This window comes from Nocardia takedensis NBRC 100417, assembly GCF_000308695.1.
Lineage (GTDB): Bacteria > Actinomycetota > Actinomycetes > Mycobacteriales > Mycobacteriaceae > Nocardia > Nocardia takedensis.
Map to the genome: position 1 here is coordinate 1 of NZ_BAGG01000011.1, position 55,530 is coordinate 55,530.

59 protein-coding genes and 1 tRNA gene (1 of these 60 only partly in view) are annotated in these 55,530 nt (G+C 67.9%); 46 read left to right on the forward strand and 14 right to left on the reverse strand.

The genetic code is table 11. The features are described 5' to 3' along the window. Positions 1 to 953, forward strand: a 953-nt coding sequence (locus ON30_RS02790) for a substrate-binding domain-containing protein (RefSeq protein WP_040703951.1), incomplete at its 5' end; no start/stop codon positions are given. Between the two features lie 237 nt (positions 954 to 1,190). Here the strand turns inward: ON30_RS02790 and ON30_RS02795 are convergent. Both ON30_RS02795 and ON30_RS02800 read right to left on the reverse strand, forming a co-directional pair. Then, the gene (locus tag ON30_RS02795) at positions 1,191 to 2,303 is read right to left on the reverse strand and encodes an acyl-CoA dehydrogenase family protein (RefSeq protein WP_040703953.1); all 1,113 of its coding nucleotides are present in this window, start codon (positions 2,301 to 2,303) and stop codon (positions 1,191 to 1,193) included. 23 nt (positions 2,304 to 2,326) lie between these two features. Further along, positions 2,327 to 3,520 carry an acyl-CoA dehydrogenase family protein gene (locus tag ON30_RS02800; RefSeq protein ID WP_040703955.1) on the reverse strand — a complete coding sequence of 398 codons (1,194 nt, stop codon included), beginning with the start codon at positions 3,518 to 3,520 and terminating at the stop codon, positions 2,327 to 2,329. A 154-nt stretch (positions 3,521 to 3,674) separates the two neighbouring features. Here ON30_RS02800 and ON30_RS02805 point away from each other — a divergent pair, with 154 nt between their 5' ends. From ON30_RS02805 to ON30_RS02865, 12 genes are all read left to right on the forward strand, one after another. Further along, positions 3,675 to 3,863: a ferredoxin gene (locus tag ON30_RS02805; protein WP_040703957.1), complete on the forward strand. Its 189-nt coding sequence runs from the start codon at positions 3,675 to 3,677 to the stop codon at positions 3,861 to 3,863. Positions 3,864 to 3,982: 119 nt separating this feature from the next. Continuing rightward, positions 3,983 to 4,888, forward strand: coding sequence for a 3-oxoacyl-ACP reductase (locus ON30_RS02810; protein ID WP_040703959.1), 906 nt, complete (start codon positions 3,983 to 3,985; stop codon positions 4,886 to 4,888). 295 nt (positions 4,889 to 5,183) lie between these two features. Continuing rightward, positions 5,184 to 5,948, forward strand: coding sequence for an MlaE family ABC transporter permease (locus ON30_RS02815; RefSeq protein ID WP_040703961.1), 765 nt, complete (start codon positions 5,184 to 5,186; stop codon positions 5,946 to 5,948). Positions 5,949 to 5,952: 4 nt separating this feature from the next. Continuing rightward, positions 5,953 to 6,804: an MlaE family ABC transporter permease gene (locus ON30_RS02820; RefSeq protein ID WP_040703963.1), complete on the forward strand. Its 852-nt coding sequence runs from the start codon at positions 5,953 to 5,955 to the stop codon at positions 6,802 to 6,804. A gap of 6 nt (positions 6,805 to 6,810) precedes the next feature. Then, positions 6,811 to 8,031 (forward strand): MCE family protein, encoded by a 1,221-nt coding sequence (locus ON30_RS02825; protein WP_083911099.1) that lies wholly within the window; start codon positions 6,811 to 6,813, stop codon positions 8,029 to 8,031. Beyond that, positions 8,028 to 9,056: an MCE family protein gene (locus ON30_RS02830; protein ID WP_040703965.1), complete on the forward strand. Its 1,029-nt coding sequence runs from the start codon at positions 8,028 to 8,030 to the stop codon at positions 9,054 to 9,056. Before ON30_RS02825 ends, ON30_RS02830 begins: the two co-directional genes overlap by 4 nt. Further along, positions 9,049 to 10,116 carry an MCE family protein gene (locus ON30_RS02835; RefSeq protein ID WP_040703966.1) on the forward strand — a complete coding sequence of 356 codons (1,068 nt, stop codon included), beginning with the start codon at positions 9,049 to 9,051 and terminating at the stop codon, positions 10,114 to 10,116. Before ON30_RS02830 ends, ON30_RS02835 begins: the two co-directional genes overlap by 8 nt. Next, positions 10,113 to 11,357 carry an MCE family protein gene (locus tag ON30_RS02840; RefSeq protein WP_040703968.1) on the forward strand — a complete coding sequence of 415 codons (1,245 nt, stop codon included), beginning with the start codon at positions 10,113 to 10,115 and terminating at the stop codon, positions 11,355 to 11,357. The genes ON30_RS02835 and ON30_RS02840 overlap by 4 nt, the downstream gene beginning before the upstream one ends. Further along, complete coding sequence (locus ON30_RS02845) at positions 11,354 to 12,616, forward strand: MCE family protein (RefSeq protein ID WP_051028872.1); 1,263 nt, start codon at positions 11,354 to 11,356, stop codon at positions 12,614 to 12,616. Before ON30_RS02840 ends, ON30_RS02845 begins: the two co-directional genes overlap by 4 nt. Further along, positions 12,613 to 14,076 (forward strand): MCE family protein, encoded by a 1,464-nt coding sequence (locus ON30_RS02850; protein ID WP_040703970.1) that lies wholly within the window; start codon positions 12,613 to 12,615, stop codon positions 14,074 to 14,076. The genes ON30_RS02845 and ON30_RS02850 overlap by 4 nt, the downstream gene beginning before the upstream one ends. A 71-nt stretch (positions 14,077 to 14,147) precedes the next feature. Then, on the forward strand, positions 14,148 to 14,996 hold the full coding sequence (locus tag ON30_RS40305) for an Rv1363c family protein (protein WP_174387353.1): 849 nt from the start codon (positions 14,148 to 14,150) through the stop codon (positions 14,994 to 14,996). After that, positions 14,993 to 15,490 (forward strand): h domain protein, encoded by a 498-nt coding sequence (locus ON30_RS02865; RefSeq protein ID WP_040703972.1) that lies wholly within the window; start codon positions 14,993 to 14,995, stop codon positions 15,488 to 15,490. The genes ON30_RS40305 and ON30_RS02865 overlap by 4 nt, the downstream gene beginning before the upstream one ends. Here ON30_RS02865 and ON30_RS02870 read toward each other — a convergent pair. The 4 genes from ON30_RS02870 to ON30_RS39990 form a co-directional block, all read right to left on the reverse strand. Further along, entirely contained in the window at positions 15,487 to 16,908 is a 1,422-nt protein-coding gene (locus ON30_RS02870) for a sensor histidine kinase (RefSeq protein ID WP_040704110.1), read from the reverse strand. The two genes, ON30_RS02865 and ON30_RS02870, sit on opposite strands and share 4 nt — an antisense overlap. Before the next feature lie 164 nt (positions 16,909 to 17,072). Then, the gene (locus tag ON30_RS02875) at positions 17,073 to 17,807 is read right to left on the reverse strand and encodes a response regulator transcription factor (protein ID WP_174387355.1); all 735 of its coding nucleotides are present in this window, start codon (positions 17,805 to 17,807) and stop codon (positions 17,073 to 17,075) included. A gap of 67 nt (positions 17,808 to 17,874) precedes the next feature. Further along, on the reverse strand, positions 17,875 to 19,455 hold the full coding sequence (locus ON30_RS02880) for an alpha,alpha-trehalose-phosphate synthase (UDP-forming) (RefSeq protein WP_245553919.1): 1,581 nt from the start codon (positions 19,453 to 19,455) through the stop codon (positions 17,875 to 17,877). Between the two features lie 194 nt (positions 19,456 to 19,649). Beyond that, a complete protein-coding gene (locus ON30_RS39990; RefSeq protein ID WP_169334866.1) occupies positions 19,650 to 19,820 on the reverse strand; it encodes a hypothetical protein in 171 nt (56 codons plus the stop codon). A 198-nt stretch (positions 19,821 to 20,018) separates the two neighbouring features. On the opposite strand from ON30_RS39990, the gene ON30_RS02885 reads away from it, so the two are divergent. From ON30_RS02885 to ON30_RS02980, 22 genes are all read left to right on the forward strand, one after another. After that, on the forward strand, positions 20,019 to 20,837 hold the full coding sequence (locus ON30_RS02885) for an alpha/beta fold hydrolase (RefSeq protein ID WP_040703976.1): 819 nt from the start codon (positions 20,019 to 20,021) through the stop codon (positions 20,835 to 20,837). Positions 20,838 to 21,027: 190 nt separating this feature from the next. Next, complete coding sequence (locus tag ON30_RS02890; protein WP_011207082.1) at positions 21,028 to 21,270, forward strand: MbtH family protein; 243 nt, start codon at positions 21,028 to 21,030, stop codon at positions 21,268 to 21,270. A 123-nt stretch (positions 21,271 to 21,393) separates the two neighbouring features. Beyond that, positions 21,394 to 21,465: transfer RNA gene (locus tag ON30_RS02895), tRNA-Thr, on the forward strand. A 95-nt stretch (positions 21,466 to 21,560) separates the two neighbouring features. After that, complete coding sequence (locus tag ON30_RS02900) at positions 21,561 to 22,511, forward strand: tyrosine-type recombinase/integrase (RefSeq protein WP_040703977.1); 951 nt, start codon at positions 21,561 to 21,563, stop codon at positions 22,509 to 22,511. 60 nt (positions 22,512 to 22,571) lie between these two features. After that, entirely contained in the window at positions 22,572 to 23,405 is an 834-nt protein-coding gene (locus ON30_RS02905; RefSeq protein WP_040703978.1) for a KIB-like beta-propeller domain-containing protein, read from the forward strand. Between the two features lie 114 nt (positions 23,406 to 23,519). Then, complete coding sequence (locus ON30_RS02910; RefSeq protein ID WP_040703979.1) at positions 23,520 to 24,194, forward strand: GntR family transcriptional regulator; 675 nt, start codon at positions 23,520 to 23,522, stop codon at positions 24,192 to 24,194. Positions 24,195 to 24,256: 62 nt separating this feature from the next. Next, positions 24,257 to 24,565, forward strand: a complete 309-nt coding sequence (locus ON30_RS41655; protein WP_083911100.1) for a helix-turn-helix transcriptional regulator — start codon at positions 24,257 to 24,259, stop codon at positions 24,563 to 24,565. Beyond that, positions 24,562 to 24,834 carry a hypothetical protein gene (locus tag ON30_RS02915; RefSeq protein WP_245553916.1) on the forward strand — a complete coding sequence of 91 codons (273 nt, stop codon included), beginning with the start codon at positions 24,562 to 24,564 and terminating at the stop codon, positions 24,832 to 24,834. Before ON30_RS41655 ends, ON30_RS02915 begins: the two co-directional genes overlap by 4 nt. Then, positions 24,834 to 24,980, forward strand: a complete 147-nt coding sequence (locus ON30_RS38755) for a hypothetical protein (RefSeq protein WP_157183586.1) — start codon at positions 24,834 to 24,836, stop codon at positions 24,978 to 24,980. Before ON30_RS02915 ends, ON30_RS38755 begins: the two co-directional genes overlap by 1 nt. Then, the gene (locus ON30_RS02920; protein ID WP_040703981.1) at positions 24,980 to 25,411 is read left to right on the forward strand and encodes a hypothetical protein; all 432 of its coding nucleotides are present in this window, start codon (positions 24,980 to 24,982) and stop codon (positions 25,409 to 25,411) included. Before ON30_RS38755 ends, ON30_RS02920 begins: the two co-directional genes overlap by 1 nt. Next, on the forward strand, positions 25,408 to 25,752 hold the full coding sequence (locus ON30_RS02925; protein ID WP_157183587.1) for a hypothetical protein: 345 nt from the start codon (positions 25,408 to 25,410) through the stop codon (positions 25,750 to 25,752). The genes ON30_RS02920 and ON30_RS02925 overlap by 4 nt, the downstream gene beginning before the upstream one ends. Continuing rightward, on the forward strand, positions 25,749 to 26,030 hold the full coding sequence (locus ON30_RS02930) for a hypothetical protein (RefSeq protein ID WP_040703984.1): 282 nt from the start codon (positions 25,749 to 25,751) through the stop codon (positions 26,028 to 26,030). Before ON30_RS02925 ends, ON30_RS02930 begins: the two co-directional genes overlap by 4 nt. Continuing rightward, complete coding sequence (locus ON30_RS35860; RefSeq protein WP_051028873.1) at positions 26,027 to 26,434, forward strand: RRQRL motif-containing zinc-binding protein; 408 nt, start codon at positions 26,027 to 26,029, stop codon at positions 26,432 to 26,434. The genes ON30_RS02930 and ON30_RS35860 overlap by 4 nt, the downstream gene beginning before the upstream one ends. After that, positions 26,431 to 27,171, forward strand: a complete 741-nt coding sequence (locus tag ON30_RS02940; RefSeq protein ID WP_157183588.1) for a hypothetical protein — start codon at positions 26,431 to 26,433, stop codon at positions 27,169 to 27,171. Before ON30_RS35860 ends, ON30_RS02940 begins: the two co-directional genes overlap by 4 nt. A gap of 2 nt (positions 27,172 to 27,173) precedes the next feature. Further along, positions 27,174 to 29,258 carry a type IV secretory system conjugative DNA transfer family protein gene (locus tag ON30_RS02945; RefSeq protein WP_040703986.1) on the forward strand — a complete coding sequence of 695 codons (2,085 nt, stop codon included), beginning with the start codon at positions 27,174 to 27,176 and terminating at the stop codon, positions 29,256 to 29,258. A gap of 28 nt (positions 29,259 to 29,286) precedes the next feature. Further along, the gene (locus ON30_RS02950; RefSeq protein ID WP_040703987.1) at positions 29,287 to 29,820 is read left to right on the forward strand and encodes a hypothetical protein; all 534 of its coding nucleotides are present in this window, start codon (positions 29,287 to 29,289) and stop codon (positions 29,818 to 29,820) included. Beyond that, positions 29,817 to 30,464: a DNA cytosine methyltransferase gene (locus ON30_RS02955; RefSeq protein ID WP_040703989.1), complete on the forward strand. Its 648-nt coding sequence runs from the start codon at positions 29,817 to 29,819 to the stop codon at positions 30,462 to 30,464. Before ON30_RS02950 ends, ON30_RS02955 begins: the two co-directional genes overlap by 4 nt. A 36-nt stretch (positions 30,465 to 30,500) precedes the next feature. Next, complete coding sequence (locus tag ON30_RS02960; protein ID WP_157183589.1) at positions 30,501 to 32,180, forward strand: hypothetical protein; 1,680 nt, start codon at positions 30,501 to 30,503, stop codon at positions 32,178 to 32,180. Continuing rightward, positions 32,177 to 33,625: a hypothetical protein gene (locus tag ON30_RS02965; RefSeq protein WP_040703992.1), complete on the forward strand. Its 1,449-nt coding sequence runs from the start codon at positions 32,177 to 32,179 to the stop codon at positions 33,623 to 33,625. The genes ON30_RS02960 and ON30_RS02965 overlap by 4 nt, the downstream gene beginning before the upstream one ends. Further along, positions 33,622 to 34,074, forward strand: a complete 453-nt coding sequence (locus ON30_RS02970; protein ID WP_040703994.1) for a hypothetical protein — start codon at positions 33,622 to 33,624, stop codon at positions 34,072 to 34,074. Before ON30_RS02965 ends, ON30_RS02970 begins: the two co-directional genes overlap by 4 nt. Beyond that, on the forward strand, positions 34,071 to 34,865 hold the full coding sequence (locus tag ON30_RS35865; protein ID WP_051028874.1) for a DUF2637 domain-containing protein: 795 nt from the start codon (positions 34,071 to 34,073) through the stop codon (positions 34,863 to 34,865). The genes ON30_RS02970 and ON30_RS35865 overlap by 4 nt, the downstream gene beginning before the upstream one ends. A 71-nt stretch (positions 34,866 to 34,936) precedes the next feature. Beyond that, entirely contained in the window at positions 34,937 to 35,386 is a 450-nt protein-coding gene (locus tag ON30_RS02980) for a hypothetical protein (protein WP_040703996.1), read from the forward strand. An 855-nt stretch (positions 35,387 to 36,241) separates the two neighbouring features. Here ON30_RS02980 and ON30_RS42165 read toward each other — a convergent pair. Together ON30_RS42165 and ON30_RS37090 are read right to left on the reverse strand one after the other, a co-directional pair. Then, complete coding sequence (locus ON30_RS42165; RefSeq protein WP_083911101.1) at positions 36,242 to 36,688, reverse strand: DUF4231 domain-containing protein; 447 nt, start codon at positions 36,686 to 36,688, stop codon at positions 36,242 to 36,244. 85 nt (positions 36,689 to 36,773) lie between these two features. Next, positions 36,774 to 37,922 (reverse strand): TIR domain-containing protein, encoded by a 1,149-nt coding sequence (locus ON30_RS37090; RefSeq protein WP_157183590.1) that lies wholly within the window; start codon positions 37,920 to 37,922, stop codon positions 36,774 to 36,776. A gap of 722 nt (positions 37,923 to 38,644) precedes the next feature. Between ON30_RS37090 and ON30_RS42170 the strand changes: the two genes are divergently transcribed. The 3 genes from ON30_RS42170 (at position 38,645) to ON30_RS02990 (ending at position 40,459) form a co-directional block, all read left to right on the forward strand. Beyond that, positions 38,645 to 39,658, forward strand: a complete 1,014-nt coding sequence (locus tag ON30_RS42170) for a nuclease-related domain-containing protein (protein ID WP_373282482.1) — start codon at positions 38,645 to 38,647, stop codon at positions 39,656 to 39,658. 154 nt (positions 39,659 to 39,812) lie between these two features. After that, complete coding sequence (locus tag ON30_RS02985; protein WP_040703997.1) at positions 39,813 to 40,085, forward strand: hypothetical protein; 273 nt, start codon at positions 39,813 to 39,815, stop codon at positions 40,083 to 40,085. Next, entirely contained in the window at positions 40,082 to 40,459 is a 378-nt protein-coding gene (locus ON30_RS02990) for a hypothetical protein (protein WP_040703998.1), read from the forward strand. Before ON30_RS02985 ends, ON30_RS02990 begins: the two co-directional genes overlap by 4 nt. Before the next feature lie 699 nt (positions 40,460 to 41,158). Here ON30_RS02990 and ON30_RS02995 read toward each other — a convergent pair. Together ON30_RS02995 and ON30_RS03000 are read right to left on the reverse strand one after the other, a co-directional pair. Further along, positions 41,159 to 41,584 carry an HIT family protein gene (locus ON30_RS02995; RefSeq protein WP_040703999.1) on the reverse strand — a complete coding sequence of 142 codons (426 nt, stop codon included), beginning with the start codon at positions 41,582 to 41,584 and terminating at the stop codon, positions 41,159 to 41,161. 37 nt (positions 41,585 to 41,621) lie between these two features. Continuing rightward, complete coding sequence (locus tag ON30_RS03000; protein ID WP_040704000.1) at positions 41,622 to 41,999, reverse strand: PH domain-containing protein; 378 nt, start codon at positions 41,997 to 41,999, stop codon at positions 41,622 to 41,624. A gap of 214 nt (positions 42,000 to 42,213) precedes the next feature. On the opposite strand from ON30_RS03000, the gene purD reads away from it, so the two are divergent. Next, positions 42,214 to 43,482: a phosphoribosylamine--glycine ligase gene (purD, locus tag ON30_RS03005; protein ID WP_040704002.1), complete on the forward strand. Its 1,269-nt coding sequence runs from the start codon at positions 42,214 to 42,216 to the stop codon at positions 43,480 to 43,482. Between the two features lie 13 nt (positions 43,483 to 43,495). Here purD and ON30_RS03010 read toward each other — a convergent pair whose 3' ends face one another. Continuing rightward, the gene (locus tag ON30_RS03010; protein WP_040704004.1) at positions 43,496 to 44,455 is read right to left on the reverse strand and encodes a M23 family metallopeptidase; all 960 of its coding nucleotides are present in this window, start codon (positions 44,453 to 44,455) and stop codon (positions 43,496 to 43,498) included. Positions 44,456 to 44,542: 87 nt separating this feature from the next. Between ON30_RS03010 and ON30_RS03015 the strand changes: the two genes are divergently transcribed. From ON30_RS03015 to ON30_RS03035, 5 genes are all read left to right on the forward strand, one after another. Continuing rightward, on the forward strand, positions 44,543 to 45,712 hold the full coding sequence (locus tag ON30_RS03015) for a pyridoxal phosphate-dependent aminotransferase (RefSeq protein WP_218006229.1): 1,170 nt from the start codon (positions 44,543 to 44,545) through the stop codon (positions 45,710 to 45,712). Positions 45,713 to 45,842: 130 nt separating this feature from the next. After that, positions 45,843 to 46,472 (forward strand): TetR/AcrR family transcriptional regulator, encoded by a 630-nt coding sequence (locus tag ON30_RS03020; RefSeq protein ID WP_040704006.1) that lies wholly within the window; start codon positions 45,843 to 45,845, stop codon positions 46,470 to 46,472. Positions 46,473 to 46,479: 7 nt separating this feature from the next. Then, positions 46,480 to 47,901 (forward strand): adenylosuccinate lyase, encoded by a 1,422-nt coding sequence (gene purB / locus ON30_RS03025; protein ID WP_040704007.1) that lies wholly within the window; start codon positions 46,480 to 46,482, stop codon positions 47,899 to 47,901. A 50-nt stretch (positions 47,902 to 47,951) separates the two neighbouring features. Next, entirely contained in the window at positions 47,952 to 48,380 is a 429-nt protein-coding gene (locus tag ON30_RS03030) for an HIT family protein (protein ID WP_040704008.1), read from the forward strand. Positions 48,381 to 48,491: 111 nt separating this feature from the next. Then, the gene (locus ON30_RS03035; protein WP_040704009.1) at positions 48,492 to 49,448 is read left to right on the forward strand and encodes an alpha/beta hydrolase; all 957 of its coding nucleotides are present in this window, start codon (positions 48,492 to 48,494) and stop codon (positions 49,446 to 49,448) included. Between the two features lies 1 nt (position 49,449). On the opposite strand, the gene ON30_RS03040 is transcribed toward ON30_RS03035, so the two are convergent. Further along, on the reverse strand, positions 49,450 to 50,496 hold the full coding sequence (locus ON30_RS03040; RefSeq protein WP_040704011.1) for a DUF2330 domain-containing protein: 1,047 nt from the start codon (positions 50,494 to 50,496) through the stop codon (positions 49,450 to 49,452). 70 nt (positions 50,497 to 50,566) lie between these two features. Here ON30_RS03040 and ON30_RS03045 point away from each other — a divergent pair, with 70 nt between their 5' ends. Continuing rightward, complete coding sequence (locus ON30_RS03045) at positions 50,567 to 52,717, forward strand: S9 family peptidase (RefSeq protein WP_040704120.1); 2,151 nt, start codon at positions 50,567 to 50,569, stop codon at positions 52,715 to 52,717. Between the two features lie 84 nt (positions 52,718 to 52,801). Further along, positions 52,802 to 53,503, forward strand: a complete 702-nt coding sequence (locus ON30_RS03050) for a DUF2334 domain-containing protein (protein WP_040704012.1) — start codon at positions 52,802 to 52,804, stop codon at positions 53,501 to 53,503. A 21-nt stretch (positions 53,504 to 53,524) separates the two neighbouring features. Here ON30_RS03050 and gad read toward each other — a convergent pair whose 3' ends face one another. Both gad and ON30_RS03060 read right to left on the reverse strand, forming a co-directional pair. Continuing rightward, positions 53,525 to 54,916, reverse strand: a complete 1,392-nt coding sequence (gene gad, locus ON30_RS03055; protein WP_040704014.1) for a glutamate decarboxylase — start codon at positions 54,914 to 54,916, stop codon at positions 53,525 to 53,527. 253 nt (positions 54,917 to 55,169) lie between these two features. Then, on the reverse strand, positions 55,170 to 55,530 hold the 3' portion of the coding sequence (locus ON30_RS03060) for an MBL fold metallo-hydrolase (protein ID WP_040704015.1). It continues 284 nt past the right edge of the window; 361 of the gene's 645 nt are visible here — the last part of the coding sequence; its start codon lies beyond the right edge, outside the window; it ends in the stop codon at positions 55,170 to 55,172.

Sequence of the window (55,530 nt, forward strand, 5' to 3'; positions counted from 1 at the left end):
TCAACGCCAGGGGCGGCATCCTGGATCGGCCGGTGCGGTTGTATCCGGTCGACGCGGGCGCGCCGTTGCCCGCGTTGTCCGCGCGGGTCGAGGCGCTGGTGCGGTCGGGGCGGGTGGACGGGGTCGTCGGCTGGCATCTGTCCGACGCGCGCAAGGTCATCACGCCGCACACCGCGGGTCGGGTGCCGTACGTGTACACCACGTGTTACGAGGGCGGCGAGGACACGGCGGGCGTCTACATGGTGGGGGAGACTCCTAGTCAGCAGTTGTTCCCCGCCTTACGTTGGCTGCGCACGGAATTCGGCGTCCGCCGGTGGTGCGTGGTGGGCAACGACTACGTGTGGCCCCGGGAGACCGCGCGCGCCACAAGGGATTTCATGGCTGGCTCGGATCTGGAGATCATCGGTGAGGCGTTCGTGCCGTTGGGCGGGCGGGATTTCGCGCCGGTGCTGGGACTGATCGCGGACTCGCCCGCGCAAGGGGTGTTGCAACTGCTGGTCGGGGCCGACGCCGCCGCGTTCAACAGCGCGTTCGCCGAGGCGGGCCTGGACGACGACCGCATCCGCCTCGCGATGATGATCGGCGAGGACGTGCTCTACGCGGGCGGACCCGACAGCACCCGCGGACTGTTCACGGCCAGCGGCTATTTCGAGAGCGTGGTGACGCCGGAGGGGATGGATTTCGGCAGCCGCTACACCGCGCGCTACGGCGCGTTCGCGCCCGCGCTGAACAATATCGGCGAATCCTGTTACGAGGGCATGCTGTTGTTCGCGGCGCTGGTGCAGACCGCGGGAAGTCTGGAGCCGCGCGAGATCGAGCGGCGGGCCCGCCGGGTCGGGTACCGGGGGCCGCGCGGGACGGTGCGGGTGCGCGGGGTGCACACGACCCAGCCGGTCTATCTGGCCAACACCGACGCCTTCGAGTTCAGCGTGCTCGCCGAGTTGCGGCCGTGACGGGTTCGGTCGCGTAATCCGAAGTTCACCCGGCGGTTTCGCCCGCGATACATCACCGGACTTTGATCGTCTTCGGACGAAATAGACCCGATCGAAAATATCCGTCGGCGGCCCGTCCACCGTCGACCCCCGGTGAGCCCGAGTCGTGCCGGCGTCCGGGATCCCGAGGGGCCGGACCGTCGCGTCCGGCCGGAAGGAATCGACCCGCCCGTCCCGGTCGGGTCGATTCCGACCGGATCAGGCGGGTGCGGCGAACAGCGCGCCCAATGCCCGCAGGTGATCGCCCGCCCCGCCGAGCGCGAACTCGTTGTGCTTGGCCGCGGTGAAGTAGTTGTGCACGATGTGGTCGCGGTCGATGCCGACGCCGCCGTGCACGTGGACCACGGTGTGCGCCACGCGATGTCCGGCCTCGGCCGCCCAGAACTTGGCGGTGTGCACCGCCGCCGCGACCTCCTCGGCGGGCAGGTCCTCGGACAGCCGCCAGGCCGCCTGGGTCACCGCCAGCCGCAGGCCCTGCACGTCGATGTAGGCGTCGGCCAGGCGCTGGGCCACGGCCTGGAACGCGCCGATGGCCTTGCCGAACTGCTCGCGTTCGCGGGCGTAGTCGGCGACCAGATCCAGCGACTTCTCCAAGGTGCCCAACTGCTGGGCGGACAGACCCAGCCAGGCGCGCACGAGCAGCCAGTCCAGCAGGCGCGCGCCCCCGTCCAGGTCGCCCACCAATTCCGCGGGCGCGTCGGTGAATTCGATCTCGTACTCGTCACCGAGGTCAACGACCTGCTGTTCGGTGATCCGCACGCCCGCGGCCGAGGGGTCGACCAGGAAGACCGCGGCCCGGCCGGAGACGGTGGCGGGCACCAGGATGCGGGCGGCCCGCGTCGCGTAGGGGACGGTGGTCTTGGCGCCGGTGAGCCGCCACCCGTCGGACTCCTCGCGGGCGACGGTGGCGGGCGCGGTGGGCTCCCAGTTGCGTTCCTCGGTCAGCGCCGCGCTGAGCACGATCTCGCCCGTGCCCGCGCTGCGGGCCAGTTCGCGCTGCGCGTCGTCGCCGAAGGCGGCCAGCGCGCCCGCGCCGAGCACGATCGACCACAGGTAGGGGACCGCGGCGACCGAGCGGCCCAATTCGCGCAGGACCGAGGTCTGCTCGAGGATGCCGAAGCCGCCGCCGTCGACCCGCTCGGGCAGCGCGGCGGCCAGGACGCCGGTCTCGGCCAGGGCGCTCCACAGCGCCTCGTCGTAGCGGCCCGCTCGGTCCAGTTCGCGCAGTCGGTCGGCGGTGACGAGTTTGCCGGTGACCTCGGCGGTGAGGCGGCCCAGATCGTTCTGGGCCTCGGTGAGGGTGAAATCCATGGTGGTGAACCAGCTTCCGATTCTCAGCGGGCCGCGGCGGGCTGACGCAGCGCGGTCATGGCGATGATGTCGCGCTGCACTTCGTTGGTGCCGCCGCCGAAGGTCAGGATCAGCGCGGCGCGGTGCATGCGCTCGAGGCGGCCGCGCAGTTGCGCGCCGGGGGAGTCCTGGCGCAGGTACGCCTGCGGCCCGAGGACCTCCATGAGCAGCCGGTAGGCCTCGGTGGCCAGTTCGGTGCCGTAGACCTTGCAGGTGGAGGCGTCCCACGGGCGCGGAGCGGCTTCACCGCCCGCGTCGGCGCGGCTGGCGATCTCCCAGTTGAGCAGCTTGAGGTATTCCACCTTGGCGTGCACCTTGGCCAGGTTGAGCTGCACCCATTCGCGGTCGATGACCCGCGAGCCGTCGGCGGCCTTGGTGGTGCGGGCCCAGTCGACGGTCTGGGTGAGCGCCAGGCCCAGCGGTCCGGCGGAGGTGAGCGCGACGCGTTCGTGGTTGAGCTGGTTGGTGATCAGCCCCCAGCCGCCGTTCTCCTGTCCGACCAGTGCGCTGACCGGGACCCGCACGTCTTGGTAGTAGGTGGCGCTGGTGTCCGGGCCCGCCATGGTGTGCACGGGGGTGTAGGAGAAACCCTCGGTGTCGGTCGGCACGATGAGCATGCTGATGCCCTTGTGCTTCTTGGCCGCGGGGTCGGTGCGCACGGCCAGCCAGATGTAGTCGGCGTAGGCGATGAGGCTGGTCCACATCTTCTGGCCGTTGACGACGTAGTCGTCGCCGTCGCGGACCGCGCTGGTGCGCAGGCTCGCCAGGTCGGTGCCCGCGCCCGGTTCGGAGTAGCCGATGGCGAAGTGCAGTTCGCCCGCCGCGATCTTCGGCAGGAAGAACTTCTTCTGCTCGGGGCTGCCGAAGTGCATGATCGTGGGCGCGACGGAGTTGATGGTCAGGAACGGCACCGGCGCGCCGGCGATGGCGGCCTCGTCGGTGAAGATCAGCTGATCCATGGTGGGGCGGTCCTGACCGCCGAACTCCTCGGGCCAGGCCAGGGTGAGCCAGCCGTCGCTGCCCATGTCGCGCACGACCTCGCGGTAGACGTTGCCGTGGCCGTATTCACCGGTCTGGGCGCTGAGCGCGGCCCTGCGCTCCGGGGTGATCAGCCGCGCGAAATAGTCGCGCAGCTCCGCGCGGAGCTCCTCCTGCTGCGGTGTATACGCGATGCGCATGACAAAACCTCGAGCCTTCGTTGGAAGCGGTTGATCCGATGATTGCATATCGACTGAAACATGTTCCAGTATTGACCTCCAATCCGCCCGGTTGCGTTCCGCGTGACCGGGGGAACTTGTAGGCTCGCAGCACAGGCTTCGGTAAGGAGTTCCCATGAAGGTCACGGTCGATCTCGATCAGTGCGAAGCGAACGGAATCTGCGTCGGATTCGCCCCCGACGTGTTTGAACTCGATGACGACGACCAGTTGCACATTCTGGTCGCCGAGGTGCCGCAGAATCTGCTCGGCGAGGTGGAGGACGCGGTGGCGCAGTGCCCGAAGGCGGCGCTGAAACTGGAGTGAGCGTGCTTGCCGACAGATAGGAACACGTTCTAGAGTCGCTCCGTGACCCAGCTTACACAGCCCAGTATCAGCCGCTCGTGCGATGTGCGCGAGGCCATCGAGCACAGTGAGGTCGCGTCGTGAGCGAATCCGGGACGGACCTGTCCGGTCGGGTCGCCGTCGTCACGGGCGCGGGCGCCGGTCTCGGCAAGGCCGAGGCCCTCGCGCTGGCGGCCGCGGGCGCGTCGGTGGTCGTCAACGATCTGAGCGAGAACGACACGGTGACCGAGACCCTGGAGCAGATCCGGGCGCTCGGGGCCAAGGCCGAGTTCGTGGCGGGCAGCATCGCCGAGCGGGCCACCGCGGACGCGCTGGTCACCACCGCGACCGAGGCGTTCGGCAGCCTGGACATCGTGGTGAACAACGCGGGCATCACCCGCGACCGCATGCTGTTCAACATGTCCGACGAGGACTTCGACGCGGTGCTCGCGGTGCACCTGCGCGGTCACTTCCTCTTGACGCGCAACGCGGCCGCCTATTGGCGGGGCAAGTCCAAACAGGCGGGCGCTCCGGTCTACGGCAGGCTGATCAACACCTCTTCCGAGGCCGGGTTGCTCGGTCCGGAGGGGCAGGCCAATTACGGCGCGGCCAAGGCGGGCATCACCGCGTTGACGCTGTCGGCGTCGCGGGTGCTGGCGCGATTCGGCGTGCGCGCCAACGCCATCGCGCCGCGCGCGCGGACCGCGATGACCGAGGCGGTGTTCAGCGCGGCGCCCGACGGCGAGGTCGATCCGCTCTCGCCCGATCACGTGGCGCGGTTGGTCGCGTTCCTGGCCTCGCCCGCCGCCGACGCGGTGACCGGTCAGTTGTTCGTCGTCTACGGGCCGATGGTGGCGCTGATGGCCGCTCCGGTGGTCGAGCGGCGCTTCGACGCCGAGGGGGAGCGGTGGAGTGTGGACGGCTTGGCCGACACGCTCGGTGGTTACTTCGCGGATCGCCCGCAGGGGCGCACCTTCTCCGCGACCTCGCTGAACGATCTGGGCTGATGGGAGGCCGATGGCGGCTGCCATCGGTTACCTACTGATCGGTTGTCCAACTATTGATCGCGGGTCTGCCACTTGGTAGACATGAGAGTCCGATGTGTAACTCTCCTCACAGGCCACGAAGCGAGCGCAGGCGATACGTGTTCTAAATAAATGAGCCGGTTCCTGGAAAATCGCAGTTCAAAGTGGACAAAATCTCGCATCAGCGAGATGAACATGTTCTAATCATTGCGGCGACGATGCCCGTGGCGGGGCGTGTCGTGCGTTACACGAGCACGATGAGCAAGGAGGATCGCGAATGAACGAGGTCCTTGCCGTGCCGTTGCGGGCCGTCGGCGGGTTCTTCGAACTCACCGCCGACGTGGCCCGGGCGAGCATCCGCAGGCCCTTTCAAGCGCGTGAGTTCATCGATCAGTCCTGGTTCATCGCGCGCGTCTCGCTCGTGCCGACCCTGCTGGTCGCGATCCCGTTCACCGTGCTGGTGAGCTTCACGCTGAACATCCTGTTGCGCGAGATCGGCGCGGCCGACCTGAGCGGGGCGGGCGCCGCCTTCGGCGCGGTCACCCAGGTCGGCCCCATCGTCACCGTGCTGATCGTCGCGGGCGCGGGCGCCACGGCCATCTGCGCGGACCTCGGGGCGCGCACCATCCGCGAAGAGATCGACGCCATGAAGGTGCTCGGCATCGACCCGGTGCACCGCCTGGTTGTCCCCCGCGTGCTCGCCTCGATGTTCGTGGCGCTCATGCTAAACGGCCTGGTCTGCACCATCGGCATCCTCGGCGGCTTCCTGTTCTCGGTGCTGTTGCAGGACGTCAACCCCGGCGCGTTCGTCAACGGGATCACCCTGCTGACCCACCTGCCCGAACTGGTCATCTCCGAGATCAAGGCGGGCCTGTTCGGTCTGATCGCGGGCCTGGTCGCCTGCTACCTCGGATTGAACGTCCGCGGCGGACCCAAGAGCGTCGGCGACGCGGTCAACCAGACCGTCGTCTTCGCCTTCATGGCCCTGTTCGTGGTCAACGTGGTGGTCACCGCGGTCGGCATCAAGTTCACGGTGCGGTGACCCGATGGCCTTCGTGATCCAATCCCGCTTCCCGCGGACCGTGCGCCGCGCGCGCAAATTCTCGGCCTCGCTGGACAACCTCGGCAAACACGCCGTCTTCTACGCGCAGGCGTTGGCCTCCATCCCCCGCGCCCTGGTGCACTACCGCACCGAGACCATCCGGCTCATCGCCGAGATCAGCATGGGCACCGGGGCGTTGGCCGTCATCGGCGGCACCGTCGTCATCGTCGGCTTCCTGACCCTTTTCACCGGCGGCACCATCGCCGTGCAGGGCTACAGCTCACTGGGCAATATCGGCATCGAGGCGCTGACCGGCTTCTTCTCGGCCTTCATCAACGTCCGCATCGCCGCGCCCGTCATCTCCGGCATCGGCCTGGCCGCGACCATCGGGGCGGGATCGACCGCCCAACTCGGCGCGATGCGGGTGGCCGAGGAGATCGACGCGCTCGAATCCATGGCCATCCGCCCGGTGCCCTATCTGGTCGGCACCCGCGTGCTGGCCGGAATGATCGCCATCGTTCCGCTCTACGCGCTCGCGGTGATCGCCTCGTTCCTCGCGGCGCGTTTCGCGACCGTCGTCATCTACGGACAGTCATCGGGCGTTTATGACCATTATTTCTCCACGTTCCTCATTCCGAGCGATATTCTCTGGTCGTTCGCGCAGGCGATCTTCATGGCGCTCGCGGTGATGATGATCCACACGTATTACGGCTACAACGCTGCGGGCGGCCCGGTCGGCGTCGGTATCGCGGTCGGCAACGCGGTACGGGCCTCGCTGGTCGCGGTGGTCACGGTGACGCTGCTGATTTCGCTGGCCATCTACGGAACCTCCGGCAACTTCCATCTCTCCGGGTAGAGCGATATGGCGGATTCGAAGCAATCGGAAAGTCGCGTCGTGCGCGCGTTACGCGGTGGGCTCGGGCTGAAACTGGCGGGCCTCGGGATGATTCTCGTGCTGGTCGTGGTCGTGTCGATCTCCCTGGTCATGTTCTCCGGCGGATTCACCAGGACGGCGAAGATCCTGGTCCAGGCCCCCCGCAGCGGCCTGGTCCTGGACACCGACGCCAAGGTGAAGGTGCGCGGGGTGGAGATCGGCCGGGTCGTCTCGGTCGACCTCGACGACGAAGGTGCGCTGCTGCACCTCGAGGTATCGCCCGAGGAATTGCGGCGGGTGCCCGCCAATGTCGCCGTCGACATCAGGTCGACCACGGTATTCGGCGCGAAGTACGTCAATTTCGTCATTCCGGAACAGCCGTCGCCGACTTCGCTGCGGCCGGGTTCGACGGTGACCGCCGAACAGGTGACCGTGGAATTCAACACGCTGTTCCAGCACCTGTCCGACGTGCTCGCACTGCTCGAGCCGGAGAAATTGAACGCGACCCTGGGCGCGCTCGGTTCGGCGCTGGACGGACGCGGCGAGAAACTCGGCGAACTGCTCACCAGCAGTGACGAATACCTGCGCGAGATCAATCCGTACCTGCCGACGCTGCGCGCGGATCTCCAGAAGACCGCCGGCGTGACCGGCATCTACGCCGACTCCGCGGACGACTTGTTGCGCACGGTGGACAACACCACCGTCATCGGCCGCACCTTGGTCGACCAGCAGGACGATCTCGACAACGTGCTGGCCAGCCTGGTCGGGCTGAGCAACACCACCGGCGCGGTCCTGCGCGAGAACGAGACGAATCTGGCCGCCACCTTCGATCTGCTGCGGCCCACCTCGCAACTGCTCGATGCCTACCGGCCCGCGCTCAGCTGCCTGGTCAACGGTGTCGGCGGGCTGGTTCCGCTGGCCGAGGAGATCTTCGGCGGCGTGCTGCCCGGCATCGGCATGAACACCAACTTCATGTGGGGCGCCAAGCCCTACACCTATCCCGAGGACCTGCCGAAGGTGAACGCCACCGGCGGGCCGCGCTGCGACGGCGTGGTGGACCGGGCGCCCGGCAGCCACGCCGACTACCTGGTCACCGATACCAATCAAGGGGCCCCGTACATGCCCAGCACGGGCCCGATCGTGTTCAACGAACCGCCCAAGGTGTTCCAACTGCTGTTCGCCGGGCTACCGGGGATGGGAGCACCGTGAAGAACACCGCGACCACTGTCAAACTGACGATCTTCACCGTGGTGATGTCGCTGGTGTTCGCCGGCCTCGCGATCGTGTTCAGTCAGGTGCGTTTCGCCAGGGAGCACAGCTATCACGCCGTGTTCACCAGTTCCTCGGGCATCCTGCCCGGTGCGAAGGTCCGCATCGCGGGCGTGCCGGTGGGGTCGGTGAGCGATGTGCAGGTCGGCGACGACCACCTCGCACACGTCGAATTCGATGTCGATCGCAAATACACCCTGTTGACCAGCACCAAGGCCACCATCCGGTACGAGAACCTGGTCGGCGACCGGTATCTCGAACTGCTGGAAGGTCCCGGCTCGGCGCGGGTGCTGCACTCCGGCGGCACCATCGGCCTGGACCAGACCTCGCCCGCGCTGGACCTCGACCTGCTGCTCGGCGGCTTCAAACCGCTGCTGCGCGGGCTGGACCCGGCTCAGGTCAACGATCTGACCTCGGCGCTGTTGCAGATCTTCCAGGGTCAGGGCGGCACGCTGGTGCAGTTGCTCAACAGCTCCGGGTCCTTCGCGCGCACCCTGGCCGATCGCGATCAGCTCATCGGCAGCGTCATCGACAACCTGAACACCGTGCTGCGCACCATCGACGAACGCGGCGACCAGTTCGCCACCACCCTCGACGAATTGCAGCGCCTGGTCAGCGGTCTGGCCGCCGACCGCGACCCGATCGGCGACGCGCTGCCGCGCATCGCGGGCGCCACCGGTGATCTGACCCAGCTGTTGGCGACCGCGCGCCCGGACCTGCGCAACACCATCGAGCAGACCGGCAGGCTGGCCACCAACCTCGACGAGGGGTCCGACACCGTGCAGTGGGTGTTGGACAAGCTGCCCGAAACCTACAAACAGCTCATCCGGATCGGCGCGTACGGATCGTTCCTCCAGCTCTACGTCTGCGGGACCAACTTCCTCGTCGACGGTCCCGACGGGCAGACGCTGGAGGTAAAGATGCCGGGTCTGCAGGCGACGGGAAGGTGTGAACCCAATGGCTGAGCAGCAGTCCCGCGTCGTGACCATCGGTGTGGTCGGTCTGGTGGTGGCGGTGGCCGTCGCGCTCTCGGCGCTCCAGTTCGACCGGTTGCCCTTCATTCGCGGCGGTGCGAACTTCACCGCGTACTTCGCCGACGCGGGTGGTCTGCTGCCCGGTGACGCGGTGCAGGTCGCCGGCGTGCGCAGCGGGCGGGTCGAGGACGTCGAACTCGACGGGGCCAAGGTGCTGGTCAGCTTCTCCCTGAACGAGAAGATCGTGCTGGGGGAGAAGACCACCGCGGCGATCAAGACCAACACCGTGCTCGGCCGCAAATCCCTGGAACTGGTCCCGGACGGGTCGGGCGCGCTGCGGGTGGACGACACCATTCCGCTGGACCGCACCACCTCGCCGTACTCGCTGCAACAGGCCCTCGGCGATCTGACCACCACGGTCGACGGCCTGGACATGCAGAAAGTGGACGAAACCCTCGACGTGCTGTCGGCCAGTTTCGCCGACACCCCCGCGCCGCTGCGCACCGCCCTGGACGGCGTGACCGCCCTGTCGCGCAGTATCAACGCCCGCGACGAGGCCCTGTCCCAGTTGCTGACCCGGGCGCAGAACGTCACCAAGATCCTGGCCGACCGCAGCGACCGGATCAACGCGCTGCTGCTGGACGGCAACAACCTGCTCGGCGAACTCGACCGCCGCCGCGGCGCGATCGGACAGCTCATCGTCTACGTCAATCAGGTCGCCCAACAGTTGACCGGGTTGGTCGACGACAACGAGGCGCAGCTGAAACCGGCCCTGGAGCGGTTGAATTCGGTGCTCGCGCTGTTGCAGGCCAACAAGAGCAACCTCGACCAGGCCCTGGACAGCGTCGGCCCGTACGCGGCGGCGCTGGGCGAGCAGGTCGGCAACGGCCCGTGGTTCAACGCCTACGTCGTCAACGCCACCAGTACCGAACTGCGTCCGTTGGTCGACGCGCTGGTCTGGCCCGAACAGTTGCCCAACGACCTGCGCAACATCTTCACCCACCCGGCACCGCCGTCGATCGTGCCTGCCGAACAGGAACCGCCGCGATGAGCATCACGAGCACAGTCAGGAAAACCCCGCGCTGGGCGGTGATCGTCGCGGGGGTGCTGGTGGTCGCGCTGGTGGCCTTCGGGCTCTACACCGCGCTGAGCAAGCTCGGCACCAAGTCGGTGACGATCTTCTTCCCGTCCACCAACGGCCTCTACGTCGGCGACGACGTGCGGGTGCTCGGCGTGAAGGTGGGCCGGATCGATACCGTCGAACCCGGCCGCGACAACGTGCGCGTGGAGGTCACCATCGACCGCGGGGTCGACCTGCCCGCCGACGCGCGTGCCGTCATCATCTCCCCGTCGCTGGTCTCGGCGCGTTTCATCCAGATGGCGCCCGCCTACACCGGCGGCCCGAAACTCGAGGACGACTCCACGATTCCGATCGAGCGGACCGCGGTGCCGGTGGAGTGGGACGACATCAAAGCCGAACTGTCCAAACTGGCCACCGCGCTCGGCCCGGTCGGCGAGGACCAGCAGGGTTCGTTCGGCCGCTTCGTCAACACCGCCGCCGACAACCTCGACGGCAATGGCGACCGGTTGCGCGAAACCCTGCGCGAGTTGTCCGCGACCTTGAACACGCTCTCCGACGGGCGCACCGACCTGTTCGGCACGGTCCGCAACCTCCAGAAGTTCGTGGAGGTGCTGTCCTCCAGCAACGAACAGATCGTGCAGTTCGGCGGCCGACTGGCCTCGGTCTCGCAGGTTCTCGGCGACACCGCCGCCGACCTCGGCGCGGGCCTGGACAATCTCGACATCGCGCTGACCGACGTGAAGCGCTTCCTCGACGGCAGCGGCGGCGAACTCACCGAAGGCGTGGAACGGCTCAACGAGGTGACCAAGCAGTTGGTGGACAAGCGACCGGAGCTCGAGCGGGTGCTGCACTCCGGGCCGACCGCGCTGGTGAACTTCTACCAGATCTACAAACCTGCGCAGGGCACGCTGACCGGCGCGATCGCGTTGAACAACACCGCCGATCCGCTGAGCTTCCTGTGCGGTTCGATCCGCGCGCTGGAATACGACAACTCCGACCGCAGCGCCGACCTGTGCGCGCAGTACCTCGCCCCCGTCATCAGTTCGGTCGCGATGAACTACGCGCCCATCATGCTGAATCCGGCGACCGGCGTGCAGGCGTTCCCCGACCAGATCGTCTACAGCGATCCGAGTCTGCAAGGACAGACCTACAACCAGGTCAGCGTGCCGGACGGCGTCACCGGCTTGGCGATCCCCGGGGGGCAGCGATGACACGGCGACCAGTGACCCGCGGAACCGGGGTGTCGAGGCGATGTCGCTCCGGCGTGGCCGCCTTCGCGCTCGGGGTGAGCGTCGCGCTGGGCGTGAGCGGCTGCCAGTGGGACGGGTTGAACTCGCTGCCCCTGCCCGGCACCGAGAACGTCGACGGCGGTTACGAGATCGCCATCCAGATGCCGAATGTGACCACGCTGACCAGGAATTCGCCGGTCCGCGTCGATGACGTCACGGTCGGCACGGTCACCGCCATCGAAGTGCAGGACTGGCACGCGCTGGTCACCGTCGTGCTCAAGCCCGAGGTGCGCCTGCCCGCCAACACCGTCGCCAAGATCGCCCAGACCAGTCTGCTGGGCAGCAATCACATCGAACTGCTGCCGCCCACCGACGCGCCGCCGGTCGGCGAACTGCGCGGCGGCGACGTCATCCCGCTGGAACGGGCCGGTGCCTACCCCACCACCGAACAGGTGCTGTCCTCGCTGTCGGTGGTGCTCAACGGCGGCGGCCTGGCCCAACTCGAGACCATCACCCACGAACTCAACGCCGCGCTCACCGGCCGCGAGGACGACATCCGTGACCTCATCCCGCAGTTGGCCCAGCTCACCAGCGGTCTGGACGAGCAGCGCGGCGACATCATCGCCGCCATGGAAGGACTGGACCGGCTCGGCGGAAAGTTCGCCCAGGAGAGCGACGTCGTCGCGCGCGCCATCGAACAGATCCATCCCGCGCTGACCGTGCTCGCCGACCGCACCGCGAGCATCACCACCACGATCACCGCGCTCGGCGAACTCAGCGACGTCACCAGTCGCGTCGTCGCCGAGAGCGGCGAGAACCTCAAAGCCAACCTGCGCAGCCTCGGACCGGTGTTGCAGACCCTGGCCGACACCGGCACCAACCTCATCGAATCGCTGAAGATCCTGCCGACCTTCCCGTTCCCGATGAAGAACATCAGCAACGCCATCAAGGGCGACTACATGAACCTGTTCATCACCGTCGACATGACCGGTCGCCGACTCGACTCCAACTGGCTCACCGGAACCCCGCTCGGCGGACGCTTCGGCGGCGTCGAAGGCATCATCGGCAGTTTCGCCCCCGATTCGGCCACCCAGGTCGGCAACCCGGCGACCGGGCCGCTGCTGCCCGCCCCGGACGCCGCCGCCCAACCCACCCCCACCATCCCCGGCCTGCCGCCGATCCCGGGTCTGCCCGCGATCCCCGGCCTCACCGTGCCGCTGCCGGGAGGTGCGGGCCGATGACACTCACCAAATTCGTTCGCGCCCAGCTGACCATCTTCTCCATCCTCACGGTGGTCGGCCTGGTCATCATGGGCGGCGTCTACGTCAAACTGCCCGCCATGTTCGGCATCGGGCGCTACGAGGTCACCGTGCGGTTGGCCGCCACCGGCGGACTCTACGAGCACGCCAACGTCGCCTACCGCGGCACCAACGTCGGCGTCGTGGAAGGGGTCGTGCTGACCAAGGACGGCGTCGACGCGAAACTGTCCATCGACAGCGACCAGAAGATCCCCGCCGACGTCGACGCCTGGGTGCGCAGCGTCTCGGCGATCGGCGAACAGTACGTCGACCTGGTGCCCGCCGAGAACCCCACCGGCGGCAACCTGTCCGACGGGTCGGTGATCCCGGTGCAGCGCACGAAACTGCCCCAGGACGTCGGCGCGCTGCTCGACCAGACCGACCGCCTGCTCTCCAGCATCGCCGACACCCGCCTGCGTCAGGTCATCGACGAGGCGTTCCGCGCGTTCAACGGCGCGGGCCCCGATCTGCAACGGTTCATCGACTCGGCCGCGCTGCTGGTCCAGGAGGCGCAGGACAACGTCGAACCCACCAAGAAACTGCTCGACCAGATCGGCCCGCTGCTCGACACCCAGATCGAATCCGATGCCGATATCCGGTCCTGGACCGCCGATCTGGCCACGGTCACCGACCAGTTGCGCGCCCACGACCCCTCGCTGCGCGCCATCCTGCGCGAAGGCCCCTCGGCCATGCAGGCGGTCACCCGGCAGTTCGAGTCGCTGCAACCCACCCTGCCGCTGCTGCTGTCGAACCTGGTCAGCCTCGGCCAGGTCGGTGTCACCTATCACGCGGGCATCGAACAGTTGCTGGTGGTGTTTCCGCCGCTGATCGCCGCGCTGCGCACCATCATCCGCGGTCCCGTGCAGTACGGCGCGATGGTCGACTTCATGGTCGTGGTCAACGATCCGCCCGCCTGCACCACCGGCTTCCTGCCCGCCAACGAACGCCGCTCGCCCAGCGAGCTGAATCCGGTGGACACCCCGCCCGGGCTCTACTGCAAGGTGCCGCAGGATTCGCCGATCGCGGTGCGCGGCATCAGGAACACGCCGTGCGCGGAATTCCCCGGCGTGCGCGCGCCCACGCCGGAACTGTGCCGCACCGGATTCGTCCCCGAGGGCAACGATCCGCCCTTCGGGCCCGTGCAACCCGTCGCCCCGGCGAGTGCGGGGAACGCGCCCGACGGTTCGGGCAACGCGCCGGCGAGTTTCAGCGACACGCCCGAGGCGGCGACCACCACCCCCGCGGCCTACACCACGCCCGCGGTCGCCAGGTCCTACGACCCGGCCACCGGTGTGTACATCGGTCCGGACGGCCGCACCTACCGTCAGGGAGATGTCGGCCCCGGCGGTTCCGGCACGGTACCGTCGAGCTGGCAAGCGATGCTCGAGGAGCAGCAACGATGAGTGATGTCAACGGCGATAATCACCGCGCGCGACGCCGTGCGGTGCGTTCGGTAGGTCCTCCCGTCGAGGAGGTGGGTACCGAGAAAGCGCCCGTCACAGTGACGGCGGGCGCGGTGAAGGCGGCCGATTCGGCGGCCGACGCCCCCACCACGAAATCCCCGACCGCGAAATCCCCGACCGCGAAGTCCCCGACCGCGAAGTCCCCGACCGTGGAGTCCCCTGCCGCGAAGTCCGCGGCCGCGAAGCCCTCCACAGCGGAGTCCACCGCCGCGACGGCCGCCGCCGCGGAGTCCCCGGCGGCGGCCACCGCCGTTTCGGTGGCGAAGACCGCGTCGGACCCGGGTGAGAAGACCTCGGTCACCGCCCACGAGGACGGCCCCGAATCCGCGTCCGGCGACGCCACGCCGCCCGAGGACAGCGAACCGAAAGCGCGCGCCCCGCGCGGCCGACTGCTCACCGTCCTCGCGGCGGCCGTGCTGGTGCTGGCCCTGGTGGTCGGCGCGGGCGCGTCGATCTGGATCACCCGCGAGGCCGGACAGCGCGAGGACCGCCGCGCCGAATACGTGCAGACCGCCCGCCAGGCCGTGCTGAATCTGACCACGATCAGGGCCGACTCGGCCAAGGAGGACATCGACCGCATCCTGTCGTTGGCCTCGGGACAGTTCAAGAGCGAATTCGACGGTCGCGTCGACCCGTTCATGAGCATCGTGCAGCAGGCCAAAGTGGTGTCCAACGGCGAGATCGTCGAAGCCGCGGTCCAGGACGACGACGAGAACCAGGGCACCGTGCTCGTCGCCGCCAAGCAGACCCTGACCAACGCGGGTCAAGCCGAGCCGCAGACGCGGTACTACCGCTTCCGGGTCACGGTGACCAGGACCGATACCGGTCTGTCCGCGTCGAAGGTGGAGTTCGTGGCATGAGGTTCTTCCAAGGCACCCGGGGCTGGATCGCCGTCGCCGTGGCGGGCGCGATCGCCGTGGCGGCCGCGATCGTGCTCGGCGTCAACGGCTTCCGCTACTGGGACGACAAGCAGAGCGAACAAGCCCGCGAAGCGGCGGTGACGGCCGCCGACCGCACCGTCTCGGCCATGTTCACCTACGACTTCACCACCGTCGACACCGAACTCCCCAAGGCCGCCGAGAACCTGTCGGCGAGTTTCCGCGAGGACTACCTGACGCTGATCAACCAGGCCATCGCGCCAGGGGCCAAGGAGAAGCAGCTCACCGTCAAGGCGACCACGCAGGCCGGCGGCGTCGTCGAGGCCGATCGGTCGCACGCGGTGGTGCTGTTGTTCCTCAACCAGGTCACCACCAGCAAGGACAGCCCGCAGGGCACCACCACGGGCAGTCGGGTCCGGGTCATCCTGGACAAAACCGACGACCGCTGGCTGGTCGACGCGGTCAACCCGGTCTAGTCGCGCGGCAGGCGCACCGTGAAGGTGGTGCCGCGCCCCGGCGTGCTGTCCACCTCGACGGCGCCGCCGTGCGCGGTGACCAGCGCCTGCACGATCGACAGGCCGAGTCCGGTGCCGCCGCTGGCCCTGGTGCGCGAGGTGTCGGTGCGGTAGAAGCGCTCGAATACCCGCTCGGCCTCCTCGCGGGGCAGACCGGGACCGGTGTCGGCCACCTCGAGGCGCACCTCGTCGGCCGCCGGGGTCAGGCGCACGGTCACCGCCGCGTCGGCGGGGGTGTGGATGAGCGCGTTGTTGACCAGATTGGCCAGCACCTGACGCAACCGGTCGTCGTCGCCCAGCACCTCGAGGGTGCCCTCGCCGGAACGGATCTCCAGTTCGATCGAGCGCCGCTCGCCGTCCGGCGCGTTCGTCGCCGCCACCGCACGCGCGCTGTGCACGGCGTCGCTGGCCACCGCGAGCAGGTCCACCGGACCGCGTTCCAGCGGGCGCTGGGCGTCCAGACGCGCCAACATCAGCAGATCCTCGACCAGCAGACCCATCCGGCGCGCCTCGCGCTCGATGCGGTCCATGAGCATCGCCGGATCGGTGGTCGCGCCCTGTCGATACAGTTCGGCGAACCCGCGGATCGTGGTCAGCGGGGTGCGCAGTTCGTGGCTGGCGTCGGCGACGAAACGGCGCATCCTGGCCTCGGAGGTCCGCGCCGCCGCCTCCGATTCCTCGGTGGCCCGGAACGCGCTCTGGATCTGGGTCAACATGCCGTTGAGCGAACGGGAGAGCCGGTCCACCTCGGTGTTCGTGCCGCGCACCGGAACCCGGCGGTGCAGGTCGCCGCGGGCGATCGCGGCCGCGATGTTCTCCACCCGGCGCAGCGGGCGCAGACTGCGGCGGATCGCGAAATGCGCGGCCACCGCCAGGATCGCCAGCACCGCGAGACCCACCACGAGTTGCAGGATCATCAGCTTGCGCACGGTGTCGGTGTTCTGGGTCAACGGCAGGGCGACGGTGATGACGCCGTCCTGGTTGCGCAACGTCACCGTGCGCCACTCGACGTCACCACCGCCGGTCGATCCGACCGTCGTCGGACCCTCGACAATCGGCCTGCCGCCGGTGGTGGCGCTCGGCGGTTCGGCCAGCGCCGGTTCGGCCTGCACCCCGAACGCCTTCACCACCATCCGCGTCGAATCGTCGGCGCTGATCGCCCGCACGAAGAACTGGCTCGGCGGATGCCGGACGTCCTGGGCGGGCGGCGGGGGCAGTCGCAACCGCTGCGACCACTCCAACGCGGCCTCGCGCAACTGTTGGTCGGTGCGGGAGGTCAGCGACTGCTCCAAGCCCGAGGTCACCACGGTCCCCGAGATCAGCAGCCCCAGACCCGCGAGCAGAACCAGCGCCAGCACGAGCGTCGCCCGCAGCGGCATCGCGCCCGGCACTCCGCGCAGCCACCCGAGCGCCGCGGACACGCGCGATCTGTCGGGCGCGGGCCGGTCGCGCGCGCCACCCCGGGCGTGCTCGACCTCCGGCGGGACGTCACCGGCCGACGCGGCGCGCTCGCCCCCGGTGTCCACAGTCGGGCGTTCGGCGATCATTGACCGGCCGAGCGTCCCGCGCGCATGACGTAGCCGACGCCGCGCAGCGTGTGGATCAGACGCTGGTCGGGATCGACCTTCTTGCGCAGATACGACACGTAGGTCTCCACCACGCCGACCTCGCCGCCGAAGTCGTAGCGCCACACGTGATCCAGGATGCGCGGCTTGCTCAACACGGTGCCCGCGTTGACCAGGAAATAGCGCAGCAGGGTGAACTCGGTCGGTGACAACGCCACCGGCTCACCCGCCTTCCACACCTCGTGGGTGTCGTCGTCGAGTTCGATGTCCTCGAAACGCAGTCGCGGATTCGACGGAGCGGGCGCGGCCTGACCGGCGCGGCGCAACACCACCCGCAACCGGGCCACCACCTCCTCCAGACTGAACGGCTTGGTGATGTAGTCGTCCGCGCCCAGCGTCAAGCCCGCGACCTTGTCGGCCACCTCGTCGCGCGCGGTCAGGAACAGCACCGGCGCGTCGATCCCGTCCGCGCGCAGTCGCCGCAGCAGACCGAACCCGTCCATCCCCGGCATCATGACGTCCACGATCAACGCCTGCGGCCGGAACATCCGCGCACGGTCCAGTGCCTGCGCGCCGTCGTCGGCGGTCTGCACCTCGAAGCCCTGGAAACGCAGACTCACCGACAGCAGTTCCACGATCATCGGTTCGTCGTCGACCACCAGGACACGCGCCTCGGGGGTCTGCCGTTCGGGCACACCAGTCATACCGTCCATCCTGCGACGGCGTCCTGGGAACTCGCTGCACCTCGCCTGGGTGATTCCTGTGAGCCCGCTGTGGGCCTCACCGGCGCGGCGACTGCTCCGGGTAGACCTCCTCGTCGGTGGTGAGCAGCGCGCTGCCCGCCACCTGGCCCTGGGCCAGCGCCTCCAGGAACGCGCGCGCCCACCGGTCGACGTCGTGGGCCAGCACCTGACGGCGCAGCGAGCGCATCCGGCGGCGCTTGGTCTCCCGGTCGTCCTCGAGCGCGGAGACGATCGCGTCCTTCACACTGTCCAGATCGTGCGGATTGCACAGATACGCCTGCCGCAATTCGGCCGCCGCGCCCGTGAACTCGCTCAACACCAGCGCGCCGTTGAGCCCGCTGTGACAGGCCACGTACTCCTTGGCGACCAGGTTCATGCCGTCGCGCAACGGCGTCACCAGCATGACGTCGGCCGCGACGAAGAACGCCAACAGTTCCTCCCGCGGAATCGGGCGGTGCAGATAGTGCACGACCGGGAAGCCGACCCGGGCGAACTCGCCGTTGATCCGACCCACCTGGCGTTCGATGTCGCCGCGCATCTGCTTGTAGCTCTCGACGCGCTCGCGACTCGGCGTGGCCAACTGCACCATCACCGTCTCGGTCGGGTCGAAGCGGCCCTCCAACAACAGTTCCTCGAGGGCGTTGAGGCGGATGTCGATGCCCTTGGTGTAATCGAGTCGGTCGACGCCGAGCAGGATGTTCTTCGGATTGCCCAGTTCCGCACGCAGTTTCGCGGCCCGCTCGCGCACCGAACGCCGCCGCGAACTCTCGTCCATCTCCGCCGAGGAGATCGAGATCGGGAACGCGCCCACCCGCACCGTGCGGAAACCCACCTGCACCACACCGAGTTTCGAGCGCACCCCGACGCTGCCGCGCGAAGTCGGCTGCCCCGCAAGACGTCTGGCGAGATACAGGAAGTTCTGCGCGCCGCCCGGCAGATGGAAACCGATCAGGTCCGCCCCCAGCAGACCCTCGATGATCTCGGTACGCCACGGCATCTGCATGAACAATTCGACCGGCGGGAACGGGATGTGCAGGAAGAAGCCGATCGTCAGATCCGGGCGCAACATGCGCAGCATCTTCGGCACCAACTGCAACTGGTAGTCCTGCACCCACACCGTCGCGCCCTCGGCTGCCACCTTCGCCGTCGCCTCCGCGAACCGGCGATTCACCGTCACATAGGCGGCCCACCACTCGCGATCGTAGGTGGGACGCACGATCACGTCGTGATACAGCGGCCACAGCGTGCCGTTGGAGAACCCCTCGTAGTAGTCGGCGACCTCTTGGCCCGACAACGTCACCGGATACAGTTCCAGGCCGTCCTCGATGATCGGATCGACCTCGACGTCGGCCACGCCCGCCCAGCCGACCCAAGCCCCCTTGTTGTTGCGCAGCACCGGTTCCAGCGCCGTCACCAGACCGCCGGGGCTGCGCTTCCACCGCTTCGTGCCGTCGGGCAGCCGCTCCAGATCCACGGGCAGTCGGTTGGCGACCACGACGAAACCCGAACCGCCCCCCTCGTTCTCGAGCGGATCCGCCGCCACCCCGGCCCCCGGATCGGCGGTGTCGGAATCCTCGGGCAGGGTGAGATCGGAATCGTCGGCGGGCTGGTCGGTCATCTGGTCCACTCACGCATCCTTGTTCTATTGGCGGCGGTAGCGGTGCCGACCGCCTCCGGGACCCGACGCCCACCGCGCGGTGTGCGTCGCTCATTCCGGTGTGCAGTTGTCAGGATCGTTCGACGGCCTCGTCGACGCCGAGCGGGCTGGGATCGCCGGGCGAACCGATATCGCCGTGCGGCGGGATCAGGTCGTCACTCGCCCCGGCCGTTGGGGCCGATGCCCAGCATCGACAACAGCATCCGGCACTCGTCGGCGTCCTCCGCGTAGGCCGCGACGACGCGCTGGGCCTGACGTGCGGTTTCGTCGGCGAGTGGTTCCAGGTCGTCGTCCGCGATGTCGTTCGCGCTACCCTTCGCGGCCATAGCAAGTCCTCCCGGCTCAATACGCTCGTACGTGCGAATAGTCAATGGTATATGGCCCGGGTGAAGCGCCGCCGCACCCGGATGCTTCCGAGTACCCCGCCTCACTGCGTCCACGCCCGCCTGCCTATACCGTGGGAAGGTCCGAGGCGGCCGTGGACCGGGCCGCGCGCCGGTACCGACTGCACGAAAGGGGCGACAATGCCGCTCGCCACGGTGAACGGAATATCCCTCAACTACCAGGTCAAGGGCGACCGGGCCAAGGGGACGGCGCCGCTGGTCGTGATGATCATGGGCACCGGCAGCCCCGGCCGGGTGTGGGAACTGCACCAGGTCCCCGCCCTCGTCGCCGCCGGATACCGGGTGTGCACCTTCGACAACCGCGGCATCGCGCCCTCCCACGAGGCCGCGGGCGGCATCGCCATCGAAGACCTGGTCGCCGACACCGCCGCCCTGATCGAACTGCTCGACGAAGGCCCCGCGCTGGTCGTCGGCACCTCGATGGGCGCGCGCGTCGCCCAGGAACTGGCGCTGGCCCGGCCCGAACTGGTCCGCAAAGCCGTCTTCATGGCAGGTCACGGCCGACTCGACCAATTCCAGAAGACCCTCTCCCTCGGCGAACACGACCTCGACGCGAGCGGCGTGCGATTGCCCGCCAAATACGAGGCCGCCGTGACCGCCGTGATGAACCTGTCGCCCGCCACCATGGCCCAGCCCAACGCCGCCCGCGACTGGCTCGACCTGTTCGAGTTCACCGGCGGCCCCGTCACGCCGGGAATTCGCGCGCAACGCCGCATGGACCACGACTTCGATCGCCTCAACGCCTACCGCGCCATCACCGTGCCATGCCTGTCCATCGGTTTCGCCGACGACCGGATGATCCCGCCCTACCTCTCCCGCGAGGTCGCCGAAGCCATCCCCGGCGCCCGCTACCAGGAGATTCCCGAAGCGGGCCACTTCGGCTACCTGGAGAAGCCCGACGAGGTCAACAAGATCCTGCTCGAATACTTCGCCGCCTGACCCGCCCGACCGGACGGGTCGCACCGAACCGACGACCGAGGTAACCGCCTGCGCGTAACGTCTCCCTTGCTAGGGTCGACACACGCTCGGGGAGTCATCCGGGGCAGGACGCGTGTACCGCACGGTCCCCGCGCCGGAAGAACCCAGGAGCAGTATCCCGTATACCGCGCCAGTATCCAGTGAGGTGAAATTGAGCACCAACCCCTTCGATGACGAAGACGGCCGCTTCTTCGTCTTGGTCAACGACGAGGAACAGCATTCCCTGTGGCCGGCCTTCGCGGAGGTCCCGGCCGGATGGCGAGTCGTGTTCGGTGAGGACAGCCGCGCTGCCTGCGTCGAATACGTCGAGAAGAACTGGACCGACATGCGTCCGAAGAGTCTGCGCGACGCCATGGCCGCCGATGACGCGGCCCGTCAGGGCGCCCAGTCCTGACCCCGGCTCCGATACTGCGCCGGGAACGCTGTTCGACTGCCACCGCCGCGTGACACCGCAATCAGGTGTCACGCGGCCGGTGCGCACCGCTATGATGTCCACCGGCCGCGGTTACACCGCCCCGCCTCCTTAGCTCAGTGGTAGAGCACTCGCCTTGTAAGCGAAAGGTCGTCAGTTCAATCCTGACAGGGGGCTCTTTCCCTGCCTGACCTGGTAAAACAGGTCAGGCATTTTTGTTGTCTGGGTCAGCACAACGCTCGAACAACGCTAAACTTTGATACCGTCGAGGCATGACGCCGTCGCGAACGAGGCAGCCCCGCAACCTCAACGCGGGCGTCTTCGAGCCCGAGATTCGGTCCTTCAAGCTGCACCTGAACGCCGAAGGCAAGTCGTCCAAGACCGTGAACACCTACGTGGAGGCGGTCCAGTGGTTCGCCGGTGAGCACCTCTGCGCCGAGACCGAGCACGCCGATTGGGCCGACGTGAACGCGGAGGACGTCAAGCGGTGGATGACATGGCTCTTGGGCCGCTACTCGGACAGCTACGCGAACAACCAGTACCGAGCGTTGCAGCAGTTCTTCAAGTGGTACGCCGCGGAGGAGGAACTGCCGAACCCGATGAGCAAGATGCGACCGCCGAAGGTCAAAGAGAAGGTCGTGCCGGTGTTTACGGCCGAGGAACTCGCGGCGTTGTCACGGACCTGTCGAGGCAAGACGTTCGTTGACCGCCGAGATCAGGCGATCATCGAGTTGTTCAAGGCGACCGGGATTCGACTGTTCGAGATGGCCGGAATCACGTACGACCCGAACTCGCCGGAGGGCGGCGACATCGACCTGGACCGCCGCGAATTGCTGGTCCGCGGGAAGGGCGGCAAAGAGCGTCGGTGCAAGTTCGGGTTCGAGGCCGCGCGCGCAATCGATCGCTATGTGCGCCTTCGGTCGAAACATGCTCGCGCACAGAGTCCTCTGCTGTGGCTGGGCGTCAACAATCGGCAGCCGATGACCGAGGACGGTATCTATCAGATGATCGTGCGCCGCGGTCAGGACTGCGGCGTAGTCGTCCATCCGCACAAGTTCCGGCACCACTTCTCGCACACCTGGCTCGACAACGGCGGTGGTGAAGGCGATCTGATGGAATTGAACGGTTGGACATCGCCGCAGATGCTCGCCCGCTATGGCGCGAGCGCGCGGAACGCCCGGGCTCGTCGCACCTACGACAGGATCATGTCGCCCGAGAAGTAGCGGACGGCGAAGCGGGACATTCGGACGGTGGCTAGGCCGGTCTCTCGGCAGAATGGACGCATGACGTCCTTCGCATTGTCTCCGAGTCGACGTGACGAGCTAGCCGCCCTACTCGGGGACGAGGTGAGGTTGCAGGTCGAGTATCCGAAGGTCGCGGAGTACCTCGACACCGCCGCGGCCTTACCGGTCGGAGATCCGGATGAGGCGCGTCTGCTGGATCTGCGCATGCTGCATTTTCTGACCGGCGGTGCCAGTAGCAACCCGTATTGGGACGTGCTCGAGCCGCTCGTGTCGGCCGGTGTCGAAGGCCGCTCTGTGGGTTCTCCGGGTGAGGGCCGCGCCCGCCTGGTCTATGCGCAGACGGTTCTCCAAGAGACCTACGCCTATGCCGTTCCATCGCCCGAAACGCTGGAATGGATCGGCTCCTCGGTCGGCACGCGTGGACTGTGCGAGATCGGTGCGGGCCGCGGGTACTGGGCCGGTTTGCTCGCTGAGCGAGGAATCGACGTTCGCGCTTTTGATTCCGAGCCGCCGGACTTCGTGGCGAATCCTTCGTTCCCCGAAGCGGTTGGCCGCCGCGCTGTCTGGCATCCGGTCGAAGGACTGCCGGACCTCGAGTCCGCTTGGCCGGAGAACGATCTGGGCGACCGCGTGCTGTTCCTGTGTTGGCCGCCGGGGTGGGGCGATCCGATGTCGGTCACGTCGTTGCGCGACTATGCCGAAGCCGGCGGGGACCATCTGATCTATATCGGTGAGCCTCGCGGCGGCAAGACCGCGACGGACGAGTTCTTCGATGAACTGGCCGACGCGTGGACGCTCGACGCACAGGACGAGTCGTTTGTTTCGTGGTGGAACCTGGACGACGTCGCGCAGTCCTGGCGGCGGCGCCGGTAATACGAAACGCGGACTTGGTCGGTTCCTGCCGGCGTGTTCGGGCAGCGGCGGTACATTTCTCCTGCGTATACGCAGCGATCGGCTGCGTGCGGAACAGGAAGGGGTGCGTTTCCGATGGCGGAACCGAAGTACGTCGCAATCGCGAACAAGTACGCCGCGGACATCCGGAAAGGGGTGATACCTCCGAACGTGTGGCTGCCGAGTTTGGCTGAGATCGCCCGCGAGAACGAGGTATCCGAGATCGTCGCGCGGAAGGCGATCGGCCAACTCCGTCGATGGGGGTTGGTGCAGACCATCGAACGGCGGGGAACGCAGGTCGTCGCGCGGCGGAACGACACCCGAATCGCGCCCGAGAGGCAGATGGAAAGTCCGGAGACCACCTATGGCACCGAAGCGGCGGACGGCGAGGAGGTGGTGATCGATCGCGACGAGCGCGAGTTAGTCGCTGACGAGGAGTTGGCCGATGCGTTCGGGATTGCGGTCGGTGAGCCCCTGGTGCACGTGGTGGTACGAGCGTCGGTAGGGGAGCGGCCGGTGTCTATCTCGGACACGTACCACCTTCCAGGCGAGTCGCCGCCGGAGGCGGACTTCCTCGAGGAGGAACTGTCCGAGCGAGTGCCGGAGTCGACGCACGCCGAATGGCTCGGCACGCCGCCGGGTGAGCCGATTGTGACGATCAAACAGCGGTTCCTCACGTCTGGGGACCGACTTCTCATGAGGTCCGAGGTCTCGTACGCGCCCGGACGCTACCGAGCGTTCTCCTTCAGGATGGCACTCGAACGAACCTGACCGCGAAGCTAGACCGCAAGTCTGTCAATAGCCCTGATCAGTCCGCTGATCAGGGCTTTTTCATGCCTACCTCATTCTGCGTATACGCAACCATTGTGTGTATACGCAACTGCGTATACGGTCTTGCGTATACACACGAAGCGCACGAGGAAGGCACTGCATTGGCAAGCACACAGCAGGGTTCGGCGAGGTCGAACCTCATCAGACTCAAAGAAGCCGGGGAGTTGGTCGGCATGCATCCGACGACCATTCGCCGGTGGATCAACCGCGGCCTGTTGCAGGCCGTCAAGATCGGCCCTCGAGTGATCAAGGTCGAGCGTGACGACGTGCTCGCCGTCCTTCGTCCGCTCGAAAACGGGAGTGCGAAATGAGCACCCCGACCGAGCGAAAGTTGCAGGCGCGGATCGCCGCCCACGAGTCCTGGGCACACACCCCCGATCGGACCGCGCGCACCGCGAAGGCGCGCGCCGCGATGGACGACAAGTTCAACCGCTTGGTCGATCCAGACGGACTGCTCTCGCCCGAGGAGCGGGCGTTCCGCGCGGATCAGGCGCGACGGGCGCACTACGGCCGGTTGGCACTCAAGTCGGCCAAGTCGCGTCGTGCGCGGCGCGAACGCCGGACCGGCGGTGAGCGGTGATGCGGGCGCGGACGTTCGGTCTCGCGGTCGCTGCGGTGGCGGTGGGCTACATGATGCTGACTGCGCCGGACCTGGCCGGGTTCGTGCTGATGGTCGGCGGCGCGGTGTGGTTCTGGCGGATGGTGCGTCGGTCGGGGGTGCGGTGATGAACGAGCCGTTCCACGATCCGGTGGATTTGTTCGATGAGTTGGATTCGATCGTTCGTGCGCAGGAGTTGTTGCGGCAGCGGATGGTCGCGTTGCAGGCGAAGTATCGGGCGTTGCAGCCCTACGCGGAGGCGGGGCGTTTCGACAAGCTCGACGCCAATGGGTGGCCGACGGAGTTCGGTGCGGTCAATGTCGAGCACACGGCGATCGGCCTGGGTGATGCCGCGCGGCTGGCGGGCGGTGTCTACGACTACGGCCTGAGGCGCACTTGCGACTTGGCCGAGAAGGTGCGTGAGTACCCGCGACGGCCGCAGCACTCCGAGCGGGGATCCGACCGCGGTGATTCGTCGTCGCCGAGCGCGCTGGCCGAGTACGGGCCGAGCACACGGGGTGTGGACCGGAACGACTCGGATCCGGGGTGGTTGCGGTGAGCGGGTGGCGGCAGGAGCCGCCGATCCAGCACGGCTACGCGGTAGCGCAGTTCGATCGTGGGCGTGGTGTCGGGCACAGCGCGTTGTCCTCGATGGCGGGTCCGGAGTTCTCCGGGGTGGGGACGGTGTACGCGCCGCTGAACGCGTTGCCGGTGACGCCTCGGTTGATCGTGCTCACGGTCCTGGTCGTGGTCGGGATGGGCGGGTGCACCGCGGCGTGGATCGATCAGCAGGACTACGTCCCGTCGCCGAACATCTGCCGCGCGGTGGACGCGGGAGTTCCCGCGGAGAAGCCGGGAACCTGTGTCCCGGCCGATCAGGTGTCGGAGGTGGCGCGATGAGCCGCCGCAGCACCACTCGCCGGGAACCGCCGCGCTCGGAGGGCGTGCCGACGCCGATCGCTGATCTGCCGCACCTGGCGGAAGCCGCGCGGCGGCTCGGTCAGACCGATCGGGTGATCTGCGTCGATTACCCGGAGCCGCAGTCGCCGGTCCGGACGCCGGGCCGCCGGATCGGTCAGTGGTTGGCCTCGGGCGAACTGCTGACCGACCGGTCCGGCAATGCCGTCGCCGGGGCGGTGGCCCGGTCGGATGCGACGCGGGACGGGGCCGAACGGTGAGCGAGGTCGAAACATACGAGTGGCGTACCGCTCCTGCTCATCTGCGGACGCGGCGGCAACTGGCCGCGGAAGGTCTGCGCCCGAACGGGCAGGACATCGCGGCGAAGCTGCGGCGGTCGCGCGGGCGTAGGCGGGAGCCGTTGACAGCGCACCTGTTCGACGTCCGGTTGGCGGCGCCGAAGCGTCCCGCGACACCCGCGCAGTTGGCCGCGCTGGCGAAGGCGACCCGCGAGCACCAGTTGCGCGCCGCGGAGCGTCGCGGGATCGATCGGGCTGAATTCGGGCCCGGCGACCCGGGGCCGCAGTGGAGCCATCAGGCCAGCGTCCTCGCGACCCACCGGCCGGGCAATGCCGTGGCCGCCGCCCTCGCCCGTCGTGCCGAACGAGAGGAGTTGCAACGATGATCCGGCTTTCTCTGCGGGACATGACCGTGCTGACGGTCACCGCCGAAATGTACGGCGCACCAGGTGATGTGGTGGGCAAGATGCTCGGTGGCGTCTCCCGGCGTCGAGTGAACCAGATCGCGGACCGGTGGACGGCCGCGGGCATGATCTCGCCGCTGCGCCCGACACCGGTACCGGGTCCGGCGTGGATCTTCCCGACGAGGGCGGCGGCCGAGGTCCTGATCGGACACCCGGTTCGGGCGTGGGCGCCGCGTCCGGGGATGGCCGCGCACGTGCGGACCGCGCTGGAGATCCGGCTGGCATTGGTCGGCCTGGACCTGGAGCGCTGGATCTGCGAGCGCACCCTGCGGTCGGAGGTCGGGCCGACGAAGGCCGGCACTCCGCGCCCGCACATCCACGACGGTCGCTACCGCACCCCGGCGGGGGAGTGGTGGGCAGTCGAGGTCGAACTGACCCCGAAGAACCTCACCGCGGCGCGGTCGGCGGTGGCGCAGGCGTGGCAGGCAGCGCGGGCCGCGGACTGCGCGGGAGTCACCTACTACTGCCGCGGCAACGCTGTGAAGAACGTCATCCGTTCTGCCGCAGGCAGTTTGAACCTCACAGACGGCCCGCGGCTGCGTCTTGCCGACGTGGACGAACTGCTAGCCCCGAACGCTGTCTCCGCCGAACCGACGCCCGGCCTGCGGGTGATCCCGGGCGGCGCTTCCTCGCACGACATCTCCGGAAAGGCGGTCTGATCATGACCGACTGCACACCTATCCTCACCCCGACCGACTGCGCGACCACCGTCGCACCGCCACCGCCCGGCGTCCCGGCGCCGGTGATGGAATCGCCGAGTATCGCGGTCGAGCCGACAATGCCGCCGATCGGGCTGGAGTCCGACCCGCTGGGCTGGCTGCCGGACTTCTCGGCCTGGTCGTGGGACAGCGTCGCCGACACTGGCCTGTTGGCCGCGGCGGTGCTGGTCACGGTCGCGATCGGTACCGCGGCGATCCTGGTTCCGGCGACCCTGTTCGGGTGGAAGCCGCAACGGTTGCGGAACTGGCTGTTCGCGGCGGTCGCCGCGATGCCGGGCGCGACCGCGCTGTTCGCGTGGGATGTCCGGGCGCCGGTCCGCGACTTCACCGCCGCGGCGACCGATTTCCTCGCCGGTCAGTACGTCGGTGGTCTGTTCGGGATGGCCGCGCTGGTGATACCGGCGGCGTGGGTCGCCGCGACGATCATCTACACCCGCCGTCAGGTCCAACTGCACACGGTCGGGTTGGCCTCCCCCGCGCGGACCGAGCGGGCGCTGTGGGCCACCGCGCAGCGCCAGCAGCGCGCCGCGGCTCGCCTGTCGGCGCGTCGTCTGCCGCTGACCACGGGCGGACGGAACCCGGACCTGGTGATCGGAAGACTCGCGGTCGAGCACGACCAGGCCCCGCCGCGGTCGATCGCGCGACAGTTGATCGGCGGCACCGAGACCCGGCTGGTTCTGCCGTGGATCAACGTCGCCGAGCACATGACGACCGCGGCCGGGTCCGGGTCCGGCAAGACCACGCTGATGCTGCGGGTGCTCATGTCCTGGTACGTCTCGACCTGGACCCGGCATCGCCGCTGGTGGCGCAAGGACCGCCCCGGCCGCCCGCTAGCGATCATCGTGGACTGCAACGGCGGACCGGAGTCGCGCAAGGTCGCCGCCCGCGTGCGGACCTGGTTCTCCGCGCTCGGGGTGCGTCCGGAGCGGATCGGGATCTTTCCCGACGACGTGGACCTGTCGCTGTGGCACGACACCGGCCGCGACGATCTGCGCTCGATCCTGTCGGCGATGGTGTCCGGCGGCAGCGCGCCGACGACCGACACCGAGAAGTACTTCCACGAGATCCGCGAGACGCTGATCCACCTGATCGTGGACGCCCCGGCCCGGGTCGAGGTGATCGACGGCGTGCCGACCCCGATCGGACAGAACCCGCCGCGGTCGTGGATGGAGTTCCTGTCCCGGTTCGACGTGGACCGTCTCTCCCACCTGTGGGGCGGGCAGGCCGGAGTCTCCCCGTGGGCCGGGGTGATGGGCATCGACATGGAGATCGCCTCCACCATCGACGGCAAACAACCGGTCATGAACTCCGCGCGCGCGGAGTTCGCGAACCTGTACCGCTCGCTCGGGACCGCGTTCGACGGGCAGAAGAAGCTCACCGACTTCGACGTGCTCTACATCGTCTTGGAGGGAGTGAAGACACCCGACCGGGCGCGCGCCCAGTTCGGCGCCCTGGGAACGATGTTCGAGCAGTTGGCCGACAAGCCGCACGGCCGGACATCGCTGATGGTCGTGGACGAGTTCTCCGCGGTCAGCGACGGCAAGACCCGCGCGGTGAAGTGGGTCGAGCGACTGCGTAAGGCCGGGATCGGTACGTGGTGGATCGCGCAGTCCTGGCAGGGACTCGGCCACGACGACGACAACCGCGACGCCCTGGTCGCCGCCGGGTCGGGCGGTTCGCTGCTGATGCGGTCCGCTGATCCGGAGACCATCGCCAAGAAGTACGGCACCCGCCCGAAATTCGAGCTGAGCCGCAAGCTCATCGGCGGCAACCGCGACGGCGACGAGGGCAACATGCAGCCCTCCGACCAATTCCTCATCCCACCGAACCGGTTGCGCGCCATGCAGAAAGGCGACGTCGTCCAGGTCTCCGGAGGTCGCGCCCGCTGGGGTCGGGTCTCACCCCTGGATGACACCGAACTCGTCCGCCTGCGCCCACTGCCCGGCATCGCCGAGGTGATCGAAGTCGACACCGACACGCCACTCGCCCCGGTCATCGTCCTTCCGCCGCGCCGCCACCGCGCGTAACTCGATCTACTGCAAGGAGATTCACGAGATGTCGATACCGAACCCCGTCGATCCGGACGACCACGGCGAGGAACTGAACGGACCGACCCCGGCCCGCGACCGCGCCCGCGAACAGGAAATCCTCGACGCCTTCACCGCCGAACTCGCCGACACCCCCGCCGCGGAACTGGCCCGCCAACTCGTCGTCCCCGTCAACCAGGACGGCGGTGCCCTGGGCGAAGCGGTCGCCCCGGTGGTCGATCGCGTCAGCAAGGTCCGCGACATCGCGCGGATCTGGGGACCGGCCCTCGCCGGCACCGCCGCCGCCGGAACCGCCGTAGCGCTGCTGCCCCTGCCCGGCCCCGTCGCCCTGTACGTGTTGGCCCTGGCCGCTTACGGGTGGTGGCACTGCGCCGGACGCCCCGGCGCGGTCGAGACCGTGCGGATGTTGGCCTACGCCGCCGGTGACGCCCTGAGCTGGGTCCGCCACCACGTCGAGGCCCTGGCCACGCGCCGCGCCCGCTACGAGACCCGCCGCACCGCTGTACCGAAGCCCGATCCCGAGACCGGGGCGAACCGATGACGCTTCGCCTGTTGGATCTGTACTGCTGCGCCGGTGGCGCGTCGGCGGGATACCACCGCGCCGGGTTCGAGGTGACCGGCGTGGACATCGCAGCCCAGCCGCGCTACCCGTTCGAGTTCCACCGAGGCGACGCCTTGGAGTTCGTGCGCGAGCACGGCCACGAATTCGACGTGATCGCGGCGAGCCCGCCGTGCCAGGACCACAGCCGATTGCGTTCGCTCACCGTCGCGCACGGCACCGGGTGGCTGTTGGCTGCGACGCGCACCGCGTTGCAGGCCAGCGGTCGTCCGTGGGTCATAGAGAACGTGCCCGGTGCGCCAATGCGCAGCGATATCCGGTTGTGCGGGTGCATGTTCGGGCTGCCCGGCCTGCGCCGTGAACGTTGGTTCGAGACCTCGTGGCGCGAGTTCGAGTTGCGCCCGCCGTGCGTGCACCTGGACCAGCGGGTGACCGTGGCCGGACACCCCGGCGGACGCAGCACCCGCGACGGTCACGCCGGATTCGGCGACGTCACCGCGTGGCGCCGCGCGATGGGCATCGACTGGATGACCGCCGCCGAACTGGCTCAGGCCATTCCCCCCACCTACACCGAGTACATCGGCCACCGGCTCCGTGCCTACCTGACCGCACATACCGCGGCATGACCGCGAAACAACCCACCAGAAGAAGGAGAAGTGAACATGTCCGAACGCAGTGTTGAAGATGAGATAACCGCCACCGTAAGACAATTCGGTTCGGCGATGCGCGTGGCGATGCAGCAGCACGCCACCGCGACGAACTGGCTGGAACGCCGCCGTGCCCGAAAGCAGATCAGCCGTATTCTGCGGGATCAGCGGCGCGAGGAGCAACAGGCACGTACCGCCGAACTCGGTGGGGCGAATCAGGCGGTGGAGCGCTACCGCGTGCATTCGCTGACGGTCCAGCGGCGGGCCAACGACCCGAACGTGGACCACGTTCGCCGTGCCCGCGACACGGCCGCGCTGCGCGAGCACCGCGACGCACTGGCCGGTCAGGTACTCGGCGCCGGACGGCTCACACCGGTCGAACGTGGCATAGCCCTGGACGGCTTGGACGCGGCGACCGCGTTCCCCGAGTTCCGCAACGGCGACCTGTTCGTCCGCGCGGGACGGGTGAAAGGTGTTGAGGCGCTCCGCTACCGGGCGCGCGTCGCTCGGGAGTCGACGGTCATCGCCGAGCGGAACCAGGGCCAACGGGAGCAGCACGGGGTGACCGGGCATTCCGATGAGCGCCGGCGGCTGCCGGAGGAGCCGTGGCTGCGTTTGCAGATCGAGCCCGGAGATGTCGATCTGTCCGAGCCGTACTACACGGCCGCGGTCAACTACGAGCAGTCCGAGAGCGTGATCACCCGCCAGCGGCCCCATCGCGACCAGATCAGCGCGGCGACGTGGATGCGCGAAGAACTGGATCAGGCCGAGCCCGCGCCGGGGACCGAGGTGTCGGCGTTCGTGAGCCGCACCGCCGACGGCCGCGAGGAGCCGGTGTTCGAGCGCTTCGGTCGAGCCGGTGAGGTCCGCGCGGCGGTGAGCCAGTGGCACGCCGCCGAGTTGGACCAGCGCCGAAACCTCGAATCGGCTGATCTGGTCGGACTCAATCAGGCGCTGTCGCGGGATCTCGAGGAGAGCGACCGAGCCGTGGTGCGGGTGGCTGATGAGCGGAATGCGTTGCAGGGTCGACTGAATTTGTCGATCGAGCACAACAACTCGCTGACCGAGCAACACGCAGACCTGACCCAGCGACTGACCGCGACGACGGCGCAGAGGGATCAGCAGGCCGCGCTCCTGCGCGACGCGGTGGCCGAACGGGACCGGCTGCGCGGCGAACGGGACGAGGCGGTGCAGCGACTCGCGCAGCGGACTCCGCCCGCTCAGCGCTACGGCAGCCCCGAGCGCCAGGCCGAGGCCGCCAGGGGTTCGAACGCGCCACTACGAACCCGCGAACCCGCCCGCGAGCAGCAGGAGTCGGCCACCGGCCCCACTGCGGCGGGGGAGGTCGAGTCCGAGGACCGGGCCGCCGTGGTGCGGGAGATCACCACCGCCTACACCGACCAGCGATCGGCGGCGGTGCGACAGTTCCGCGGCCAGTTCGACAACGGCACCGACACCGACCAGGCGCGCGACGCCTTCATGCAGTGGTGGATCAACGGCGGTGGTCAGGACCAGTACCACGCCGAGCAGCGCCAGCGCCTCGCGACCGAGAAGGCCGCCGTCCTGGCCGCACACCAGCAGCAGGGACGGTCCGCGCTGGCCGACCACCAGCCCGGCCGGACGCTGGCCGACGCCGTGGCCCGCAACGGCGCCGACCGTGAACACGCGGACGAGCGGGAGGGACACGAACTGTGAGCACCGACGACCTGGACGAGCAGATCACCGACCACTACCGCGCACGCGTCACCGACCCGGTCGAAGTGGCCTGGCGCACCGACTACACCCGCGCGGACAACCTGCGGTCCTGGGCCGAAGCCACCGAGGACCCCCGCAACGCCGCACAGATGCGCGCTGACGCGGACGCGGTCCACGCCCGCTGGAGCGCCGACCCGAAGGTCGGCCCGTACTGGGCCGAACTCATCGAACGGCACGCCGAGATGCCACCCTGGGAAATCGATCTCGGCGACGAGATCCCCGCAGCAGCGGACCCGGTGTCCTGGCGCAACGAATTCCACGCCGCAGAACTGTCCGGTGCCGCACGCTGGCCGGCCGGGATTCAGCGCATGGACCAAGGCGCGACCGCGATGTTCATGGACGAACTGATCGGGCAGAAGAACCGGCTCGAACTCGGCCGCGGCCTCGCCGACCCACAGCGTCGCACAGACGATCTGACCGAGATCGAGGCCGCCCTCGACAGCTACTACGCGCGTCGCGGTGTGGAGCCGAACGAGGCGGCGTGGCGCACCGACTACGTCCGCGCGTGGCTGGCATGGGATCGCGCCGAGGGCACCGACTACCGCGACGACCCCGCCGCCGCGGCGTACCGGGCCGAAGCCGCCGGAATCCGGGCGCGCTGGAGCGGCGATCCGGAAATCGCCGAGCGGTGGGCCGAACTCGACCACGCCAGCGGCGAAACCTGCATGGGCCTGGCCCCGACCATGCCGGGCGTTGCACCGCCCGGCATGGACCCGGTGACCTGGCGAACCCGACAGCAAGCCGCCGACCTGCACGGCGATCACCGATGGCCCGACACCACCCCGACCGCTGTCTCCCAACACACGGAACACGAAGGAGCCGAACCGATGACCGACAATACCCAGCCCAACGCCCACGGCGTCGAGTCCGAAGCCGAGATCCGGATGCGGCACGACTTCATGGAAGCCGCCACCATCAGCGACCGCATCGCCCGCGATCCGGAGTCCTACGACCCCGCCGACGAGGTCGACCTGAACGACTACACCGGCCCGTGGATGGACGGCACGGACCGGTGGACACGTGAATGGCGGTACCTGTCCGACGCCACGGACCGGTGGCGCACCGACCCCACTACGGCCGAGGCGACAGCGACCGCCCGCGAGGACGCCCTGTCCCCGATCGAGCACCGCAGCGAGGCACAGGCCCGCCACATCGCCGAGCGCGGCTTCCCGCGCGACAAGCACGGCTTCTCGACCTCGCCCTACGTGACCCGGGCGTGGGAGACCGACGGCAACCAGTTCTCCCTCTCGACCAAGCCGGTGACCGAACTCGACGGCTACCGCGACGACCCGACGCCCGCGACGAGCCACGCCCTGCCGCGCAGCGCGGGCAACGCGCTGGCGACGGCCCTGGCGAACAACGAGCGGCAAGGACTCGAGCGGTGAGCGCGCCGGCCAACGAGGCGACGATGCCCACCGGCGCCGGATACGACGCCGTGGTCGATCGACTGTTCGAGCCGCTGCGCCGTGCCTGCCTCAGCCCCCGCGTCGCCACCCTTGCACCGGCACAGGACAACCCGCGACCCGCGGTGGCCTCCCCGCCGGCGATCCAGCCCGGCATGACCGCCGCGGAGCTGGAGACCCGACTGCGCGACGCGCAGAACCGCATCGCCGAACTGGAGACCCGACTGATCGCAACCGAGCACTCGTGGGCGGCCGCCGAACGCCAGATCACCGAACTCGAAGCCCGTAACCAGGAACTTGCCACCGACGTGGACAACGCCCTGGATCAGTTGTCCGGCCACGCCCTGCACGCCGAGCAGGAACGCCTCGTGCACCAGCAGGCGTGGAGTCCGTGGTCGGCATCGATGACACGAGAAGGACACGACCGATGAACTCGACAACCACCGTCCACCCCGTCAACCGGGCGTCCACCAGCGGTATGGACCTGGCGGAGCTGACCGCGCTGGCGATGACGATCGTGATCGGACTAGGCGCGTTCGCCTGGTCGTTCGCCGCCCTGACCGACCTGTCGGTGATGGCCGGAATCACGCCCCGTCTAGCGTGGGCCGGACCGATCTTCGTGGACGGCGCGATCGTGCAATCCGCCGTCGCGCTGGTCTCGCTCCAGCGCCGTCACCGCCAAGGCGTCGCGGTCCCGGTCGGAACGAAGGCGTTCTTCTGGGGCGAGCTGTTCTCCGCCGAACTCATCTCCGTCATCGGAAACGGCCTGCACGCTGCGGAATCCGGGCAACGCATCCTCCCCGCCACGATCGCCGCGTGCGTCGCCGGCGCGGCGCCGCTGTTCGGGTTGGCCGCGACCCACGGCCTCACCGCGCTGATCGAAGTCCCACGCAACCCGGAACCGGCGACGCCTGCCCCGGCGGGACCGCTCTACGCGCACGCGGACCGGTTGGACGCCCCCTCGACAGGACTGGACAACGACCGGACAGCACTGGACAGCGACTCGACAGTGACCGTCGAGGCGGTGGACGCCCAGGACAGCGACCCGATCACCGAACGCGACGCAGAGATCCGGCGCCGCGCCGCCGCCGGCGAATCCACCCGCCGCATCGGGGCCGCGGTCGGACTCTCACACTCCCGCGTCGCCCAGATCCTCGCCGCAGCACCCGAACCCGACGAAGGCGACGACGACGAAGGCGAGGTGCTGGCACTGATTCGCTGACCGATCACTGAACCAGCAAAGGGCGGGAAACCCCGCCCCTTCCAGCACCACCGACTCGCAAGGAGCACACCATGACCAACGCACTGACCGACCTGGACCAGATCAACGCCGAGCTGATGAGCCAGAACACCCGCAACCCGTTCGGCCGCGACATCGAACCCGGCACCGCGGTATCCGGCGAGATCGTCGCCGTCATCCGCCGACACCGCCACAACAGCAAGGGACAGCCGCTGTTCTGGGTCAACCGGAAACCGATCGTCGCCGCAGCCGGCGACCCCGTCATCGACTCCGCCGTGATCCTGGAAACCGACGCCCGCGACGACGACCAGGACGAAGGACTGCGCACCGTCACCCTCGACCGCGACGTCCAGCGCGCCATCAGCGCCGGAATCCGCCGCGCCCGCGCCGCCGGCATCGCCATCGGCGGCCGCCTGGACGGACTGCTCTACGTCGGCCCGGCCGAAGGCGGCGGCTACGGCCGCACCTACGACCTCGGCGCCTACATCCCGCCCGCCGCGTAACAGCACCACCGAGCGATGCCCCGGCCGACACTTCGGCCGGGGCATCGTCGTGTCTACGCCGGTTCGACCTCTCCCTCTATCCCCGACTGTTCCCCGGCCCCTTCCTCCGAAGGCTTCCCGAGTCCGGATCAGTGGTTGCTCAAGGGTGGCCGCAGGCCATCGGCGTAGCCGACGCGCAGCGCCCTTTAACAACCGCAGGGCCGGACTCACGCTGTCCGGCCGAGGAAGGGCCGTCCGCAGGACCACGACGCCGGTCGCGGTAGAACGGGATGCCGAACTGCTTCCTTCGGTATTCCTCCAGCCTTCCTTCCCTGGTCTCGGGGGAGCCCAGGAAAGGAAGCCTGCACCCACCACCCGACCCAGCCTGTGAGCTGGGCAAAGAGCGGGGATTTCTGCTCACTCCCCCTCCCCCTCCCGTCCGACATCTCATACCCACTTCGTGTGCACGAGATGTCGGACGGGAGGGGGAGGGGGAGCAATCAGAAATCCAAAGAGATGGGTATGTCGGGTTGGGTGGTGGGTGAGTGAAAGAGAAATCGGTTGCGTGTGGGTGATATCGGAAAGTTTGCGACGTGGTGCGTTGGCATTCGGGTAGGTGGTGGCGCGGTGTGCGGATACGGGAGGTTACTGGACGCGGCTTATATTCGCGCAGCTGGCGGAACCTGGCCGAGGGCCGCGCCAGTCGCTACCAAAATGGACGCGGCCCTCGTCGCAATCTGGAGCAGTCAGTCGAACAGCGGTAACATCATGTAGACACTCGACATAAATCGAACCTCGCATGGGTGCGCGCGAATAGCATCCTGAATGCGAGTTCAGACGTAAGTGAGCGCGAGGTTCGATGTTCTCCGGAAGTAGTTAATTGTAGTCGTTAGGGCCGCTGGCCTCATTCCTTGAGTCCTGGTCCGTTCGGGCTCGGCGGGCACCGGCGATCTCAAGCCACGCTCCCATCTCGCTCTGTTCGATCGCTGTCACCGCAGCTACCAGCTTTTCGTCTCGGGTAGTTGGATCGGAATACGGGGCTGCGCCGACTGCATACGCGCGTCGCGCAGCCTGTACTAGCTCTCGAGCTTGACTGAAGCGAAGATAGTTTTCGTTCCAATGAAATATCGATCGTATCCCAGTAAGAACTACGATCGTCGCTCCCAATATGGCTGGAACAACTGTGTTTCCATCAAGTACAATAGGTGATAGTGGAATCAACGCCGCTGCCGTGAGTTGTGCAACCTCAACAAATCGGTATCGCAGTCTAGAGTTTATGGCCGCGCGCTGGTACCAGTTGTGTGATTCTTCGGCCACCGACATGGCGTATGTGGAAATCCTGCCGAGATCTACGGAGGTATTTTCACTTCCGGCAGGTGGGTCGAATGCTCTGCTGTGTTCGATATTATCAGCCACTTACAAAATCCTCGGAATCGAACTCTGCTGTAACGCTTCGAAGCTTGTCCACCCACTGTTGCATTATGGTGGCGGTATCCAGAATTGTAAGTATAGACGTTCTGATACGCCGAGAGGGCTCGCGCATGTCGCGGCTCATCTTTCCGGCCAATCTCAGCGTATTTTCAAATTCTTCATCAATTTTTACATTTTCTCGGATGGAGGTAATGATCTCCTCAATGTCGTCAGCCATCTCCAACGCCTTTTCTCGGTCGCCAGCAGTGCTAACCATGGCTATTTGCGAGGCGGCATCGATGGCGTCGCTGATTACGGCCGCCCTGGCCCCGAAGTTTCCGGCGCTGTCGAGCAAACGTTGTGTCGGCCCGTCAAGCGCTTTTGATACCCGTTTCAGATGGATAATTCGTACAGCGTTGGATGCATTGGGGGGTGTGCGGTATTCGTCCGACTGGAATGTATTCCCAATCTCCAACATTGCATTCCTGAAGTCCTCGGCGGCGGCTCCCCAACCCTCCAACGCCACTTCAGCATCTGCAATTTGCTCAAGCCAGCCCAGCTCATCCTCGGCGACTTGTTCGACGTTCTTAGTTGGATTTGCATCCTCTATAACAGGAGTGAGGACTGGCGTGCTTTCAGGCTGGTCAGCGATTGACAGCGCCACTTTCTTCAATCGCGTGGCAAGGCGATTGACGCCACGTCGGTACGCACTTGAATTTTCATCCTCAAGTCGCAATTCGGTCCAGTCTTCATGCTGGAGTCCGCTCAAAATTCGGATTATTTCGTCATCCGACATCGGATCAAGGGTTACTTCTGTGTATATAATTGGGAGTATCAATTCGTGAAGATTTGAGGACTTGGATTTGGACCAAAACTTAAGGAATTCCTCTCGGCAAGCCTGGCTTTGCAGATAGGAGGGGGTGATAATTGGTATAAAGAACGTGGTTCCATGAATGGAAGTGTCGATCTTTTCGTTCCAAGCGTCTCCCCATTCTATCTTCTTCCGATCCAGGAAGATCTCGAGTTCGCTTCCGGTTTGCATCCTGAATTCAGAGATAACTCGCTCGGATATTCGGGTGATATGGCCGTTTGAGTCTGAATCGTCATTTCGGACGTAGCTCCAGAACCCCGATGGTTTGATGATCATGTCGATCATGATGCCTTGGCGTGGAGTCGCCGCCGATGTTAGGCAACGCTTACTCGTGCTGCTTGGGTTAAGTTTATACCGAGCGGTTGCTTTTTGAGGTTACTACTCCCGGGTAGAAAGGAAGTGTCCTGGAAGCAACTAGATCTGTAGTTGAAAGAACTATTCACTTCGGCTAGGTCTCTCGGGTTTGCATATCGGCGCGGCCATCGGGCCGCGGTTCCTGGTGTGGGTCGCCTGCATTGTGTCCGCGCGTCCCTCACGCCTCAAGGGCGCTGCGCGTCGGCTGCGCCGATGGCCTACGGCCACCCTTGACCCGCGAGCCTCTACGCGCAGCGGCGCAGGCTTTGCGGGCAGGCCGGGGACCTGCCCGATGGGCGCAAGCGCCCCACACCAGGAACGAGAACCCGCCCGTCGTCACGGTCGCCGGATGGAATCTGCTGTCGTCGTTCAGGAGCGCCTTCGATGGGCGCTCAACGGCGATAGCAACCTCTCAGCGGCGAATCCAGCTAGGTAGCGGCTGCGATTTCATCGGCGACTCAGTGCGATAGTCCACTCCACCAACGTCTTTCGTTGTTCCCGCACTGTCGGTGGTTGGCGATACCGTTTGTGTATCACGACAGACAGGGGAGGAACCGATGCTGGTCATCAACAGGGCCGCGACAATCGAACCCAGTGAGCGTCGGGTGGCCGAGTGGATGGCGGGATGGACCGGTCAGTACGCGATGCCGGGCATCGCGGTGTCGAGCTACTGGCTTGACGGAACGAAGCCAGGCGAGCCCAGTCAAGAATGCGATTTCGTCCTGATCACGCCGCAGCTCACCGCCGCGGTGGAGGTCAAAGGGACGCATCCGGACATCACGTTCGGCACGATCACCGCTCACGAGAACGGGCCGTGGCGGCACGATGTTTTGCCGGTCGACCCGGTCCGCACGCGCGAGAAGGACGACAACCCTTTCCGACAGGTGCGCGGCTGCGCCTACCGACTCAAACACTTGATCGCGAGCAACGGGATGTTGAGCCGCCCTTGGGTATCTGGAGTCGTAATCGTGGTTCCTCCAATGCGATCCGAGGTCAGCCGCAGAGTTGCCTCGAAGCCACAGGGATGCACGGCGGTCATAGGCAATCGCGGGATCCGCGAGTGGCTCCACAGCCAATCCGGAAGAAGGCCGATATGGACGGCCGAGAAGGCTCACGCGCTGCTGACCGCTATGAATCTGGGCGAGGCGTCGAGCATTCCCGACCTAGTATCTGAAGGGTTTCGGAGCGATTCCACAACATCGCCGTCAACGTCGTCCGGTCGTCCTGTTGCGCGGCCGGTTCGGACATCAACCGTCCCGCCACCCGTTCGGACATCAACCGCGACCGTCTCTCCCGAGGTTCCGTCCCGGCGTCGGACCGTTGCCGCGCCCGAACCGCAGCCAGCGGGCTGGGCTTCCGGGGCCGACACTCTCCCCAGCACGCCGCGTCCGGCGAGGCGTACACGCGCGATAGCACCACGGAGCGGCGTGCAGGCCGCGGCCGCGCTGGCTCTAATCGCGGCTATCGGCTGCGGAGTGTGGATCATGAGCAGGGCGGGAGACTCTGAACCGCGTAGAACTGGCGATCAGCAGGTCATTCTCCCGTCTACCGAGCAGATGGTGCCCGCACCTCCGCCGGCCCCTCTGTCCGAGTCTGTTCCTGGCCCACCAGCTCCCGCGCCGGAGTCGGGTTGTTTTCCGTTCCAGGCGAACTGCTGAATCTGAGTCGTCGGCGGAAGGTTTTCGGTAATCCAAGATCAAACTATCTCCGGATAAGGTTCCCGTCCTTCATCGTCGCAAAATTTAACGCCGCTATCTAATGAGACGCGGGTTTCGGGGACTCTAGAAGGTGCGATAAAGGTAGGATCGGCGTATGAGCACTAGGAAAGTCAGTCTCACACTCCCCGAGGAACTGGTAGTTCGCGCCGAGAACGCGGTGCGGTCCGGTGCGGCCCGCTCGGTGAGCGCCTACATCGCTGCCGCGGCCGGTTCGGGCGAGACGCGCACGACCGTCGCTGATGTACTCGCTCGGTGGGGTGCGGATCACGGCCAGGGCAGCGCAGAGGAGAGGGAGGCCGCGGAGCACCGCGCCCGTGCGCTATTCGATCGCGCCGACCGACGCCAGCAGGCCAACGGCGCCGCGTGAGGCCCACCGCTGCGGGAACCATCCTGGATGCCTCCGCGCTCATAGCCCTGCCTCGCAGCATCTACGCGCGAACCCTGGTTGAACTCAGTGTGCGTGAACGGCGGCCGTTGGTCATCCCGGCGGCCAGTCTGTATGCCGCCACCATCGGTGGAGCGGACCCGGCAGATTTCGACGCCGACGCGTTCACCGTTACCCCGGTCAGTCAGGCCATCGTGCCGGGAATGGCGATGGTCGCCCGGACCGCCGTCGCGGCGATTGGAACAGACCTCTGCCAGGTGGCGTGGGAAGCGCAAGTGACCGGCTACCCGGTGCTCACCGGCGACCCTGACCTGTACGCCGCACTCGGTGTCCCGATCGACCTCGAGACTCTGTAGTGCGATTCGCCGTGTATCGACTGAAGGTTTGAAGACCAATAGATTAATGGTCGCTGACATGCAGGTTATTTGCAGGTGTGCACAACGCCTAGAGTGTTTGCTCTCATAACCTACGGCTGGCGTCCGCGATGGACGGGTCACGCGCAAGCGTGGACCGCTTGACGGAACGAGCGGGAGTGGCTTCGGCGGTTGTGCCGTCCATGACTTGTCAGGCGGCGCGATCGGACTGAGGTCTGCATCTACCAGGGGATTCGAACAGCACTAAACTAAAGCTACAGCGCTTCGCCTCAGCCTGTGCTTACCGTCACCTGCACAGTGCGCAGGTTGTTTGACCTTGTAAGCGAAAGGTCGTCAGTTCAATCCTGACAGGGGGCTCTTCTTTCCAGCACGCCTCGGTGACGGCGACCCGACCGTGCTCGTAGGGCGACAGTCCGCCAAATGATCCTCACGGGGTTCTGGGGCCCCTATTGTTTGCCCTCTCACCGAGCGATCTGCGCGTGCGGTAGTCGTAGTGCATGTCTCGTAGTCGGCGCGTATTTCGGTACGCGTCGGTCAAGACCTGCCTTCGTCCCCCCGCCTTCGCAAGCATCGCGCCATCGTAGTGCGCGGCGCGGGTTACTCCGAAGTCATTGCGGTGGAGGCGGCTTCGGCGATCGGAGGGCGGATTCAGGGCGCGAGGCGCGCCCTGAACGTGAGTCCTCAGGCGGGGACGTGGGCGGAGTGGCCGAGGTCGCGGAGGGCTTGTTTGATGCGGGATTGGGCGTCGTCGAGGGATTCGGGGGAGGGGGTGGGGTCGGCGCCGGAGATGTCGAAGTTGCCGAGGGTGAAGGCCGGGAAGACGTGCAGGTGCAGGTGGGGGACTTCGAGGCCGGCGATCAGGAGGCCGGCGCGGGGGGCGTCCCAGGCGGCGCGGACGGCTTGGCCGATCTTCTGGGCGACGCCGGTGAGGCGGGCGAAGACCTGGCCGTCGACGTCCTGCCACTGGTCGATCTCCGCGCGCGGCACGACGAGGGTGTGGCCGGGCGTGACGGGGGCGATGGTCAGGAATCCGACGAATTCGTCGTCCTCCCAGACGAATCGGCCGGGGATGTCGCCTGCGATGATCGCGCTGAACACAGATGCCATGACCGCAGGCTACAACGCCGCGCCCGGCGGACGCGGGCTACACGGCCACGTAGTGGGACAGGATGCCCTGCACTTCGTAGATGTCGACCTGGCGGTTGAACCGCTTCTGGATGGGCACGTCGGTGCCCGCGAGCCAGATCATCAGTTCGGCGTCGAGGTCGAAGGTGCCCGCGGTCTCGACGGCGAAGTGCGTGATCGCCCGGTAGGGGATGCTGTGGTAGCTGACCTTGCGGCCGGAGATGCCCTGTTTGTCGACGAGGACGAGTCTGCGGTTGGTGAACAGCATCGCGTCGCGAACCAGCAGGTAGGCGGCGTAGATCTGCTCGCCGTTGCCGAGCAGTCGCGCGTATTCCTGTTGGGCCTGCGCCGGGTCGATCCGGCCCGCGTTGCCCATAAGTCCGTCGATCAGACCCATTCTGCACATCCTTCGCCCACTGCGGAAACGGTCGGTCCGGGCGGATCGGGTCCGCCCACGTTCCATCATCCCTTGTCCCGGACGCTGACGGGCGCGTCGCGGCAACGCATTTCGCCCGAGCCCCGCGCGAGTTCGCCGGAATGTCGGTCGCTCGTCATTCGCTGGTAACGGGCTCGGGCTCGCGGGCCCCGGGCCTGCACCTAAGCTTTACGCCGTGCGCGTACTCGTCATCGGCTCCGGAGCCCGTGAACATGCCCTCGTCCTCGCCCTGCGCAAGGATCCCTCGGTCACCGCGGTGTACGCGGCGCCGGGGAACGCCGGGATCGCCCAGCACGCGCAGGTCCGCGCGGTGGACCCGTCCTCGGGGGCGGCGGTGACGGCGTTGGCGCGCGAACTCGACGCCGACCTGGTGGTGATCGGTCCCGAGGTGCCGCTGGTGCTGGGGGTGGCCGACGCGGTCCGCGCGGCGGGGATCTCCTGTTTCGGTCCGTCGGCGGCGGCGGCCAGGATCGAGGGGTCCAAGGCGTTCGCCAAGGATGTGATGACCGCGGCGGGTGTGCGCACGGCGCACAGCGAGGTCGTGGACAACCCGGCCGACCTGGATGCCGCGCTGGACCGTTTCGGCCCGACCTGGGTGGTCAAGGACGACGGTCTGGCCGCGGGCAAGGGCGTGGTGGTGACGGCGGACCGGCTCGCGGCCCGCGATCACGGCGCGGAACTGCTGGAACAGGGCCATCCGGTGCTGTTGGAGTCGTTCCTGGACGGCCCGGAGGTGTCGCTGTTCTGCCTGGTCGACGGCGAGACGGTGGTGCCGCTGCTGCCCGCGCAGGATCACAAGCGGGTCGGTGACGGCGACACCGGCCCGAACACGGGCGGTATGGGCGCGTACACGCCGCTGCCGTGGCTGCCCGCCGAGACGGCGCGGGCGATCGTCGAAGACGTGGTGCGTCCGGTGGCGGCGGAGTTGGTGCGGCGCGGCAGCGCGTTCTCGGGTCTGCTGTACGCGGGGTTGGCGATCGGGCAGGACGGGCCGGCGGTGATCGAATTCAATTGCCGTTTCGGCGATCCGGAGACCCAGGCGGTGCTGGCGCTGCTGGAGAGTCCGCTGGGCGAGCTGCTGGCGGCCACCGCGAACGGCACACTCGATCAGGTCGAGGCGCCGCGGTGGCGCGACGGCGCGGCGGTCACGGTGGTCGTGGCGGCCGAGAACTATCCGGGTCGCCCGCGGGTGGGTGACGTGATCAGCGGCGCGGAGGACAGCGGCAAGTCCGACACCGCCGCGGTGCTGCACGCGGGGACGCAACTGCGCGACGGCCAGTTGGTGTCGGCGGGCGGTCGGGTGCTCAGCGTGGTCGGCGTGGGCGCCGATCTGGCCGAGGCCCGCGCGAACGCCTACGCCCGGATCGCGGGCATCAAGCTGACGGGCAGCCATTTCCGCACCGATATCGGGCTGGCCGCGGTGGAGTCGCGCATCAGCGTCTAGGGCGGGGCTCGGCTCAGCCCAGCCCGAGTCCGCGCTGGGCGAGCCAGGCGGCGGGGTCGACGTGTTGTCCGTTCTGGATGACCTCGAAGTGCAGGTGCGGGCCGGTGGAGTCGCCTCGGTTGCCCATGCGGGCGATCTGCATGCCCGCGGGCACGCGTTCGCCGACGGAGACGAAGAAGTCGTACATGTGCCCGTAGACGCTGATCGAGCCGTCGTCGTGGCGGATGCGCACCCACAGGCCGAAGCCCTGGGCGGGGCCGGCGTCGATGACGGTGCCCGCGGCGACGGCGTAGATCGGGGTGCCGATGGGGCCCGCGATGTCGATGCCGTTGTGGAATGTGCCCCAGCGGGAGCCGAATCCGGAGGTGAACATCCCGATCGCGGGCAGGACGAAGCCGCCGAGGCCGGGCGCGATGGACCCGGGCGGCAGGGGTGCGGCCCCGGTGGACATCCACGGTTGCCGTTCGCCGGCGACTGCGGCGGCGGCTTCGGCCCTGGCGCGTTCCAGGGTGGCGCGCGCGGCGGCGGCCACGACGGCTTGTTCGCGGACGCGTTCGCCGTTGGCGATGGCGTTGAGGTAGCGGCGCACCGACGGCGGGGTGGAGGTCAGTTCCTGCGGGTAGGCGAAGGCGACGCGCTGGGCCTGCCAGGGTTCGAGGGTGCGGTGGGTGACGCCTGCGGCGCCCGCGGAGTCGGCGGCGGCGAACACGGCAACGGCGAGCAGGCCCGCGAGGAGTACGCGGTGTTCGCGCAGCAGGGTGCGGTAGTCGCGGTCGCGGTGGCGCTGCCAGACTTCGCGCGGGTCGGGGCGGGGGCGTTCACGCAGGTCGCGGACGAGTCGCCGCAGGTGGGCGGGGTCGGCCCAGTCGGGGCGGGCTCGGGTGGCCGTGGAGTCGGCACGCCAGTTCAATGGAATGACGCCGATGCCGCCCACTCCACGGATGCGTTCCAGTCGGCGCGCCTTCTCGAGCATTATCCGAACCCTAGTGGCGGGGCGGTGTCGGGTAAACGTCCTCGGGCGTGCTCCGGGTGTCGCGGGCGACCGGCTACCGTCATGCGGGTGTCTGGAGAATCTCGCCGGTCGACCATTCCACCTTTCTACGTGATGGATGTGTGGAAGGCCGCCGCGCAACGCGCCCGCACCCACGGTGACGTGCTGGTTCTGGCCGCCGGACAGCCCTCGACGCCCGCGCCCGCGCCGGTGCTGCGGGCGACCAGGGCCGCGATCGACGCCGAATTGCTCGGCTACACCGAGACCTTCGGCATCCTGCCGTTGCGCGAGGCGATCGCGGCGCACCACACCGACACCTACGGCTATCCGGTCGATCCGGACGAGGTGGTGGTGACGACCGGTTCCTCGGGCGCGTTCACGCTGATCTTCCTGGCCGCTTTCGATCCGGGCGACACCGTGGTGGTGGCACGGCCGGGCTATCCGGCCTACCGCAACACGCTGACGGCGCTGGGCTGTCGGGTGGTGGAGTTGGACTGCGGCGAGCGGACCCGGTTCCAGCCGACGGTGGCGATGCTGGAAGCGTTGCCGGAGCCGCCCGCGGGCTTGGTGGTGGCGAGTCCGGCGAATCCGACGGGGACGATGATCGCGCCCGCGGAGTTGGCGGCGGTGGTGCGCTGGTGCGAGGTGAACGGCACGCTGTTGATCTCCGACGAGATCTATCACGGCATCACCTACGAGAGCGCCGATTCCGACAGTCGTACCTCCTCGGCGTGGGAGTCCTCGCGGGCGGGTGTGGTGATCGGGTCGGTGTCGAAGTACTTCTCGATGACGGGGTGGCGGTTGGGGTGGATGTTGGCCCCGGAGTCGTTGCGTCCGGCGCTGCAACGGCTGGCCTCGAATATGACGGTGTGTCCGCCCGCGATTTCGCAGTACGCCGCGTTGCACGCGTTCGGCCCGGAGGCGAAAAACGAACTGGACGGACATGTTCGGCGTTATGCCGCTAATCGACGGTTACTGCTGGAGGGGTTGCCGGAACTCGGCATCACCGAACTCGCGCCCGCCGACGGCGCGTTCTACGCCTACGCCCACATCGGCCACCTGACCGACGATTCCCGGGACTGGTGCGCGCGCGTCCTGGAACACACCGGCGTGGCGCTCGCGCCGGGTATCGATTTCGACACGGTTGCCGGTGATCGCACCGTACGCTTCTCATTTGCCGGGGCCACCGCGGACATCGAGGAGGCGCTGGTCCGGCTGGGTCGCTACCTGAATGCTTGAACGCCAACCGGGCCAACAAGTTTGCGCACTCGGTCCCACGGATCGCCCGGATGGGGTAGAAAAACCCTTGGCTGGGTTTCCACTCTCGATTTCGCACGGATGAACTGATGACGACTGGCACGATGGCACGGTGATAACCGCGACGACCCCGAAAGGCGAACGGCGTCGCCAGGCTCTGGTAGCGGCCGCCGCCGAGTTGTTACTCGAAGGCGGATTCGATGCGGTACGGCATCGTTCGGTCGCCACGCGAGCGGATTTGCCACTCGCCTCGACCACCTACTATTTCGAATCCCTGGAAGACCTGATCGCCCGCGCGGTCGAGTTCAGCGGCAACGCCGAACTCGAGGCGATGCGCCGCCGGGTGGGTGAGGTCAGCCACCGCCGCCGAGGCGCCGAGGCGACCGTCGACCTCGTCCTGGACCTGTTGATCGGACCGGACGAAGGCACGCGCGGTCAGTTGATCGCGCGCTACGAACGGTCGGTGGCCTCGGCGCGCCATCCCGAACTACGCGAGGTGCAGCTACGCCTGCGCGCCCAACTCGACGACCTGCTCGCCGACGTCCTGCGCCGCTCCGACCGCTCGGTGCGCCAGGAACAGTTGCGCAGGTTGGTCGCGGTGGTCGACGGCGCGGTGGTCGCGGCGCTGAGCGAGATCGAACCCGAACCGCGGCGGATGGCGCGCGGCGCGCTGCTCGAGGTGATCGATATCGTCGCTCCGGCGACGCCCCAGCAAGTCGACAGGTTCCGCACACTAGACTGACGGACTCGTGAGCCTCGTCCCGAATGTCCTCGCCACCCGGTACGCCAGTCCCGAGCTCGTGCGCCTGTGGTCCCCCGAACACAAGATCGTGCTCGAACGGCGGCTGTGGCTCGAGGTGCTGCGGGCGCAGTCCGAACTCGGCGTCGACATCCCCGACGGGGTGGTCGCCGACTACGAGCGGGTGGTCGAGCAGGTCGATCTGGCCTCGATCGCCGAGCGCGAGCGCGTCACCCGCCACGATGTGAAGGCGCGCATCGAGGAGTTCAACGCCCTCGCCGGGCACGAGCACGTGCACAAGGGCATGACCAGCCGCGATCTGACCGAGAACGTCGAGCAGTTGCAGATCCGGCTGTCCCTCGAGCACGTGCACGCGCACGGCGTCGCGATCGCGGCGCGACTGGCCGAGCGGGCCGCCGAGTACGGGTCGCTGGTCATGGCGGGCCGCTCGCACAATGTCGCCGCGCAGGCCACGACGTTGGGCAAGCGTTTTGCCTCGGCCGCCGACGAACTGCTGATCGCGCTGCGCCGGGTGCGCGAACTGATCGACCGCTACCCGCTGCGCGGCATCAAGGGCCCGATGGGCACCGCGCAGGACATGCTCGACCTGCTCGACGGCGACCCTGAGAAGTTGGCGCGCCTGGAGCGCCAGGTGGCGGGCCATCTCGGCTTCGCGACCGTGCTGACCAGCGTCGGTCAGGTGTATCCGCGCTCGCTGGATCACGATGTGCTCTCGGCGCTGGTGCAGGTGGGCGCGGGTCCGTCCTCGTTCGCGCACACCATCCGGCTGATGGCGGGCCACGAGTTGGTCACCGAGGGCTTCCAGCCGGGCCAGGTGGGCAGTTCGGCGATGCCGCACAAGATGAACACCCGGTCCTGCGAGCGGGTCAACGGACTCCAGGTGGTGTTGCGCGGCTACGGTTCGATGGCGGCCGAACTGGCGGGCGCGCAGTGGAACGAGGGCGACGTGTTCTGCTCGGTGGTGCGCCGGGTCGCGTTGCCGGACGCCTTCTTCGCCCTGGACGGCATGTTCGAGACCTTCCTGACCGTGCTCGCCGAATTCGGCGCGTATCCGGCGGTGATCGCCCGCGAACTGGACCGCTACCTGCCGTTCCTGGCGACCACTCGGATGCTGATCGCGGCGGTGCGCGCGGGGGTGGGCCGCGAGACCGCCCACGAGGTCATCAAAGAGCACGCGGTGGCGGTCGCGCTGGCGATGCGCGAGCAGGGCCGTGAACCGGATCTGCTGGACCGACTGGCCGCCGACGAGCGCTTCCCGCTGGACCGCGCGGCCCTGGACGTCGCGCTGGCCGACAAGTCGGCGTTCATCGGCGCGGCGCAGGCCCAGGTGGCCGACGTGGTCGCCGCCGTCGAGGCGCTGGTGAAGCAGTTCCCGGAGGCGGCCCGCTACAGCCCGTCCCCGATCCTCTGAGCCGTCGCGGACCGTCGTCCGGGCGCGGCGGTCCGGGTTAGGGTGCCGGGGTGAATCCGTACACGATCTTCGCCGACATCGTCGCAGGCCGCGCGCCCGCGTCCAAGGTCTACGAGGACGACGACGTCATCGCGTTCATGGACATCCGTCCGATGACGCCGGGGCATCTGCTGGTGATCCCGAAGGTGGCGGCCCGCGATCTGTCCCAGCTCGATCCCGAGGTCGGCGGCAAGCTGTTCAAGGTGGGCCAAGTGCTGGCGGGGGCGTTGCGCGACAGCGAGGTCGACTGCGACGGGGTGAACTTCTTCCTCGCCGACGGTGTGATGGCCGGGCAGGAGGTCTTCCACGTCCACCTGCATGTCATCCCGCGCACGCCGGGGGACGGGTTCGGTCTGCGGGGTCGTCCGACGAGTCCCGCGCGCGCCGATCTGGACTATCTGGCGGGGTCGATCCGTGGCGCGCTCGACCGCCGTGGCTGACAAGTAGCTATGAGTTAGCTGTAGATCCGCTGGGATCGGGAAAACCTCCCGGCGGTGCGGCCGTGTGGGTTACCGTCGAAGGCATTGCTCGGCAGTGGTGGAGGTGGGGCCATGCGGCGACGGACGATTGCTGGATTAGTGCTGGCGCTCGCGCTGGCGGTCGCCCCGATGGCGGGTCGACCAGCCGAGTCCGCCGCGGCCGACATCATCCGCGTCGATGACCTGAGCCCGACCCGTTCGACGCTGTGGGTGCGGTCCCCGGCCATGGGCCGCGCGATGCAGGTCGACGTCCTGCACTCGCCGGGCGGCGGCGCGCGCCCGTCCTACTACCTGCTCGACGGACTCGATCCCGGTGTCGGACAGAGCACCTGGACCAACGCCACCGACGCCGAGGGCTTCTTCCGCGGCAAGAACCTCAACGTCGTGCTGCCGGTCGGCGGCCAAGCCGGTTACTACACCGACTGGCAGCGCGACGACCCCCGCTTCGGGCGCTACCGCTGGGAGACCTTCCTGACCGTCGAACTGCCGCCGATCATCGACGCCGCCTTCGACGGCAACGGCGTCAACGGCATCGGCGGACTGTCCATGGGCGGCAACGCGGCCTTCGTCCTGGCCGCCCGTAATCCGGGGCTGTACCGGGCGGTGGCCGGGTATTCCGCCTGCCCGGACAGCGGCCTGGCGGCGGGTGCGGTGATGTTCTCCATCGCCAATCGCGGCGGCAACCCGCTGAACATGTGGGGGCCGCCGGGCAGCCCGGACTGGGCGGCCCACGATCCGGCGCTGATGGCGGATCGGTTGCGCGGCAAAGCGATCTACCTGTCCACCGGCACCGGCTTCCCCGGCCCGCACGAGTTGGAACTCAAACCCCAACTGGCCGAGAACATCTTCCTCGGCGGACCGGTGGAGGCCGGGGTGAACATCTGCACGGTGAGCTTCGAGCGTCGACTGCGCGCGGCGGGCGTGCCCGCGCGAATCGACTACAGCCCCACCGGAACCCATTCCTGGTCCTATTGGCGCGACAGCCTGCACCGGTCGTGGCCGACCATCGGCCCCGCCCTGGGGGCCTGAGTCAGGACCCGCGGCGCACCACCCGCACCAGCGCGAGCACCACCACCGCCGCGGCCAGTCCGGCGGCGCCCAGAATCACCGTGCCCGCGGGATATCCGAACAATTCGACGTGGTCGACCACGGTGATCCTGGCGCGGTGGGACTCGTCCGACGGTGCGGCGGTGAAGGTGAAATCGCTGGTGATCGCGGAAGGTTCGACGATGCCGACCTCGAGTTCGGTGAGGTAGTCGCGGCCGTCGGCGCTCAACTCGCGTAACTGCGGGTCGGCGGTGTCACCGATACGGCCCGCGAATTCGACGCCGGTGTACTGCTTTCCGGCGTCCGTGTCCGAGCGCTGCATCCGGTGGTCGCTGAGCAGGTAGAGCCGCACCGTCTGCGGGGTGGTCGCGGCGGCCGACATGCGCATCGGGTAGACGAAGCGGTCGCTGTCGAAGCCGATCCGGATCGGGTCGAGCGCGCCGCGCAGGGTGTCGGCGCCGGTCAGCCGGATGGCGACGAAGGACCAGTTCTCCCGCAGGTACGGGTCCAGGGTGGCGATGATCTCCGGTTTCATCTGGTAGCCGTTGGCGTTCAACCACTCGCGCAGGCCGTCGAGCGTGCCGCCCGCCAGCGTGGTCGCCTCGATCGGGCCGAGTTGGACCCGTTCGAGCACCGTGGGTCCGCCGCCGGGCGGCGCGGCGGCCGAGGTGGCGCCGTCGTAGCCGTCGCCGCTGAACCAGCGGTGTTCGGTGACGATCTCGGGCGCGGTCAGCCGGGACAGCTCGGTGAACGTCGCCGCGGAACCGGCCTCCACTTTGGCGGGCGCGGGGGTGGGCACGATGAGCGCGGCGTGGTCGGTCCCCGATTCCAGGCCCAGTCGCATCACGACGGTCTCGCGGCGGCCGTCCCAGCCCGCCAGGGCGACCTCGTCGTTGACGGTGGCCGAATTCCCCGGACTGACCACCCCGCCGCAGGCGCACGCGGAAGCGGGGGCGATCGCGCCGGAGCCGAGGGCGCACAGGGTCAGCGCGGCGGTTGCGGCAAGACGAGCGACGTGGGCAAGGCGCATCAGCCGAGCCTACTGAGGTCCGCGGGCCGAGATCCGGGTGGCGGCGGCCCGGAACAGTAGGGTGGTGCGCATGTCTGTCGAGAGTGGGGTGTCGGCACCCGTCGCCGAGCGGGTGCCGACCGAGCGGGTCCATCACGGCGATGTGTTCGTCGACGAGTACGAATGGCTGCGGGACAAGGAGAATCCCGAGGTCATCGCCTACCTCGAGGCGGAGAACGCCTACACCGAGGCCCGGACCGCCCATCTCGACGGCCTGCGGGGCCGGATCTTCGAGGAGATCCGCTCGCGCACCCAGGAGACCGATCTGTCGGTGCCGACCCGGATGGGTGAGTTCTGGTACTACTCGCGCAGCTTCGAGGGCAAACAGTACGGCGTGCACTGCCGCTGCCCGATCGACGCCGCCGCCGAGGGCATCGACGCCTGGACCCCGCCGGGGTTGGAAGCGGGCACCGAGGTGCCGGGCGAGCAGGTGCTGCTGGACAGCAACGTGCTCGCCGAGGGCACCGATTTCTTCGCCCTCGGCGCGTTCTCGATCAGTCACGACGGCACGCTGCTGGCCTACTCGGTGGACACCGTCGGCGACGAGCGCTACACGCTGCGGATCAAGGATCTGCGCACCGGGGAACTGCTCGGTGACGAGATCGCGGGCACCGCGCCCGGCGCGACGTGGTCGCTGGACGGCACGCACGTCTTCTATCAGACCGTCGACGAGTCGTGGCGGCCCGACACCGTGTGGCGGCACCGCTTGGGCACCGGCACCGACGCCGACGTGAAGGTCTTCCACGAGCCCGACGAGCGGTACTGGGTCAGCATCGGGGCCACGCGCTCGGAGAAGTACCTGATGATCTGGGTCGGTTCCAAGATCACCACCGAGGGCTGGGTGCTGGCCTCCGACGATCCGGAGGGCGAATTCCGGGTGCTGCTGCCGCGCCGCGAGGGCGTGGAGTACTCGGCCGAACACGCGGTGATCGGCGGCGAGGACAGGTTCCTGATCCTGCACAACGACGTGGTCGACGGGGTGAAGGCGGAGAACTTCGTGCTGGCCGAGGCCCCGGTCGCCGATCCGTCCGCGATGACGCTGCTCATCGGCCACCGCGACGACGTGCGCCTCGAGGACGTCGACCCGTTCGCCGATCACCTGGTGCTGAGCTACCGCCGCGAGGCCCTGACCCGGGTCGCGGTCTGGCCGCTGACCGCCGAGGGCTACGGCGAACTGCGCGAACTCGAATTCGACCTGGAACTGTTCGCGGTGGGCTCGGGCGCGAACCCGGAATGGGATCAGCCGACCCTGCGCATCGGGCTGACCTCGTTCATCACTCCGATGCAGGTCTTCGACTACGTGCCCGCCACCGGCGCGCTGCTGCTGCGCAAGGAACAGCCGGTCCTGGGTGGCTACGACGCGGACGACTACGAACAGCACCGCGACTGGGCCACGGCCGAGGACGGCACGCGCATCCCGATCTCGCTGGTGTGGAAGAAGGACGTCGAGGCCGCCGCGGGCCCGAAACCGTTGCTGCTCTACGGGTACGGCTCCTACGAGGCCAGCATGGACCCGTCGTTCTCGGTGTCGCGGATCTCGCTGCTCGATCGCGGCATGGTCTTCGCGGTGGCGCACGTGCGCGGCGGCGGTGAGATGGGCAGGCTCTGGTACGAACACGGCAAGACCCTCACCAAGAAGAACACCTTCACCGATTTCGTTTCCTGCGCAAGGCATCTCGTGGACACCGGGCGCACCGCGCCGGACCGCCTCGTCGCCGACGGCGGCAGCGCGGGCGGACTGCTGATGGGCGCGGTCGCCAACCTCGCCCCGGAACTGTTCGCGGGCATCCTGGCCAACGTGCCGTTCGTCGACCCGCTGACCTCGATCCTGGACCCGTCGCTCCCCCTGACCGTCATCGAATGGGACGAGTGGGGTAATCCGTTGGCGGACAAGGACGTCTACGAGTACATGAAGTCCTACGCTCCCTACGAGAACGTCGAGGCCAAGGACTATCCGGCGATCCTGGCGATCACCAGCCTCAACGACACCCGCGTGCTCTACGTCGAACCGGCCAAGTGGGTCGCCAAACTGCGCGCCACCAAGACCGGCGACTCGCCGCTGCTGCTCAAGACGGAGATGAGCGCGGGCCACGGCGGTGTCAGCGGACGCTACGAGAAGTGGAAGGAAGTGGCGTTCGAGTACGCGTGGGTGCTGGACACCCTCGGCCTGGCGGGCGACTGACGCCGATCACCCGTGGCGGGGTGTTCGTCGCCCGGTCACGTCGCCTGCACGAACCTGTCATGTCCGAATGACATCGTGGGCGATATGAACGCCGAGCTGATCGTGTCCGTGTCGGGGATCCGGGACACCACCCGTGACGCCGCGATCGACTTCGCGGCCGAGATGGACCGCCGCGATGTGCGGTTGTCGCTGCTGGTCGCGCCTCGGCTCAAGGGCAAGTACCGGTTGGTCGACGATCCGGCGACGCAGGCGTGGCTGCGCGGCCGTCGGGCCGACGGCGACGCCATCGTGCTGCACGGTTACGACCAGGCGGCCACCAAGCGCCGCCGGGCCGAATTCGCCGGGCTGCCTCGGCACGAGGCGATGCTGCGGCTGACCGCCGCGGATCGGGTGATGGAACAGGTCGGCCTGCGGACCAGGCTGTTCGCGGCGCCGCGCTGGGACGTCTCGGCGGGCGCGCTGGAGGCGCTGCCCGAACTGGGCTTCCGGGTCGCGCTGGGCCTGACCTCGATCATCGACCTGGACCACAACACGGCCCAGCGCGCGCGGGTGTACGGGATCGGTGAGGGATTCCGTGCCGAGCCGTGGTGGTGCCGGGCGCTGGTGATGGGCGCGGCCCGCACCGCTCGGCGCGGCGGAATCCTGCGACTGGCGGTCTCGGCCGCCCAGTTGCAGCGTTCCGGCCCGCGGCAGGCGCTGCTGGACGCCGTCGACCTGGCCCTCTACCACGGTGCGCGCGCCGAGGTGTACCGCTGGGAGCCGCTCATCGCCGACCGGGCGGCGTAAGTTCACCGGGCGGCGTAGTTCTCAGCGCCGGGCGAACTGGTTGCCGGGGACGACGGCGGTGGCGTTGTGGGTGAAGCCGCCCGCCTCGGCCCGCGACAGGCCCAGCGGGTGTTTGCGCAGCAGCGTCAGGCAGCGGTCCAGATCGGCCAGCAGCAGATCCACCATGTCGTGGGTGAAGCCGTGCCGCAGCACCGCGCGCATGATCGTCTCGTCCTGCCGGTCGGCCGGTAGCGGGTAGGCCGCGATCAGCCACCCGCGGCTGCGCAGCCGGTCCGACAGGTCGTAGAGGTTGAAGTCCTGCCCGGAGCGCAGCCGCCAGGACACCGCGGTGATCCCGCGCCGCGGGTCGCCGTCGTGGATCATCTCGAACAGGCCCGTCTTCGACAGTCCTTCGGCCAGATGCCGCGCGACCTCGTAGATCGCGCCCTGCACGCGGCCGTAGCCTTGGCGGCCGAGCCGGATGAAGTCGTAGTACTGGGTGATGGCCTGGCCGCCCGGCCGGGAGAAGTTCAGGTTGAACGTCGCCATCGACCCGCCGAGGTAGTCGACGTCGAAGACCAGTTCGTCGGGCAGGTCGGCGCGCTCGCGCCAGATCGCCCACCCCGCGCCGAGCGGCGCGAGCCCGGTCTTGTGCCCGGAGGCGTTGATGGATTTGACCCGGGGCAGCCGGAAATCCCAGACCAGGTCGGGCGCGCAGAACGGGGCGAGGAAACCGCCGCTGGCCGCGTCGACGTGGATCGGGATGTCCAGACCCTTGGCGGCCTGGAGGTCGTCGAGAGCGCGGCTGATGCCCGCGACGTCCTCGAACAGGCCGGTGTAGGTCTGGCCGAAGGTGGGCACGACCATGATGGTGTTCTCGTCGCAGTACCGGGCGATGTCGGCGGGCCGCATGGTCAGTTGGTCCCCGCGCAGCGGGATACGCCGCATCTCGACGTCGAAGTAGCGCGCGAACTTCTCCCAGCAGACCTGCACCGCCCCGCACACGAAATTCGGGACGCCGGTGCCGCCGCGGGCCCGCCAGCGGAATTTCGCGGCCAGCCCGCCGAGCATCGCGGCTTCGCTGGAACCGATGGTCGAGGTGCCGACGTAGGCGGCCGCGTCGGGGGAGTGCCACAGGTCGGCGACCATGCGCACGCAGCGCCGTTCCAGTTCGGCGGTCTGCGGGTACTCGTCCTTGTCGACGATGTTCTTGTCCATCGACTCGGCCATCAACCGGCGGGCGTAGTCGTCGGCCCAGGTGGTGCAGAAGGTGGCCAGATTCATCCGCGAGACGCCGTCGAGCAGCAGTTCGTCGTGCACGATCTCGTAGGCCACCTCACCGGGCAGTTCCCGGTGCGGAAACCCTTCGTGAGGTGCGCCGCGGCGTAGCCCACGCATGGCGAACAGGTCGTCGGGTCGGTTCTCGTCGGACATATCCGCCTCCTGCGCGGTAGCAGCTAATCTCCGCCGTCTTGAGCATCTAAGCATCAAAGGCCACGAAAGAAGTTGGCTTGCTTGGATGTCGACCGAGTTGTATCCGTCCGGGGGCAGGGGCGATTGTTGTTTCCGGACAACAGGGCCTATTCAGGCAATCTTTCGCTACCGGATGTGCGACCTGTTAGCCGGTGTGCGTGGACGCGGACGCGGGTCAGCGCCGCCCGAGGTGCGGAAATGTGCCGTCGAGGGCTCAGAAGTCGCGGGCGTCCTCGGGGGACAGGACGGTGAATTCGGTTCCGTCCGGTGCCATCTCGGTCAACCGGCCGAAGTAGATGCCGCGCGCGTCCGGTTCGATGATCCCGAAATGGATGGGCAGGGCCGTGCGCGGCCGGACCGAGCGCACATAGTCGACCGCCTCGCTGATCCGCATCCACGGCGCGGCGGCGGGCGCCGCCAACACGCCGACCGGCGTCGAGGGCACCCACAGCGAGTCGCCGGGGTGGACGAACTGCGACGGGTCCTCGGCGGTGCCGAGTTGGAACACGGTGTTGTCGACGACCGGCAGGTCCGGGTGGATGACCGCGTGCCTGCCCCCGCCGCCGGTGATCCGC

What these genes read in the sequence shown, in the direction of transcription:
- ON30_RS02930 (WP_040703984.1), top strand. Translation starts at nt 25,749, where the DNA reads ATGAGCCGCCGCAGCACCACTCGCCGGGAACCGCCGCGCTCGGAGGGC.
- ON30_RS02795 (WP_040703953.1), bottom strand. Translation starts at nt 2,303, where the DNA reads ATGGATTTCACCCTCACCGAGGCCCAGAACGATCTGGGCCGCCTCACC.
- ON30_RS02945 (WP_040703986.1), top strand. Translation starts at nt 27,174, where the DNA reads ATGACCGACTGCACACCTATCCTCACCCCGACCGACTGCGCGACCACC.
- ON30_RS02915 (WP_245553916.1), top strand. Translation starts at nt 24,562, where the DNA reads ATGAGCACCCCGACCGAGCGAAAGTTGCAGGCGCGGATCGCCGCCCAC.
- ON30_RS02870 (WP_040704110.1), bottom strand. Translation starts at nt 16,908, where the DNA reads ATGCCGCTGCGGGCGACGCTCGTGCTGGCGCTGGTTCTGCTCGCGGGT.
- ON30_RS02940 (WP_157183588.1), top strand. Translation starts at nt 26,431, where the DNA reads ATGATCCGGCTTTCTCTGCGGGACATGACCGTGCTGACGGTCACCGCC.
- ON30_RS02805 (WP_040703957.1), top strand. Translation starts at nt 3,675, where the DNA reads ATGAAGGTCACGGTCGATCTCGATCAGTGCGAAGCGAACGGAATCTGC.
- ON30_RS02800 (WP_040703955.1), bottom strand. Translation starts at nt 3,520, where the DNA reads ATGCGCATCGCGTATACACCGCAGCAGGAGGAGCTCCGCGCGGAGCTG.
- ON30_RS03040 (WP_040704011.1), bottom strand. Translation starts at nt 50,496, where the DNA reads ATGCGCCTTGCCCACGTCGCTCGTCTTGCCGCAACCGCCGCGCTGACC.
- ON30_RS37090 (WP_157183590.1), bottom strand. Translation starts at nt 37,922, where the DNA reads ATGATCATCAAACCATCGGGGTTCTGGAGCTACGTCCGAAATGACGAT.
- ON30_RS02880 (WP_245553919.1), bottom strand. Translation starts at nt 19,455, where the DNA reads ATGACCGACCAGCCCGCCGACGATTCCGATCTCACCCTGCCCGAGGAT.
- ON30_RS02835 (WP_040703966.1), top strand. Translation starts at nt 9,049, where the DNA reads ATGGCTGAGCAGCAGTCCCGCGTCGTGACCATCGGTGTGGTCGGTCTG.
- gad (WP_040704014.1), bottom strand. Translation starts at nt 54,916, where the DNA reads ATGTCCGACGAGAACCGACCCGACGACCTGTTCGCCATGCGTGGGCTA.
- ON30_RS02960 (WP_157183589.1), top strand. Translation starts at nt 30,501, where the DNA reads ATGTCCGAACGCAGTGTTGAAGATGAGATAACCGCCACCGTAAGACAA.
- ON30_RS02905 (WP_040703978.1), top strand. Translation starts at nt 22,572, where the DNA reads ATGACGTCCTTCGCATTGTCTCCGAGTCGACGTGACGAGCTAGCCGCC.
- ON30_RS38755 (WP_157183586.1), top strand. Translation starts at nt 24,834, where the DNA reads ATGCGGGCGCGGACGTTCGGTCTCGCGGTCGCTGCGGTGGCGGTGGGC.
- ON30_RS02875 (WP_174387355.1), bottom strand. Translation starts at nt 17,807, where the DNA reads ATGGACGGTATGACTGGTGTGCCCGAACGGCAGACCCCCGAGGCGCGT.
- ON30_RS03010 (WP_040704004.1), bottom strand. Translation starts at nt 44,455, where the DNA reads ATGCTCGAGAAGGCGCGCCGACTGGAACGCATCCGTGGAGTGGGCGGC.
- ON30_RS02825 (WP_083911099.1), top strand. Translation starts at nt 6,811, where the DNA reads ATGGCGGATTCGAAGCAATCGGAAAGTCGCGTCGTGCGCGCGTTACGC.
- ON30_RS03050 (WP_040704012.1), top strand. Translation starts at nt 52,802, where the DNA reads ATGAACGCCGAGCTGATCGTGTCCGTGTCGGGGATCCGGGACACCACC.
- ON30_RS02955 (WP_040703989.1), top strand. Translation starts at nt 29,817, where the DNA reads ATGACGCTTCGCCTGTTGGATCTGTACTGCTGCGCCGGTGGCGCGTCG.
- ON30_RS02950 (WP_040703987.1), top strand. Translation starts at nt 29,287, where the DNA reads ATGTCGATACCGAACCCCGTCGATCCGGACGACCACGGCGAGGAACTG.
- ON30_RS03045 (WP_040704120.1), top strand. Translation starts at nt 50,567, where the DNA reads ATGTCTGTCGAGAGTGGGGTGTCGGCACCCGTCGCCGAGCGGGTGCCG.
- ON30_RS42170 (WP_373282482.1), top strand. Translation starts at nt 38,645, where the DNA reads ATGCCGGGCATCGCGGTGTCGAGCTACTGGCTTGACGGAACGAAGCCA.
- ON30_RS02900 (WP_040703977.1), top strand. Translation starts at nt 21,561, where the DNA reads ATGACGCCGTCGCGAACGAGGCAGCCCCGCAACCTCAACGCGGGCGTC.
- ON30_RS02845 (WP_051028872.1), top strand. Translation starts at nt 11,354, where the DNA reads ATGACACGGCGACCAGTGACCCGCGGAACCGGGGTGTCGAGGCGATGT.
- ON30_RS02980 (WP_040703996.1), top strand. Translation starts at nt 34,937, where the DNA reads ATGACCAACGCACTGACCGACCTGGACCAGATCAACGCCGAGCTGATG.
- ON30_RS39990 (WP_169334866.1), bottom strand. Translation starts at nt 19,820, where the DNA reads ATGGCCGCGAAGGGTAGCGCGAACGACATCGCGGACGACGACCTGGAA.
- ON30_RS42165 (WP_083911101.1), bottom strand. Translation starts at nt 36,688, where the DNA reads ATGTCGGTGGCCGAAGAATCACACAACTGGTACCAGCGCGCGGCCATA.
- ON30_RS02865 (WP_040703972.1), top strand. Translation starts at nt 14,993, where the DNA reads ATGAGGTTCTTCCAAGGCACCCGGGGCTGGATCGCCGTCGCCGTGGCG.
- ON30_RS02920 (WP_040703981.1), top strand. Translation starts at nt 24,980, where the DNA reads ATGAACGAGCCGTTCCACGATCCGGTGGATTTGTTCGATGAGTTGGAT.
- ON30_RS02985 (WP_040703997.1), top strand. Translation starts at nt 39,813, where the DNA reads ATGAGCACTAGGAAAGTCAGTCTCACACTCCCCGAGGAACTGGTAGTT.
- ON30_RS41655 (WP_083911100.1), top strand. Translation starts at nt 24,257, where the DNA reads ATGCCTACCTCATTCTGCGTATACGCAACCATTGTGTGTATACGCAAC.
- ON30_RS35865 (WP_051028874.1), top strand. Translation starts at nt 34,071, where the DNA reads ATGAACTCGACAACCACCGTCCACCCCGTCAACCGGGCGTCCACCAGC.
- ON30_RS02840 (WP_040703968.1), top strand. Translation starts at nt 10,113, where the DNA reads ATGAGCATCACGAGCACAGTCAGGAAAACCCCGCGCTGGGCGGTGATC.
- ON30_RS02820 (WP_040703963.1), top strand. Translation starts at nt 5,953, where the DNA reads ATGGCCTTCGTGATCCAATCCCGCTTCCCGCGGACCGTGCGCCGCGCG.
- ON30_RS03035 (WP_040704009.1), top strand. Translation starts at nt 48,492, where the DNA reads ATGCGGCGACGGACGATTGCTGGATTAGTGCTGGCGCTCGCGCTGGCG.
- ON30_RS02885 (WP_040703976.1), top strand. Translation starts at nt 20,019, where the DNA reads ATGCCGCTCGCCACGGTGAACGGAATATCCCTCAACTACCAGGTCAAG.
- ON30_RS02850 (WP_040703970.1), top strand. Translation starts at nt 12,613, where the DNA reads ATGACACTCACCAAATTCGTTCGCGCCCAGCTGACCATCTTCTCCATC.
- ON30_RS02910 (WP_040703979.1), top strand. Translation starts at nt 23,520, where the DNA reads ATGGCGGAACCGAAGTACGTCGCAATCGCGAACAAGTACGCCGCGGAC.
- ON30_RS03000 (WP_040704000.1), bottom strand. Translation starts at nt 41,999, where the DNA reads ATGGGTCTGATCGACGGACTTATGGGCAACGCGGGCCGGATCGACCCG.
- ON30_RS02995 (WP_040703999.1), bottom strand. Translation starts at nt 41,584, where the DNA reads ATGGCATCTGTGTTCAGCGCGATCATCGCAGGCGACATCCCCGGCCGA.
- ON30_RS02815 (WP_040703961.1), top strand. Translation starts at nt 5,184, where the DNA reads ATGAACGAGGTCCTTGCCGTGCCGTTGCGGGCCGTCGGCGGGTTCTTC.